Source organism: Vibrio sp. ED004 (assembly GCF_023206395.1).
Taxonomy (GTDB): Bacteria; Pseudomonadota; Gammaproteobacteria; order Enterobacterales; family Vibrionaceae; genus Vibrio.
This window is the reverse complement of sequence record NZ_CP066149.1, coordinates 57,672-115,342: the sequence shown is the minus strand read 5'-3', so window position 1 is coordinate 115,342 and position 57,671 is coordinate 57,672. Positions and strand designations below refer to the sequence as shown.

The window sequence follows — 57,671 nt, the reverse complement described above, 5'->3', positions numbered from 1 at the left end:
TAGGACAGTAATTATCTTAGATTTTTCATGTAGCGTGCTGCTTAGAAGCTGTAAGTAATACCTACACGGCTACGCAGTTGACGGTCACGGCTGTCTTGAACGTTACCGAACTCAACGTATGGACGCCAGCTCCAGTCAGCCTCTTTGTAACCCACTTTAAGGTTGTAATCCCACTCGTTGTCAGCACCGCCGCCGCCAGTCCACTCGTTATCAATGAAGTCTTCTGCGTAGTTAGCTTCGAAGCCGAACTGCCAAGCATTCCAGTTGTAATCGATGTTACCTGTTACTTTACTGCGGTTCTTGTTGTCGTTTGAAGAATCAGAGGTGTAGTCACGGAACTCGTGACGGTAGCGAAGCTTCGCTTTTACACCTGAATCGAAAGAGTATTGAACACGTACCTGTGGTTTGTAGGTTACGCTATCAGAACCAAATGTTACTGGCATACTTGGTTGGATTAACCAGTGATCGCTGATTTTGAATTTGTAGCCGTATTCAAATTCGTTGTCCGCTGCTTCCCATTCAGAGAAAGGCTTACCTTTTTGCTTCATTTCAGCGCCGAAGAAGTGGTTATCTACCGAACCGCTCATCTTGATACGGCTTGCCCAGTCTTCTGAACCGTGTTTGTACTCTTGGCGGGCATCAAGTGATGCTGCTGAAACGCTGCCTGCAAATAGAGTTGCTACGACAGCTAAAGCGATTTTATTATTTTTTAACATTGATTTGTTCCACTGTTTTTAATTAAAAATGGTTTTTCAAGGGGCGGGTACATGCCCCTTTTCGAGCGTTTGGATTAAAGCTTCGGGTAAAGCAGTTCTACATCTCGTTGAGCCCAAACTTCCGCTAGGTTCTTCTTAACCGTGAACGCACTGAAGTCAGTTTCTGTTGCCAGTTTCACCCACTCAGGGTTTTCCATAGCAACACCGGCTTTCAGGTAAAGCGGAGTCATGCGTTCAACGCGACGACGTTCATCTTTTTGTGTGTATGGCCACTTTTTCGACAGGTCGTTGTAGTCAGCCATTAGCTGAATACCTGTGTCTAAAGAGCCACCTTTTTTGTTTGTGTAGTTCCAAAGATCGATGCCGACTTTGTCACCGATCTGAGCCATACCGACCAATGGGTCTAGGCTGAAGTAGTGGTAGTGGTAAGCACGTGTACGTTCGATTTCATGGGGCTGAGAGCCATCTTTTTCGAATTGTGTGTCGATACGCATTTTGCCTTTCTGAACCATCTGCTTAGCCAGTGCGTCGTTACCAATAAAGTAAGAAACGCCTGCTACTTGATAGTCGTACCAAGTGCCGTGGTTGTTTTCTGCGTAAGCTTCGCCTTTAGGGCCACCAGACAGATCATCGATGATCAACCAATCTAGGTATTCGCTGTACCACTGAGTGATTTGTGTTTCATCAGACTCAGTCCACGTTGGTGATTGAGACAGAATGGCGATTGAATCCAGCATGCGATCAGTCAGAGTTCTGGTATCGATGATTCCACCGCGGCGACCTTCAGCAACGCCAGGTACACCTTGTCCGTAGTTCACGTTCGGGTTCATCTTCGTATCTTCATTGAAGAACCAAGTTCTTACATATTCGATACCTTGCTGAGCGTATTTTTCGTCTTGGCTAAAGTAGTAGGCGATCGCTAATGCGCGAACAGAACGGGTGAAGTGGCCAATACGTTTTGAGTCAGTTTCGTCAGTTTTTGATGCTGGGTTGGTTTTTCCGTCATGGCGTACCCATGGAAGCCCATCTTCTTTTGATTCATCAGGCCACCAGTAAGGGCTGATGCTCATGTAATCGTTTTTGCTGCCGCTTGGCGGAACCATGCCTTTATCAGCAACGCTGAAAGGACCATCGTTCATAGTTAGTTCTGCTTCTTCAATCAGCTTGGTGTAAGCATCTTTCATTGAACCAGAAGCTTTATCTGACTGAAGAAGAGTGCGGTTCGCTTCTAATGTTGCTTCATCGAGGAAAACGAATTCAGCGGCCATAGCTTGTGAACCGAAAGTGATAGCACCAATACAGGCAGCCAGATGTAGGAGTCGGGGGGCTTTCATATTTACGCCTTTTGTTTTGAATTAAAATAATACAAATATGGTAGCGATCCGAGGCGTGATGATCTGTGAATTAGATCGTGTTGTAGTGACAAAACCACTATTTACAAAGGGTTACAAAGTTAAATCCTGATGTAACATTATGTTTTTATTGGTTAATTTATCTTGATAAGTCTGTTTATAAAGTTCTTGTTTATCAATAAATGTGCGCTACAGCAAAAAATTGAATCTTTAGATGTTATTTTTATTTGTAATACATTATTATTTACTAACTTTATGTAGCAACACTTATCTTTCGTATGTTGAATATATGTAGATTCAATAAATAACCGCTAAGTAGTGAAGTAAAGTGGATAGAGGAACGGATAGTTCAAAGGACGAGGCATTTGCTTGAGGTGATAAAAGCTTCAATCAGAGCAGGTTTGAAATGTAGTAGGCAAGGCAGTGACATCGCCTGCTATATAGAATCGAATTTAGTTAAGACGGTTAACGCCTCTCTAAATCGATGAAAAAAAGAAATCGTTGAAGTGCTTGCAAGAGCATTTTGATTATTGCTCCCAACTATTCTAATTATAACTTCTGCTTTCATTTAGAAAGGTAGGAGATGGTAGTCGAAGATCTGCCCTTGCGCTCATGTTGATACAGGCAACATGAGCGTTTTTTTATCTGGAATTTGAGTAAAGAGTCGTTTGAGGCTCAATAAGCGTGTAAACCGAGGTTTAAAAGCTAGGCTCTTAGGTTGATGACAGCTCGCTCAAGTGAGTCGGTTTGTTCTACCACAGACGTTGCAGAAGCGGCGTTTTTCGACGCTCCCGTTACATTGGCTAATGTTAGCTGCTTAATGGCACCCACGTTTTCAATGATCTCTGAGGTAACAGCGCTTTGTTCTTTCATTGCATTCGCCACTTCCAAACTGTTGTTTAAAATCGTTTCCATGTCTGCAATAACAGAAGTGATTCTTGAGTGTGCATTCTCACAAGAGTCGACGCTGCTGTTACCCTTCTCACAACAACTTTGAATCGTATTTACGACCATTTTTGTTTGGTCCTGAACGCCTTGGATTATCTTTGAGATCTCTTCAGTAGAAAGTTGTGTTCGGCCAGCCAACGTTCTTACTTCATCTGCGACCACTGCAAAGCTACGGCCTTGTTCTCCTGCACGAGCTGCCTCAATGGCTGCATTGAGAGCCAGTAGGTTGGTTTGTTCTGCGATGTCTTTAATCACCTCTAACACGGTATTAATCTTCTCTGAGTGAACAGAAAGGCGATTCACTTCTTCACTGGCACTGACAAGATCAGTGGAAAGGGTATTGATGGTGTCTCTGGTGAATGCCACATCATTTAGACCTTCGTTCGCCGTAGTGAAACTGGTTTGCGCATTGGATGAGGCGTTTTCACTGTTGGTCGCTACGTTTTGAATATTGCTGCCCATCTGGTTTATCGCGGTCGCAATGTTCTCGGTCTGTTGCTGTTGTTTGTTTAAAGCACTCTCAACTTCTATTCCGTCGTGTTGTAGCTGGTTCGAAATATTGCCGAGTGCTTGAATAGAGCCCTGAACTTGGCCGACAAGCTGGCGAATATCAGTAAGGACTGTATTAAATGCCTTTGCGATATCAGCAATCTCGTCCGATCCCTTGTCTTCGGCTCTTACGGTAAAGTCGCGCTGTTGGGCTACGAGCATCATGGTTGAGTTCAGCGAGGCTATTTTCTTTGCTACGCGATTTGATATGCCGAAAGACAGCGCCATCAATAATGCCGCGACGGTAATAATGGAGCTTACAATGAAGGTGGCAATGGTTTGCTGAATCGATTCGACCTGCTGTTCTAATCGCCCTTCAACGTTGATGAATATAGAGATGATATCTTCAAACAGCATTTTCATTTCTGATTTCAGCTCAGCGACCTTGGCGGGGTTGCGGGAGATGGCATCTACCATCAACGAGAAGTCTTTGTTGTATTGCTTTACTTCAAGTGTCAGCTTGTCTAACTCAGGGACTGCGATATCAGACTCTTTAAGCAAGACAGAGAAACTGCCCATCAGTTGTTGAAAGTGAGTGTACTCTTGAGCAAACACCGGCTTGAGCGTTTTATCGTGGCTTATTAGAAACTCTAATTCTGTTCGATTGAGCTGAAGCATAGAGACTTCGAGTGACTTTACTTTGATCAGCGTTTTCTCAAGTTTGATCAGTTTTAGATTGGCCAGTTCTGTGAATGACACAACAACCAATAACGAAATAATCGACAAGCAAGTAAGGCTGAAAAGGGAGGTTTTAATTTTCATAGGCGGGCACCAAAGCAAAACAATATGACTCAACAACGTATTTGGAATCGTGTTTCTCTTATTTGCGTGTAGATAGCTTACGAGGTCGGTAATTGAGATCTGACTCGCAACGGAAACGTTTGCTAACAGTATTTTATAAAATGATTATTAACAAGTTAAATATTTATTATTTCAATGACTATTGGTGATTGTTTTGTTATTAAGAGACTGCTTTGTCACTAAGATGTTGTTTGTCACTAAAAGATTGCTGGAAGGCCGCTAGAAGAGAAAGGAATACAACAAGTAGGAAAAGAAAGGCACGATCTAAAGACAAAAAATACGAGCATTCACGTTGATTCGCATGAATGCTCGTTTCTAGTGTCGATTTATTTGAGAGAAAGGTTATCTAAGAACCATAGTATGAGTTTTTGTGGCTATGTTTTAGGTTACCCATCTCTCTCTATAAGCGACATAAAGTAGGCTTAGCTTTTATGAAGACCTAGCGACTAAGCGGATCTAACTTTTGTGCGAATCTAGATACTAAGCAGATCTAGCTTTGAGTTGGCATCCACACTTGTTTTGACGTGATTTTCTGGTCTTTGAACGTCAATTCTTCAACCTTATCGCCATTAGAGTTCCAGCGAGTCAGTTTCCCGTTCGCCATTTCACCGTCACTGAACTTCGCTTGGCTCGCCTTATTGCCATTCGGGTAGTAGTCGGTGACCAGACCATCTTTTTGTCCGTCACTGTATTCTGCCGTTAGGCTTTGTTCGCCATTTGGGTACCATCGAGAGGCAACACCTGATAATTCGTTGTCTTTATAGTTGAGCTCGGCTTTCTTCTGGCCGTTGGGATACCAGGTTTCTGCCTTGCCTTGTAATTCACCTTTGACGTAATTCACTTTAGAAGCAACTTGGCCATTTGGATACCAACTGGTTTCTAAACCAAGTTCTAGGCCGTCGGCAAATTGAGCTTGGGTCGCGACTTGGCCGTTATCGAACTTCTCTTCAAACTGACCAGTAAAGGGTTTTGAATGGTTTACTTGATAAGCCAAGCCTTTACGCATCTGTAAATAGTCGACAGCATCTTCGCGTGGTGTAGCTGCATAACTCATAGAAGACATCGTACTAAGAGCAATCAATATAGGGATGTATTTCTTCATAATGACACCTTTTTATTGGACAGGGGAAAGTGTAACCGGTGTGTTAAAAGCATTTCACTTCAGTGGCCGGCTGTCAGCATCTATTAGTGGTTTTCAAGTTTTCATTATTAGCGGTCTAATGAAGGGAACTTTTCAAATCGAAATTTGACTATAAATTTGTGATATTTGTAATACAAATGTGTCCAGTTTATTCATTTTCATAAGCTATATCTAGCCGTGTTTCCGTTGTTCGCATGTGAAAATTTTCCGTAACGATTAACCGTTTTTAACGACTGTTATCAATATTTTAGTGACTTTGTTCTTATTTTTCGGCGTTTTGATGGGTTTTCGACGCTGTGTGCTGCACTAAGTTGATGAAAAGCGCTCGCAGGTGGTGCAAATTTGAACTCGATCACTTGTATGATTAATTGAGGGCGTGACTGTAAGATCACTGTCACGCATTTAAATTATTGTAGTACAAATGTGCTTGCCATCTATCTATAGTGACCCTAACAAAAAAACATAAATAAAAAGGTCTTAAAGATGGAACTCAATACCCTGATAGTTGGCATCTATTTCCTATTCTTAATTGCGATAGGGTGGATGTTTAGAACGTTTACAAGTACGACAAGTGACTACTTCCGTGGGGGAGGTAACATGCTGTGGTGGATGGTAGGTGCAACAGCATTTATGACCCAGTTCAGTGCGTGGACATTTACTGGCGCCGCAGGTAAAGCTTTTACCGATGGTTTTGCGGTAGCGATTATCTTCATTGCTAACGCGTTCGGTTACCTAATGAACTACCTTTACTTCGCTCCGAAGTTCCGCCAACTGCGTGTTGTGACGGTAATTGAAGCGATTCGTATGCGTTTTGGTAAAGTGAATGAGCAAGTATTCACTTGGTCTGGTATGCCAAACAGCGTTATCTCTGCAGGTATCTGGTTGAATGGTCTAGCGATCATCGCATCGGGTATCTTCGGCTTTGATATGACAACAACGATTATCCTTACGGGTCTGGTTGTACTGATCATGTCAGTGACGGGCGGCTCTTGGGCGGTAATCGCATCTGACTTTATGCAGATGGTTATCATCATGGCAGTAACGGTGACATGTGCAGTCGTTGCTATTTACCACGGTGGCGGTGTTACGCAAATCGTTAGCGACTTCCCAACGGATTCGTTCATCACGGGTGACAACCTTAACTACATGAGCATCTTCAGCATCTGGGCTGTGTTCATCTTCTTAAAGCAGTTCAGCATTACCAACAACATGCTTAACTCTTACCGCTACCTTGCTGCGAAAGATTCAAACAACGCACGTAAAGCCGCTCTACTTGCATGTGTACTAATGACGCTTGGTCCAATCATCTGGTTCATGCCTTCTTGGTTCATGGCTGGTCAAGGTGTTGATTTAGCTGCAGCTTACCCTGAAGCTGGCAGCAAAGCCGCTGACTTCGCTTACCTTTACTTCGTTCAAGAATACATGCCTGCAGGTATGGTTGGTCTTCTGATTGCCGCTATGTTCGCAGCAACCATGTCTTCAATGGACTCAGGTCTAAACCGTAACTCAGGTATCTTCGTTAAGAACTTCTACGAGCCGATTCTTCGCCCTAAAGCGACAGAGAAAGAGCTAATGGTTGTTTCTAAACTAACGTCTACTTTCTTCGGCATCGCTATCATCTTAGTGGCTCTGTTCATCAACTCTCTTAAAGGTCTGAGCCTTTTCGACACCATGATGTATGTGGGTGCATTGATCGGCTTCCCAATGACGATTCCAGCATTCTGTGGCTTCTTCATTCGTAAAACTCCGGATTGGGCAGGTTGGGGCACGCTAGTTGTAGGTGGTGTGGTTTCTTACTTCGTTGGTTTCGTTATCACTGCTGACATGATCCAAAACTGGTTCGGTCTAAACGAGCTAACAGGCCGTGAGTGGGCTGACCTGAAAGTGGCTATCGGCCTTATCGGTCACATCGTATTTACTGCTGGCTTCTTCGTACTTTCAACACTGTTCTACAAGCCTCTTGCTGAGCACCGTGAGAAAGACGTAGACAAGTTCTTCAACAACCTAGCGACACCATTGGTTGCTGAAAGTAACGAGCAGAAGAAACTGGATAACAAGCAACGTCGTATGTTGGGTTCACTTATCGCAGTTGCGGGTGTGGGCGTAATGACAATGTTCGTACTGCCTAACCCAATGTGGGGACGCATGGTGTTCGTTCTTTGTGGCTTGATTGTATTCTCTGTTGGTTTGCTGCTTGTTAAAGCGGTGGATGACAAAGTAGAGAAGCAAGACGAAGTAACACCAGCTGAAAGCTAAGTCCTTATCCCTCAAGAGATACGGCTTTCAATAAGACGACAAGTCTTAAGAAATTATAAGTTCAAACAAAGAAAACTTTAATAAAACGGTCACCAGTTTGGGTGGCCGTTATTTTGGTAATCCATTATTTAATGTGAGATGTAAGATGAAGAAAAAATTAATTTCGGTAAGCATTATTAGCGCGTTTACGTTAGCTTTCGCGACAGGCTGCACGACTCAAGAAAAAGCAGCACCCGTGATCAGCGCAGCTGAGCAAGCGGTACCTTCGATCAGCGAAATCGATCGTAGTTACTTACTAAGCAGTGACCGCTTAACTGAGGTTGATGGCAATACACTAGATGTTGCTTCAGAAGAACAAGTGGCTGCACTTAAAGCACAATTTGAAAACCTAAAAGATGGCGACGAAGTTGTTATCCCTAACGGTAAATATGCAAACTTAGGTCAAGTGACGATCACCGCGAATGACATCACCATCAAAGCTGAACAAGCAGGTTCTGCGTGGATCACTGGTTTGATCCAGTTCGAATTGAAAGGTGATGACATCACGCTTGATGGCCTAGTGTTTACGGAAGGTGGTCCAAACGAACGTTTCGGTGCAGTACGTATGATGGGTAATGGCAACACGCTGCAAAACTCAACATTCTACTACTTCAACCACGATTACACGTACGAACCAGATGAGCGTCGCTCTGAGTATCCAAAGTACCTTTGGGTTTCCCTATGGGGTAAAGACGGTAAAGTGATCAACAACCGTTTCGAAGGTAAGCAAAAGCGCGGCACTTTGATTGGTGTTCAAAAGGACGACACGTCAGACAACCACCTGATCGCGAACAACATCTTTATGGATCAAAAGCCAAACCAGTTTAATGAATTCGATATCAAAGAAGCGATTCGTTACAACGGCAACAGCTGGGAAGCGATTCGCATCGGCGATTCTAAATCTTCACAGTGGGATTCAAGCTCTAAGTTTGTAAACAACCTGATGATCGATATGGATGGTGAGCGTGAGCTGATCTCCATTAAGTCGGGCGATAACACGATTTCAGGCAATACCATCTTCCAAAGTGCGGCACTGATTTCACTGCGTCACGGCAAAGGCAACACGGTTGAGAACAACATGATCTTGGGTAACGAAAAACGTCTAACAGGCGGTATTCGTATCTACGATGAAGACCATGTGATCCGCAACAACTACATTGCTAACACTCGTGGCCGTGATGGTGTGATTGAAGGCAACGCTGACCTACGTGGCGGTATCGTGATTAACACGGGCATCATCGACGTAGCAAATGGCGAGCAGTTAGATCAATCGGTGAAAGGCAAAGAGCTTAACAAGCAATGGACACCGAAAAACATCACCATCGAAAACAACTCTCTAGTCGATACTGAGTGGGGCATTGTTTACGGTAACCAAAGCCACCGTGTAAGCCTGTTTAACAACGCAGAAGTTGAAGGCATTTACGCAGGTGTAGATGTGGCATTCAAACACAACGTGGTTGATAACTCGCAATCACCTGAGTTTGTAAGTGTACGTGCAACTCACGACTTCCCATTAGTGGGTGCGACATACACAGACGAAACTTACGTGGGTCAAGTGACGGATTCTGAGCTGATTGAAAGCTACTCGGTTGAACTACCAAAAGTAGCGGTAGAAAACGGCATGAACGCTTACCAAGGTGAAGGTGCAGATGTGTCTAAACTGGCAGTGGTAACAGCTGAAACAGCAGGTCCAGATTACGTGCTTGAAAACACAAACAAGTAACGCAGAATAAAGTCAGTTTTTAACTGGCAACGATAAAAACGAGCCCCAGAACGTGTCAGCGTTCTGGGGCTTTTTAGGTTCTAGGCTAAATATCTTAGCAGCTAGGTTGGAGGCTCAAACTAAGATTTATATTTATGCAGCAGATCCCAAGGGATATGGCATAAGTGATGATCTTCAGGAAAGTGGCTTAAGTGATGCTGGTGGATATCGTCACTGGCGACGTATTTGGTTAATGGCAAAACCTCTAGGGCGATTCGATCTGCATCTTCACGTGATGCAATGTAGCGCTCGGCTTCCGCTAAGTGTTGATCGTCGGTGCTGTAAACTCCGGTGCGATACTTTTCGCCCACATCGACACCTTGTTTATTTACGCTGTAAGGGTCGATAATCTCAAACAGATGTTCCATCAGAACCGTGACCGATGTGATGCTTGGGTCGAACTCAATCTGCACACACTCTGCGTAACCATCATAAGCGTTTTGGGTGTCATCGCTTTTTGATGCCTCGGCTTCTTTTGGTTGGTCGCTACCATTGGCGCGGCCTGCTTCTGTGCTGATCACGCCAGGCACATACTTGATGAACTCTTGCACACCCCACAAGCATCCGCCTGCTAAATAAATTTGTTCCATACTTCTCTTTGGGCTCTCTGTGTTTGTTGCTAGCGACTCACTGATGGCTGTTGATTACAAATAGACGGCCTAAACTGTTGAGGTATCAAGCATATCAATAGCTTGGAGCATGCTTAAATACGTGATAGAACCGTATATAAAACAGGCTTATAAAAACAAGCGCTTAAGCAATTGTAAATCAGCACGACTGAACAAACGCGTCACTGAACAAACTTAAGCTAAAGGCGATAACCCGATTATATAAGTCATCGCACCTGGTCACCAACCCGAATCTCAACATCAAGTGAGCGTTAGTCTAACCATGTTTGATCAAATTAAAGACTTCATTAATCCGAGCAAGAATCCCGATCTCACTCAGGCTCATGAATATCAGCGTAAGCATCTACCGACCTTGTGGCTGTTGGGCAAAACGGGCGCGGGCAAGTCATCGTTTATTCAAGCAGTCACGGGGGATTCCTCTGTTGAAGTCGGTAACGGTTTTGCGCCATGCACCATGACAGCAATGTCGTATGCGTTTCCTCAAGACAAACCAGTCATGCGATTTCTCGATACTCGAGGTTTGGGTGAGGTTGATTACGATCCGGCAGACGATCTTCAAGAGATCGGCCAAGCGGGTAATGCGCTCGTCGTGGTGATGAAAGCCGATGAGCCTGAACAATCCGCCGTGCTTTCCGCCCTGCAACAGATCAAGAAGCAAAAGAAGATTAAACACTTACTGTTGGTTCATACTGCTGTGTTGTCTTCCAATGAAGCAGACCGCGCAAGGCAAGTTCAATTCAACACCAATCAAATAGAGAAGGTGTGGGGAAAGGGATTTGAATCGGTCGCGGTGGATTTTGAAACGGAGGGCGAGAGCAACAACAGTGGCGAAATCTACAATTATGAAGCCTTGATTGAACAGCTGACTAATATGCTTCCTGTTATCGGAATGATGGTGGTCGACAAAGAGCATTCCACCCAAGAAGAAGCCAACTTTGACCAAGTCGAAAACGAAGTGCTTTGGTACGCAGGAAGTGCAGCGGCCAGTGACTTGATTCCGGGCGTTGGCTTGGTGTCTGTACCTGCAATTCAAGCGAAGATGCTCCATAGTTTGGCAAACCAATATGGGGTTGAATGGAACAAGAGAGTCTTTAGCGAGCTAATAGGCACTTTGGGAAGTAGCTTTGCAGTGCAATACGGCATGAAGCTCGGAACTCGACAGCTGATCAAGCTGATTCCCGTTTATGGCCAAACGGTCGGCGCGGTTGCGGCCGCAGCCATGAGTTTTGGTACCAGTTACGGTTTAGGTCGAGCGGCGTGTTTTTACTTCTATCATAAGAACAAAGGCGAAGAAGTGTCTGAACAAGAGATGCAAAAGATCTACAATGAATCCCTGAAAAAAGGTAAGGCGGCGTCGGGCTATGAAGAAAATTAGAAACCTATTTCGACTACTTGCCGTTTTATCGAGCGGGCGTTGGGGAATTGCGCTGATTTCGGCGATCTTCCCAAGCCTCATCATGATGGGCTTTGGTCTGTTTTTGGCGGTTAAATACGGCTATCTGTTGGAAATGTCGATTGCCATTGCCGTGAGTACCTTGGTGTTCACCATTCCTTTATACATTTCGAGCCGTTCTTCTCGCCAACCAACTTATAGCAATGCGTCTGCCAACTCAGCAAGCGAGGGTGAAGCCGAATCATCGCCTAAGACTGCTGATCCGTTAATAAACGATGCAATGGTCAAAGCATCTGATGAATGGTCGCAAGCTGAGTTGTTGATTTGGAACGACTCGAAACACTATGTACGTCAGCAATTAAGTAACGAGATAGAGTGGGGCAACCTCGACCAAACTGGTTTAGAGGTGCTTGAATTTGTCGCTACAAAGTTTGATAAGAAATCACTCGATTTTTCGATTCCGGAAGGCCTAAAACTCTTCGAAGAGGTCAGCCGCCGCTACAAGTTAGTGGTGAAAGAACACATTCCGGGTATTGAGTATCTTAAGGTTTCTTACATCAAAGCGGGCTACGAAGCCTACGATAAATACGGTGAGCTAGGGCAGAAGATCTTCAAAGCGGCGATTTGGGGTAATCACCTTAAAAACCTGTATTTGAATCCCCTCAAGGTGATTTCTGATTTAGGTCGAGAACAAGCGACATCTACCATGACCAAAGGTGTGGTCGATGATATGCAATACGCTGCCAAACAAGCTTTACTCGATGAAGTAGCCGCGGTAGCAATTGATCTCTATAGCGGGCGATTCAGCATTGAAGATGAATCGCTGAGAGCGTCTGATGTTTCAGAAGCCGACGAGAAACGCTTTGCTCCTGAATTAGAGCCCGTACGAATAGTGCTGGTGGGTCAAACAAGCTCTGGGAAGTCCTCACTCATTAATGCGCTTAAGCAAGAACTGGTTGCCGAGGTCGATGTTCTGCCGTCAACCGATACTTCAACCGTCTACAACGCGTTTGTCGATGACAATGACGTTCGAGTGGTTGATCTTCAAGGGCTTGATGGCAATGCCAAAACCGAAGCCTTGATGCTTAAAGAAATGACTCAAGCCGATGTGGTGCTTTGGGTGCTTAAAGCCAATCAATCGGCTCGTGAATTGGATAAACAGTTGAAGGGTAAGTTTGACGCATTCTATGACGACCCGAAGAACATCTCACGCAAGAAGCCAATACTTGTCACGGTTGTGAATCAGGTCGACAGACTCAAGCCTGTGGATGAATGGCAGCCGCCTTATGATTTGGATAACCCGACGTCGGCCAAGGGGAAGATCATTGCTCAGGCTCTTGAATATAATCAAACACTGCTACAACCCGATATTGCATTGCCACTGGCGATTGCTCCTGAAAAGGCGCAGTTTGGTTTAGATGCTTTAAGACAGACGCTGCTCGAGCGTATCGCAGACGCAAATAACGTGCAGAGAAATCGCCAACGTTTTGAAGCAATGAAAAGAGGGACGTCGGTCAAAGGACAGCTGAACAAAGCGGTAAAAGCCGGTAAGAAGGTGGCACCAAGTGCATTGAAAGCCGCGACACCGAAGTTAGCTGAAATGGCGATTAAACAAGTGGTTAAGAAGAAGTAACCCGAACTAATAGAACTGGCAACCAAGCTCTGATGAAGCTGAAGAAGAAGTTAACGAAACTCAGTGATTATCAGAGCTTGTTTTATCTGCCATTAGTTTTAATTAAATCTCTATTACCGAAATCCCTTATCACTACAGCTATTTGTCGGCACTAGTTAATTCCGTGAACTAGTTTAATAGTATATAAACTGACAATATTCACAGTTTATATAACACGCTATCGTATTTAATTTCCATTCTAAATATTGATCACATTTATACTTTCTTTCGCTGTATTTATAAAACAATTGCACTATATTTAAATTTCGGATCACCTTGATTTCAACGTAGGGATATATTGTGAACATGTATCTGAAATGGCAATCAACAACATGGCTAACCTTGTTAGCTTGGTATACTTTAGATCATCAGCTCTCGTTCCACCTTTCTTCAGAGTAGTTCCCTCTAGGCGTCACGCGCCAGCAGAGCTCCTGAGCTTTGCCCAATCCTGTTAATTTCGTTTTAAGAAATTTAGTAATTCATGTGTTCGCTATTTGTATTGTTGTGCATGTGGTTCTTTATCTCTTAGTCATTATTAATTGGATCCTAATCAACACATCATTGATTAAATTATCTATTTCTAGCTATTAATTTTCATCGTAATTATCACGAGTGTGATCGTGCGTGAAATAAAATTAATGGTGATGACTCGTGACATCTAAAAATAATGAATTTGGCCTTTTCGCCTTAGGCTGAATTTGTTGAAAGGTACTATTATGGAAAATTTCAAACATCTACCAGAACCGTTTCGTATTCGCGTTGTAGAACCAGTAAAAAGAACAACTCGCGCTTACCGTGAGCAAGCCATTGTCGAAGCGGGCATGAACCCATTTTTGCTCGACAGTGATGACGTGTTCATCGATTTGCTGACCGACAGCGGGACCGGTTCAATCACACAACGTATGCAAGCAGCAATGTTGATGGGTGACGAAGCCTACAGTGGCAGCCGCAGTTACTATGCACTGTCGAATGCGGTGAAAGATATCTTTGGCTATGAGCTGACTATTCCTACTCACCAAGGGCGTGGCGCAGAGCAGATTTACATTCCTGTTCTGATTAAGAAGCGTGAAATGGAAAAGGGACTCGATCGCAGCAAAATGGTCGCTTTGTCGAATTACTTCTTCGATACCACGCAAGGCCACACTCAAGTGAATTGCTGCGTGGCGAAGAACGTTTATACCAAAGAAGCGTTCGATACCTCAGTGAATGCCGACTTTAAAGGCAATTTCGATATAGTGAAATTGGAAGAGGCGATCTTGGAAGCGGGCGCTGCCAACGTTCCTTACATCGTTAGCACCATTACCTGTAACTCAGCTGGTGGACAGCCTGTCTCTATCGCCAACCTCAAAGCTGTGTATGAGATTGCACAGAAGTACGATATTCCAGTGATCATGGACTCTGCACGCTATGCTGAAAATGCTTACTTCATTCAGCAGCGAGAATCCGGTTATCAAGATTGGACTATCGAACAAATCACACGTGAGTCTTACAAATACGCGGATGCTTTGGCTATGTCGGCCAAGAAAGACGCAATGGTACAAATGGGTGGCTTGTTGTGCTTTAAAGACGACTCTTTCATGGATGTGTACACAGAGTGTCGAACTTTGTGTGTCGTGCAAGAAGGCTTCCCAACCTATGGCGGCTTAGAGGGCGGTGCAATGGAACGCCTTGCGGTTGGCCTATATGACGGTATGCGTCAAGATTGGTTAGAGTACCGCATCGGTCAGGTTCAATACCTCGTTGATGGCTTAGAGGCGATAGGTATCGTGTGTCAGCAAGCGGGCGGTCATGCTGCGTTTGTCGACGCGGGTAAGCTGCTTCCTCATATTCCAGCAGGTCAATTCCCCGCACATGCGTTGGCGTGTGAGCTGTACAAAGTGGCAGGCATAAGAGCAGTTGAGATTGGCTCGTTATTGCAAGGCCGTGACCCGGTAACGGGAGAGCAACATCCATGTCCAGCAGAGCTATTGCGCTTAACCATTCCACGCGCGACTTACACACAAACACACATGGATTTCATTATTGAAGCGTTCGGGAAAGTGAAAGAGAACGCAAGCAAAGTGAAAGGGCTCGACTTTACCTATGAACCGCCAGTGTTAAGACACTTTACTGCGCGCTTGAAAGAGGTAGAAATAAGCGAGAAACAAGCAGGAAAAAAGAATGAACAAACGCTCGAAGAAGCATTTTAAAATAACAACATAAGCGAATAGTCACAGAACCAAAGAGCCGTTTTTAGCGGCTCTTTTTTTGTGCGCGCTCTTTCTATTGTTGGAAAAGCAGCAATCGAGAGAAAAGAAGACATCGAAATACGTAGGATCCGATCCTACAAGTGGGATAAAAGGAAAATCGGTGCATCTCATATAATTCCATTCATCGCCTAGGTCGTTATCGATGAGCAGGCTTTGAAACGTTGTTTACTCAAGTGGAATAGTAGAAGGGGTGTGTATGAAGACTAAAGTTTTAATCGCGTTATTGGTGGCCTTAATCGGGTATTTGATGACGTCTAATGCCGTTCACAGTTCGAATATCTCTCAGGATAATGCCGACCTTAATTGGGATGCGCTTATCAAGCCAACCAAAGAAATTCAGAACCCTTTTGAAGACCTCTCTTACGAGAACATCTCCTTATTAAGAGAATACGCCAGTTTCCAGGATGCGATCAAAACGGGTGACTTAGACCGTGACCCCAAATACAGCGACTACATCAATAACCAAGTGCACAAAATCGCAGATGTTTTGCTCGATGAAGGGCTAGATGCGAACAAACTCTACGACTTGCGAAATGAGATGATAACGCTCAACGAAGAACGTTTTTACACCCCGAATCCTAAAGTTTTGGATAAGAACTGGAAGCTGGGCGGTTACATGGTACCGATTGATTTTGAAGGGCTTTCTGTTACCAAGTTCTTTCTCGTACCTATCGCTGGCCAATGCATTCACACACCTGCGCCACCTGCGAATCAGATCATACTGGTTAACTACCCAGAGGGGATCGTGATGTCCTCTTTAGAGGCGCCATTGTTCATTGAAGGGACATTGCAAAGCGAGTTAAACATCGACCAAGGCAATTACTACGATGGAACGAACAGTGTGGAAAGTATTTACCACATGACGGCGGCTAACGTTGCATTTCTAAACTGATTCACTTTATCCAATTGAAACTAATCCAATCCAAATTACTTAGGTTTATCGTTATGCTTTACAAAAAAACAGTGATCTCTTCTTTAATCTTGTCGGCGCTTTCTTTCTCTTCATTTGCAGCAGACAGCGTGCTGATCAAAGACGTGAAAATATTCGACGGCACCACCAACGGCCTAACATCCAACATGGATGTTTTGGTTAAAGGCAGCACCATTAAATCGATTGGTGAGAACCTTGATCAACAAGGTGTAACGTCAGTGATTCAAGGTGAGGGAAAAACTCTGACACCTGGCTTTATCGATGCTCACGTGCATCTGTCGCTCCAGCTAGGTTTTGGCGAAATGATGGTGGCGGATGAGTACCGTTTTGCCATTGGTCAGGTTGAAGAATCTGAAGCTATGTTGATGCGTGGTTTCACTACGGCTCGTGACATGGGCGGCAACACCTTCTCTCTAAAGAAGGCGATTGATTCTGACATGGTCAAGGGCCCAAGAATTTACCCGTCTGGTGGCGTTCTAACGCAAACAGGTGGTCACGCTGACTATCGTATGCCAAATAGTCTGTCTAAGCTGCACACCAATGATCCTGATCCATTCGTTCGTGGTGGTCACACCGAGATTGTTGATGGTCAGTCTCAAGTATTAACGGGTGCTCGCGAACAGCTTCGTAAAGGTGCAAGTCAGGTCAAAATCTTAGTTGGAGGCGGCGCTGCTTCACCAACCGATCCTCTTGATGTGACTCAGTTCTTGCCAGAAGAGGTGGATGTGGCAGTAAGAGCCGCAGATAACTGGAACACTTATGTCGCAGCGCACGTGTACAACAATCATGGGATTCGTATGGCGCTGGATAATGGTGTGAAATCGATTGAACACGCTAACTTCATCAGCGAAGAAAATCTCGACTTATTGATTGAGAAAGACGCGTGGTTGAGCGTTCAAACCTTGGTGTACATCAACACACCCGCAGGAGTGAACGAAAGCCAGAAAGCCAAATTCGCACAAGCGTTTGACGGCTTAGATAATACGTTCTCGCTTATCAAGAAGAAGGGATACAAGAAGATAGCTTTTGGTACGGATGTGATTGCCGATCACTCATTAATGGCGCGTCAAAACGAAGAGTTTACCAACCGCACTAAGTGGTTCTCAAACTACGAGATCCTTCGCCAAGCGACTTCTGGTAACGCTGCGCTGCTTGAAATGTCTGGCCCTAGAAACCCATATGAAGGGAAGCTTGGCGTTGTAAAAGAGGGCGCACTGGCGGATTTGATTTTGGTCGACGGTAACCCGTTGGAAGACTTGTCGGTATTAACGAATCCAACAGACAACTTCGACATGATCATGAAAAACGGGACTATCTACAAAAACACGACTCAAGACTAAGTAACTCGATAGCTGTCGGTTGATATCAACAGCCGAATCGCGAATAAACAAAGGGCCTACTGATGAAGCAGGCTCTTATTGGTTCGTGGCTATTTGTTTTGCAATACGGATTTGAGGATCTTTAAAAGCCATTGGTTCACAGGTGCGTCTTTTTGTGAACGACGACAGCTCATCACATAGCTGACACCGATAGTCAGCTTCTCGGGTAAATCAATGCTTCGACAGCCTTCTGGCACACTGCCATCTAAGGTGATACCAAAATAGTCAGACTTCAACACCACATCGTGGATCATCGCAGGGTGGTCGACTTCAACTTTTGGAGTGACGTTGAAACCGACGTTTCTGAGCCTGTCGATAATTGGGTATTTATTGTCATTCCACCCAGGAGTCTTGAACAGAATGATTGGGTAGTTAACCAATGACTCAAAGGTCTGGGCTTCGTGGTCATTTCGAACGAAAAACACCGCTTTGCCTTTACCTATTTCCTTCTGTGAAATGGATTGCGGCAAGCCTTCATCAAAGTAGTGAACCGCGACAGCATCCTCACCGTCGATGAGCCTGTTTTTAACATTGGTTCCCCATCTCACAAAGGAATAGTGAGTATGTGGTGCTTCTTGGCTGAGAGCAAAGTAGAGCTTAGATCCGTAGCGTTCCCAAAACAGGGTATTGGCGTAAATTTTGATGTCGCCCTGATAAGTCTCAGGAGTGAACACTTGGTGTTTGATGGCTTCGACACTCGTGAGTATCTGCTCAAAGTTTTCGATATTGGTTTCGACAAACGTCGTTGGCTCAAACCCGTGTTTGGTTTGAATAAACAAGGGGTCATCAAGCTGCAATTTTAGCTTCGATAGGTTCTTGCTGATCGCCCCAGAGGTTTTTCCTAGCGACTCTGCAACCAAACCAACATTGCGAAGTTCATACATACGTTTGATGACCAAGATATTCTGAATATCGAGATTGATGTCCACAAGCACTCCGAATTGGTTAGGTGATTACGATGCGATTCTTTGTTGCGAATGCAGCGTTAAAGCATAAAAGCGCGACAACAGAGAAACGTAAAAGCATCTGACTCTAATATCATAGTCATGAGTTCTAAGTTTTAAGACAGCACAACGTCAAGATGTGAACTATTTCGTTGATTTCTAGGGCAAGTTTCCATTTTGTAAATCTTGCTTTTCCTCGAATGGCCTGCATCCGGTTGTTAAAGTTACCTCAACAAAGAAACACAGTAACTAAACGAACATAATATTAAAAATAACGAGGGGTGATGTATGAACAAGTTAATCGCACTAGGCTTGATGGCTATTTCAATGAATACTGCTTTTGCGGCTGATGGAACCTATACAGGCACCATTGATATGACAATGAGCCAAGGCAATCAGGTAAATGTAGAGCGTGTTGAGTCGGACCTTACTCTTGAAGGAAGAAATGACGCCAGCAATGGCGGAATAAAATTCCAAAAGACCGTTGATCAAGACCAAGCTATTCAATTAACGGGTCGCCGTGACTAACGCTTAATCTGTGCTTACCATGTCCATGGAAAATGCTGTGCCTTCGGGTGCAGCGTTTTTCGTTTTAGAGTCTTTTATAAAACTCAGTCATCTAGCCTTGGCTGTATCTGTAACCTGTGGCATTTTGTCTTTCTATTAATGTTAACTTGCGCCTCGGTGTGGGCTAAGAATGACACACAAGCAAACGAAGACTCGAAAAGGACTAGCAATGAATCGAAAAGAAACGGGAATGATTCGTCATATTTTGCTGATTAAGTTTAAACAAGATGCAGAAGTTTCTGAAATAGAGAAGCTGAAAGGACTGTTTGAAGCGATGCCAAGCAAGGTTGAAGGCGTAACTTCAGTCGAGTGGGGGCTAAATGACAGCCCAGAAAACAAGAATCAAGGTTATACCCATTCGGTGCTAATGACGTTCGCTGATGAAGCAGGCCGTCAGAACTACCTTCCACACCCAGAGCATGATGTGCTGAAAGATGTGTTTCGTCCACTTCTAGACGATATCATTGTGTTTGATTACTCCCTGTAATCAGCTTCTCAGTACGCCTCTTATGTTTTACTTACCTTTGATAATGAAGAGTTAGGGCCTAACGATTAAGCCCTAACTAAATAAGAAACGATTTACTCTGTTGGTGAAATCGTGACAGGGGCGAACGAAGCAACGGCATTTCCGCCTGCGCCCGGGCGATCAACGTAAGGGGTGTTTTGCATTAAGGTGTAGTACACGTCTACGAAGTCATCGTCATTCACTAATACGCCTTCAGGAATCACATCAATGATCTTACCTGTGATCTGAGCAATGATCGCATACCCTTGAACTTCTGGGTCAGGAATCATCTTCAATATCTCTTCTGCGGCTTCAACCAGCAACTTGGCTAACGCTTTGTAATCGGTGCCGTCATCGTGCTCCATCAAAATCATATCGGCAGCGCCCCAACGGTAACGAGGCCAGAAGATCACGGTTTGATTTGGGTAATACGTCTGTTTGTCATAGTCCAGATAAGGCATCTCAACGAGATCAATTTGTGGCTCTAAACGACTTGAATCGACACCCGTCACAATGGCATAGATTTCAGCTTTGCCAGAGATCCACGGTTCTTGGTCGACAGCCAAACGGATTTTCGTTAACTGTGTGGTGTTCAATGGTTCAGGTTCAGACATCGCCATCGAGCGTTGAGCTTTGCCCATAAAGGTTTGCTTCTGAACCTTACTGTTTTTACTCGCTTCACTGTCGCTGGTGGTTTTGGAATCGGAATTGATTTGTGTTGCAGTACCCAGCTTGTTCATCTCGGCCTGCATCGCCATTAAGCCTGCTTTGAGTTCTTCTGATCCGTTGCTATCAATAACAAACACAGGAACGTCAGGCATTTGGTACACATCTAACTCATGAACTTGACCATACACATCGTACGCTTCGATGTATTGCCAATTTGAATCGTCACCAGAGGGCTCGTAAGCAAACAGTGGGCTTTCACCATTCTTCCAAGCTTCAATCATCGCTTCATCGGCTATGCGAATTTCTAACAGCGAGTCACTGAATTCGTTGATCCCTTTCATCTTGCGGTAACTAAGGTCGGCTTTCTGCATTTTGTTTGAAAACGCGGAGTAGGGCTTGTCTGAGTTAAGCCTGTCTATCGGCGTAGACAGCTGCTTTTCTGTTATCTGATCTTTTAAAGAAAGCTCAAGATCCGAGTAGCGGGCACTGATTTGCAACGCCAAAGTTTGCTTTTGTGCTGAGGAGTTCTCTGAAAGAGAGCGTGCGTCTGTCGTGTCGATATTGTTTGCATAGGACTGGAAGCCAACCACTGTTGTTGCAAGCACCATACTGATTGAGAAAGATGGTCTCATAAATAATCCTTATTTTAATTTTTATCATTAATAGAGCATTTGCCCTATAATGATTAACCTATCAGCAAGGTGAATGTGTTTAAAAGTTAGACAGTTGATTTTTATTTCGTTGTGCAGCACAGGATCTCAATTTAAGTAATTTATAAAATATTAAGTGTGTAACGACTTGATATATCCAAATTTATAAACCAATCAGTAGTTAATTAACAAAATTATTAACTGTATAGGCTGAGTATATAGGTCTGTAGGTTCAAAAGAGTGCGCTTAGGTATGAGGGTATTTGTTGGCTTGTATAGGGCAGATAAGAAAAAGGGCTAGCGCTTGGCTAACCCTTTTATGTTTATAAGCGAACGTCAATGCTTATAAATACTGACTGTTGTTGGTGTCGCTATTATCTCATTACAGAGCGGCGTTATCTAAGCGCTTTAGCCTTGTGATTGCTCTGCGGATGCCATGTACATTTGCATCTCTTCTAAGCTTGTTTTAGCGATAACTTGGTTATCAATAGAGTAGTGAACTTCATCGCCAAAGCGCTCGCCCGTTAATGTCGCGTGAGAACCGTCGTTGTAAGTTAGCTCAATTGCGATTTGGTCTTCGTTTATCACTCTCATTTCACTGTGGTCAATCACATGCTTTGCCAGCGGGTCGATCGGCGCTTCAGTTAGGCTGTCATCCAGTTGGTCATTAACATCAATGTAGGTATCCACTTTGGTGTCAAAGATGTGTGGTTTTTTGTTGATTGGGTTCTTACCCGTCCAAAATTCCAGTGAGTTAAATACGATGTAATCGGCGGCAACGGTAATACCGTAAGCAGGGGCAAGTAACATGTTTAGGCCACCACGAGCGTAACGGTTATCAACGGCTTTTACGTTAAATTCCATTAGTTTTCCGGTTACGGCATTGCTGCCCACACAACCAAATAAGGTCACAAGGCTCATTGAGATTATTATCGGTTTTGCAAATCGGTTAATCATTATCTATTTCTACACGTGTCTGTTTAGGAACGGATAATTATGTCAAAGTCATCTGTGTTCTAATATAACGCCACGCCTATACTTGATATCAGAAAATCCTATATCTCTATATAAACCAACACCTTGCTTATTGGCTTTGTTTGTTTTCTTTGCTATTTCGTTCGATCCTACCGTACTAGTTCGTGTTATTTGTACTTGGTGTTTTTACAATGAACTGTCATGACCATAACTGAATGATGGAAATTGAACAGGATAATAGAGGACAAGTTAAACGATATTAATTCTCCGTTTATTCATATAAATGACCGCCTAAAGAGCTCGAATGAAACGATTTAATCTGAACCTCATCTATTACTTTATTGCGATATATGAAGAAGGAAACTTAACGTACGCAGCGGAGCGACTCAACATCTCACAACCCAGCCTCAGTGCTCACTTGAAGCAGCTTCGAGACGAGTATCGCGATCTGCTCTTCGTTAGAAAATCGTACACGCTTGAACCGACGCCTGTTGCTAACGATTTGTACCCAATCTTTAAGCAAGCGCACAAACTTGTCTCTCATTCGTTACCTGAAACGCACGACTTTGAACCCAAAGAGTGCAGTTACACATTTAGAATCGCCGCGATGAGCATTTCAAGCAGTGTGACGCTGCCGCAAGTTCTGGATAGGATTCAGAAAGAAGCGCCAGACTGCGTGATAGAAATCGTGAACATCAAAGAAGATATGGCGACCGACATTCGAGAGAAAAAGATCGACCTTGTTGTCGACTTAACCAGCGCACATCCAACCTTATTAAGCCAAGAGGTATGGAGCGATGAGTTGTGTATCGTGTGCAGCCAAAACCACTCTAATATCGACGAGCAAGTCAGCTTAGAGCGATACCTTTCAGAAAAGCATGTAACGCTCACGCATGATAACTACCGAGTGAACCAACTCTCCGAGTTTCACAGCCCTGTCTTTTCAGAGCGAAAAGTAGCAAGAAAGCTGAATTCGATCGCTGATTTCTCTGAGACCATCTACAACAGTGATTGGATCGCCACCTTCCCCAAAAGTGTGGCGAAAGCGTACTTCGATGAAGAAAAAATAAAGATGTTTGAACTGCCATTCGAATACACCAAGCCATCATTGAGTGTGTATTGGCACAGCAACCGCAATGACGACATCGTAAACCGATGGCTAAGAGAACTGTTTACCAGTGAGATCTTAAAACTGTCTGCGTGATCAATTTGGCATCTTAATGGGTTGTCCAAGCCTCTGAAGCAATCCAGCCTACTCATGTGAGTAGGCTTTGTTATTGGTTGCTACCTTAAGCGCTAAGTTTTAACTCAATCTAAACGCAACGTTAGGCCAGAGTAGTTCGAGTACCCGCGAAGTAACACATGATAAGTCACGCCCGGTTGCGCGCTCACACTGCACTGTTCATTGTTGCCAGCGCGATAGGGGCGACAGTCGTAACTCGAAGTGGTTGGCTTGCTGCCCGATTTCACGTAAAGGTCGGCATCGCCTGAACCGCCAGACATTGAAACCGTCACGCTTGATGCAGAATCCACAGTGAAGGTGTAGAAGCTCTCTGAGGATTGATTCCCGCTTAGGTTCGCAATCGGTGTGCCTTTCGTTAATACATTGCCAGTTGGCGGTGTGACACCACAGCTTGCATTCACGCCTACAGTGTTAAATGCATCTTCAACATCGGTAACCACATAGCCCATGTCTGCTGCGGCTTTCGCAACGCCACACGCACCGGCATCAAAGGTACTGTTTGCCGTCCAATACAGTTGGTTTGCGACTGTGAATATTTCAAAGCCTTTACGTACATCCCAACCCGACTTGTTCGCTAAAAGGTAAAAGGCGCGGTTATAAACACCGCTAGACAAGTGAACGTTCAAACCATCGTAGTATTGAGAGGCATGGTCAATCGAGCGGCCATCTTTTGAAGGTTGATCAAAGTAACGCAAGCCACCTTCCGATTTGAATATGTCGCTACCGACAATCCAATCCACATTGCCACGCAGATAGTATTCTGCCGCTTCGCCTGCAATATCGGAGAAGGCTTCGTTAATACCGCCCGACATGTTTCGGTACACAAGACCAGAGTTTTGCTCTGTGAACCCGTGGCTGACTTCGTGAGCACTCACGTTAATATCGACCAATGGATAGAAGGTGCTGCCACCATCGCCAAAGGTCATTGATGAACCATTCCAAAACGCATTCTCGTAATTCGAGCTGTAGTGAACACGCATGGTCAGCTGGAAAGTTAACGGCGAGGTGTTCATCCACTCTTTGTACATATCAAACACGACATTACCGAAGTAGTGCGCATCGTTAAGAGGCGAGTAAGCACCGTTAATGTATTTATGATCGGTGTAGTTGGTTCCATCGGCACAGTTGTAACTGTAGGCGGTGCTGCCAGATGTTCCGTGGTTCAAGTTGACCGTCTTAACTGAATCGTTTTCTAACTTACACGTCGTGCCTGTTTTGTCGATGGAAAAGCTAGGGAAGTCACTGCCATATTCATATCGAGTGGTTTTGAGATTACCACCGGGGCCAGTACCAGACGATTTAGCGTGGTTTAAACCATTCCATTTTTGGATTACCTCGCCAGTCATGGCATCAATAAAGTAAAAAGGGCGCTCTGGATAAGAGGAAGCGATAAAGAAATCGACCAGATACACCATTTGCGCGGTTTGGTTCTCGTCCAGTCTCACCATGAGTTTTGCATTTTTGTTTTCAATCGACTTTTTGCCGACAGTAAACGTGCGGTGAGAGGAAATCGCAGCTTCAATCGCTTGTTCCTGATTCAGCTTTGGCGCGATGCTGGACAGGTCTCCACTGATGCCTTGTGCCATTGAACCGAATACCTGAGTGGGTTGGTTCTTAGAAAGGGTGGCGACAACGGAGGTATCAAAGACGGGTAAACCTAGGTGAGTTTGTTGATAGCGGACTTTCGTTTTCCCATTGGGCAATACCACCCGTTTTACTTCAGAAAAACCTAATTCTAGTGGGGCAACACTCTTCGACTGCGCGATGAGGCTTTGTTGTAGCAGTGTATCGTTATCGATTCTGACCATTTCTGCAGCGTGTGCATTAAAGCCAAAAGATGTACCTAGAATAGCTGCTATTTTCCAGCTTAGTTGACGTTGTTGGTTCATTTTTCGTTCCTGATTTTAATATAAACTCCTTCTTCCCAACGGCTTTATAGGAAGTCTATATGCAACACACTAATGCCATGTGTTGCGAATCAAGATTGGAAGAGCATTTCGGCTTATGACAAGTTTTGATTAGAGATTAAATTTTAGAGTATGTAATTCAAAGTTTACAAAAATCCTTATCGATCAAATTGTTTTTATAAAATCCAACTTTATTATTTATCGTAAATATATGAAGGGCAGGGAGTTATTAAAATCCGCTTTGTTTTAATTTATAGAATGAAAGTATCTAAGTTAATCTCGATATTTCTCTGTTTTTACCTTAACTACAAATGAGTAAATAAGCAGGTTTTTGGAAGTGGAAATATTATCTTTATTATCAATAGTAAACTTACCTTAACAATATCAGTCATAAAAGTTATCAAGTTTTCTTCATTTGATCCTATCAGAAAGAAAAAACCTACGCTTTGTTGCTCAATGACAAATCAAGAACGATAAGTCATTGTTATAAATAAAGTAAGTCGCTTAAGATAGGCAGCATAAGAAACTAGACAGAAAAACGCTGCATTTAGATACAGATTTTTTCTGTCTAATAGCTGTTGAGCCTCAAAGGAGATATTAAAGTTGATTGATGAAACAAATCCAGCAGGTAGGTTGTATAAAATATTAGCAACGGCGAAAGAACAGTCTGACAAAAAATCAGTAAGAGATGTTTGGGCTTATGCGCTAAACGTCGAACCAAATGATGCTGAAGTAACCAAAGCAGTTGTGGAGTTGTATTCCTTGACTCACCAGATCCAATCTTTAATTAAAATGAAAGAGGGTCTAAATCACGATTTATATCTAAGTTCGTTTAGTCGTGTCGAAAGGGCTTTGATTCCTCTTAACCTGGCATCGAGTTGGAGCAATGTAAAAGTTCACTTGTCTGACGAAGCGTTAATAAGGTTGCAATTTTGTGCAGAAGAACTTTCGAGCTTTTATGCTGAAGACAGCCTTTCTGAAGAAGAGCTAAAAAACATAATCGAAAAAATCGAAACATTATTCGACACTGTGTATTCCTCCGATTTACCAGACGCGTTGCGACTTGCGTTATTAGAGGAGGTAGAGCGCCTTCGAAATGCGATATCAATGTATAAGATAAAAGGTGCGAAAGGTCTAAAAGATGCACTACAAGGTACAATTGGTGCAGTAGTAACCAATCAAGAAGAGCTTCGTAATGTCGCTGATGAAAACCATAGTCAGTCAGCCTATACGGTATTTACTTAAAAGTGTTACTGAGTCAGAAATCACAGACAGTGAAGCCCACGACGCAGAGGCTTAACAATCATTTAAGAGTGATTCGCAACGCGTGGCATTTTAACGATGCGTTGCGTTTATTGTTTGAGACGGCTTGTTAAAGCTTCGAGACTGTGTTGCTCATGCTTGACGCGCAGTTATGTTTTTGTCAGAAAGCTGAAAATAGCTTCTAGGGTGTGGGTGTGAACAAGAAAATTAATTATCAACTCTGGTTGGTGTTGATGCTTACGAGTTTTATTCCCTTAATTTATGCGACAACTAGAATTTATTTTTTAGGGAGCATCGAAAGCCCTTGGGCATATAGTATCGCAGCGCAAGTAGCTTGGCTAAATGTTGGTTATGAAGTACTCCATGAAGCGTTATTCATTCCGCTAGCATTTATCTTTGGTAAGGTCGTAAGTGATGATAGAAAATTTCAAGAGAGGGTTAGCCTAGGACTAAAAATTATAGTAATCAGTTATCTTTTAGTCACTGCTGTTGTCTTGTGGTTTACGCCAATCTTGGTTACTGCGATGCAACAACAAAAAGAGCTGTTCACTACGACGATACAATATATCCGATTGGAATCATTAGCTATATTACTTTCTAGTGTTTACGCCTTTTTATCGTTAGTTTTAGTATTGAAAAATCAGAAGAAGACTCTGTACAAGTTGTTAGTCGTACAAATGATACTAACGATTTTGTGTGATGCTCTATTTGTTAGCCAGTTACCAATTTCCTTTGAATTGGGCGTTCATGGTATCGCTTTTAGTAATATTATTGTCAATTTAATAATCGCCGCAGTCGCTATTACTTATCTTATTCGATTAGGTGTATCTCTTAAGTTTGGACAAAGTAATCGAAACCAAAATATATGGCTAAAGGAGTGGGTAGTCATTGGGTGGAAGTCAGGCCTAGAGTCATTTGTTCGCAATGCTGCTTTTATTGTAATGATTTTGCAGTTAGTGAACCAAGTACAACAATCCGGAACGTTCTGGGTTGCGAATCAATTTATTTGGGGATGGTTGTTACTTCCTATATTAGCTTTAGGTCAATTAGTGAAACAAGACGCTGCAACCAACAAAGGGTTATCGATTGAACGGATAAATGGTTACTTTTGGCTAACTGTTGGGGTCATTGTCGCTTGGGCTATCACAATACCGATGTGGGATGGCTTTATATCTAGTGTAATGGGGGTTAAGAGCTCAGGTTCAATTATCGATTTAATATGGTTGTTAGTCGGATTCTATGTTGTGTTTAGCTTCAACAATGTCATAGACAGTTACTTCTATGGTATTGGTCGAACAGACCTCATGCTCTATCAATCTTTGGCGGTTAATAGTGTGTTTTATGGTGGTGCTTTTGTGTGTTATCAAACCGGCATATTTGTTCCTACACTTCAAACTATCGGGTTGATGTTCGGCTTGGGTATAACTCTAGACGCAATGATTACATGGGCTTTATACCTAATGCTCAGAAAGCAACAATCACTAAGACAGTGTGAGTCTCTTTTAAGTTAAGTAATAGTGGTGCAAATACAACGGCACACCCAAGACGGATTCTTTATTCTTAGTTCATTTTGTTTAAAGTGCTTTTAAAGTACAGGGAATCTCATATGAAAAACATAGCTATGGCCGTGGTTGTGAGAGAAGGGAAAGTCTTAATCCAAAAGCGTTTTAGACATCGCCAAGGTATGGTTTTTGAGTTCCCTGGAGGTTCAGTTGATCCCGGAGAGTTGGGGCGCGAAGCCGCAATTAGAGAGTTGTGGGAAGAAACGGGTCTTAAAGATTTACAACTTCTCGGCACTCATCAAGCTCTGAACAACTTCGGTGGTGAGATTCATTACGTCGTTTTGCGTGCAGATCTAAATAATGAACCGAAAATGGTCGACGCAGAAAGACAGCAAACTTTTTATTGGCTAGAACCCTCAGCGATACCTCTTGGTGATTTTTATCGTGCAGATATCGAGTTTATAGAGAAGCATTTGAGCCACTACACATAGTTTGAGATTGGGTTACGGATTTATAGACGAAAACTCAATTCCTCTTGATCATTACTCTTCGTGAGTTTAACGCCTACTAACTCAGCGCATTTGCTGAATTGAACCTAATTTGTGGGCGTTTAATCAACACCACATTTTCTCTTCCATAGCTCAATTAAAACTAATAGTATCAGTGCTTTAATAACGCATGATTTTATGAGAGCAAGAACATGAAACACACTCCAAGTTCTTTTATGGAAATGAAAGGGAAACAACGTATTCCGATGTTGACCGCTTATACATTCCCAGTGGCTGCAAGTATCGAATCTGCTGGGATACCTATTATTCTTGTTGGTGATACTGTCGGCATGGTTGAAATGGGCTTTAGCAGTACGCGAGATGTGACCATTGAGCACATGGAATATCATGTAGGGGCAGTGCGTCGCGGTGCTCCAAATACTCACATTATTGGTGACCTCCCATACTTAACCGATCGTTCTCCTGAAGTAGCGTTAGTTAATGCTAAAAGGCTGATGCAGGCAGGTGCCGACAGCATAAAGCTGGAAGGTGCGAAACTCGATGTTATTGCTCACCTTGTCGCAAACAATATTCCAGTCGTTGGCCACACGGGGTTAACTCCGCAAACGGCAACAAACTTCAAGAAAGTCGGGCAATCTGCTGAAGATGCTCAAACCGTTAGCGAGGAAGCAAAAGCGATTCAAGAAGCGGGTGCGTTTATGTTGGTGCTTGAGCACATTCCTTCTTCACTTGGCGAATCGATTACTCAAGAGATAAGCATTCCTACGATTGGAATTGGCGCGGGTGCCGATTGTGATGGTCAGGTATTAGTGATCAATGATGCGCTCGGACTTGGTAACCGATGGCCTCCCTTTTCAAAACAGTACGCCCATTGCAGCCAAACTATCTTTGACGCTGCAAATGAGTTTGCTACGGAAGTCAAAACGAACGTATTTCCAAACAACTTGAGCAAATAAGCCACTTAGATAATGGCTTTGGGTTGAATCGTAATGCATGGTATTTTTCCGTGCATTACGATAAGCATATGATGTGTATTTGGACGTTCGGTGTTGAGCAGTCTTGATTCTCTCACCAAACGTCAGTTTCACGGAGGAAACATGACAAGCGACCAACTATTGGAAAAGGCACTTTATAGCAGTGCCAGCATCCATCAACCTCATTCGTTAAAAGCTTATTTGGCTGCGAATTATCTGAATGCTTATTTCGTTAAATCAGACAATGTCTGGCTTAAAACGAGTGAGCTAATAGACCAAACCGAGATTGAAGTTTTAGGCGAGTACTCTGCAACGGTGCAGGCCCCAAAGTTCTCAGAATTTCGTATTCACAGGATATTGAAAAGTGGGGTATACCCAGCTGCGTATACCGCTTTGATGCAGTGGCATGAGAATAAGGGCTTTCAAGATATCTTCTCGTATTACGTTTCGCAGGCTTCTAAAACAAGCGAATACCTTTCCCACAATGTGACTATCTTATTGGCGCTGAACCGTGTTTACCGTGAGTTAGAGCCGTCTCAAGTTCCTGCATTCCTTAACCGCTTCACTGAATTTGTCACATCGACCCGTTCTGATGGCGACCGAAGCACTGACACAAGCGAAGTCGTAGATCTCGATAAGGTAATGCAAGCGTGCCTCAAACAGTTTGGTTTCTTCGGGCACAACCTCATTACGCTTACGTGGATATTGCGTTGTAAGGAAGATCTGTCGAAAGAGCAATATGAGGCTATGCTTTCTAATCTTTATCGACAGGCCAATAGCCCTTTGGAAGATCCAGACGATGAAATCGATCAAGCTATCTTGGCGCAGTGTCAAAGCTCAGATAATTCAGATGAGCTCTATGACAATGTGCACCGATTGGTTTTTGGGTATACCTCGAATCTACACCAGATAACCCTAGCGGATGCATTATGTTTTCTTCAGGAACGGTTCCCTGAGCATGCAGCAGAGCTAAAATGTGTCGCAGAGTATCAGTGTCGTTTGTTAGAACAGTAAATTTATTTGCAACAATAAACGACATACAAACGTAGAGGTAGCGCACAGAATCGAAAAAGGGGATATCGTGATCACGTAATCATTGATCTAGCCGATAGTGAGATAGTGACAAGAGTTCGATAATTCGTTGTCGGATCCAAATTAGAACTTTAAATCTAATTTCTAAGTAGTTGTTATCTCAGGAAGAGTTTTTGTGCTATGCGCCCCTATATTAAATACATTATCCCTATTTTAATTCCTTTCATTATCCTCGTAATGCCGCTATCAGCGTTTCCATTTGAAGGCCTTACGATTATTCAACAACGCGTTATTGCGATCTTTTTATTAGCGGCATTGTGCTGGGTGTTCGAGCCTATCCCGATTTACGCGACGTCTGTTGTTATTATCGTTCTGCAATTATTGATGTTGTCGGATAAAGGGCTGATCTTTTTAAGGCTTGAGCATGGGGAGGAACATTTTGGTGAGTTGTTAAAATACAGCGATATCATGGCGACATTCGCTAGCCCAATCATCATGCTGTTTTTAGGTGGTTTCTTCTTAGCGATGGCTGCCACTAAATATCGATTAGACGTAAACTTAGCTCGCGTGTTGTTGAAGCCATTTGGACAAGACCCAAAGTTTGTGATGCTCGGCTTAATGTTGATCACTGGTATCTTTTCGATGTTTATGTCTAACACGGCAACAACGGCAATGATGCTATCCATTTTAACGCCGGTGCTGGCTGTGTTTGGTCCGAAAGACCCCGGTCGTGTAGCGTTTGCGCTTTGTATTCCTGTTGCCGCTAACATTGGTGGCATTGGTACCCCGATCGGCACCCCACCGAACGCTATCGCACTTAAATATTTAGTTGGCGATAACCTCATTACGTTCGGCGAATGGATGGCATTTGGTGTGCCGTTTGTCGTTATTATGATGGCGTTAGCGTGGTTTTTAATCGGATTTATGTACAAAGCTGACCAAAAGAAAATCGAACTAAGTATTAAAGGTAAATTCCTTAAAACACCCAAAGCCATTGCGGTGTACGTCACTTTTGCGCTCACCATCATTCTTTGGTTAATGGGCTCAAGCCATGGCATGAACTCTTATACCGTCGCTCTGATTCCTGTTGCTGTGTTCTCTCTTACTGGGATCATCAATAAAGAAGACCTGAAGAAAATTTCTTGGGACGTATTGTGGCTTGTATCAGGTGGTATTGCGCTTGGTTTAGCGCTCGATAAAACTGGCTTAGCAAAGCTGGTGGTACACAGTATTCCGTTTGATGCTTACTCACCCTATGTGGTGTTGTTCGGAGCGGCGTTCTTGTGTTTGGTAATGGCAAACTTTATGTCTCATACCGCAACGGCTAACTTGTTAATGCCAATTATGGCGGCATTAGGTTCGTCTATGGCTTCACTCACGCCACTAGGCGGTGAGTTAACGTTAATTCTGGTTGTGACTTTTGCCGCTTCATTAGGTATGTCGCTGCCAATCAGTACACCACCGAATGCGTTGGCTCATGCCACTGGCCATGTGCAAAGTAATCAAATGGCCAGAATCGGTATTATTTTGGGTGTGGTTGGTGTGCTACTGAGTTTTGTTATGGTGTGGGTGCTACATTCAATTGGTCACATAGGGTAACGATACGTGTATCAACAAAAGCTAGAAGCACTTATCGATCGTTATTTTAATCAGACAGAACGTCGGGTGACGTGCCGTGCCGGTAACACCATTATTGAACAATCAGCGTTAAACACTCGTTTATATTATGTGTTTAGTGGAGAACTGGAAGGCTTTTATACCGATGCGAATACACCGCAAGTGCGAGTATTTAGTGCGGGTAGTGGGGCTTTTATAGGTGTTCATAGCTTCTTTTCAGGTAATTGGACTGCATCTTCAACGGTTGTTGCTAAAACCGATGTTGAGTTAGCGTGGATCGATAAAGACACGCCTGCAGAAGATGAACGTAAATTTGGTCCTCTTACCGCACAGTTCACACCTGTGATTGTCAATGAGTTGTCGCGTCGTCAACGCCGCGCAACACAGGAAGCGATCGCGAAACAAAAAGCGCTAGAGAAGTTACATACTGCAGAGCAAATGACGACCTTGGGTCAATTGGCTGCCGGGATTGCTCATGAACTTAACAACGCTATTGGTGTAGTAAATAGTAAATCTGGTCGACTTGAAACGGTCATAATGGATCTGCTTGAAGAAGTGCATCCAGAAGCCAGTCAATTTTTCGATTTTGGGTTAATGCATGGTCAGAAAGCGTCGTCGTCAGAAGCGCGAACACGTGGGCGACAATTTGAAAGAAAATATGGTTTAGACAAAAACACTGCTCGCTCTCTTGCAAAGGCGATTCCAATTGATGCTTTATCTGCAACAGACGTTATTTCAAAGCATTGGCTGAAAAATCCAGAAGAAGCGATTCGTTTTTGGCAGATGGGCTGTGATTTACATGATTTACGTTTGGCATCTAGACACACTGTCGGCATTGTAAAATCGGTTAAACAACTTGGCAGAGTTGATATCGACACCGAAGAAGCGGTAGATATTAACGACTCCATTAACCATGCCTTATCGTTGTTACAAAGTGAGTTACGTAGAGTGTCTGTGCGATTGAGCCCTGCGGATCTACCGTCTTTTAAAGGCTCGAAAACAGAGCTCGTTCAGATTTGGGTCAACATTGTAAAGAATGCTTGTGATGCAATGTCGAATTCAGATGATGCTGCAATAGAGATTCAAACCAGATTAAGTAAGAAAAGAATATTAGTTACGATCGCGAATAACGGCCCTGAGATAGACGAGGCGACTCGTAGAAAGGTATTTCAGCCCAACTTCACCACTAAAAAAGGTGGTTTATCGTTTGGATTGGGCTTGGGTTTATCAGTAGTTAAGCGGATTGTGGCAGGTTATGGCGGAAGTGTCATTGTGAAAAGTGATGCTTCTAAAACTGTATTTAGAATCAAGTTACCAATAGAGGGTGAACATGGAGAAGCTTAATTTAATCTGTGTCGATGACCAGAGAGAAGTACTGAGCGCAGTGATACAAGATTTAGAGCCGCTGGCGAGTTGGCTGAATATTGAAGATTGTGAATCAGCGCAAGAAGTGCTTGATCTCATTGATGAACTTGACGCAGAAGGCGAACACATTACCGTCATCGTGTCTGATCATGTGATGCCAGGGAAAACGGGTGTGGAGTTACTCACTGAAGTGTTCCATGACAGCCGCTTTCCGAATACAAAGAAAATTCTTCTTACGGGGCAGGCCACTCATACTGATACTATCAATGCGATTAATGCAGCAGGCATCGACCGTTACTTTGAAAAACCTTGGCAAGCAAGCACATTAGTTGAGTGCATTCGTACCCTTGTCACTGAGTACATATTTGATCAAGGGCTTGATTACACGGACTATCAGAATGAGCTTGACCAGCAGGTTGTGTTGAGACGCTTACGCTAGTCTCTTATGTTAGCGACTTACGCTAGTCATTGATGTCAGTCGCTTGAAATTGTATGCACCGAAGGACGCTTTCTGAAGGTTTTTTTCTTTGAAAGATGTAACCCTTCGGTGCCTATATTACCTATCTCTTTTAGTCGTTCAGGTTTTAGTACTCAGTTATTAACACACTGGTTGCTGGCTTAAGTCTAAAACTCATACACTACGCCAACGCCAACGCCAACGCCAATGCCAACGAGAACAAAACACCACATTAGTGCCGTGTATGTCTCCAGATAACGCCAGCGGATGCATTGTATTTTCTTCACGAACGATTCCCTGAACATGCAGCAGAGCTAAAATGTGTCGCAGAGTCCCAGTGTCGTTTACTCGAAAAGTGAGCCGGAAGCCAGATGGGTACTTACAATGTAAAGGACTAGGCTTTTCACTGATTACTGCGTAATAATGTATTTGCCCGCAAGTGGGGGTTTATTGTCAGTAGGATTTTAAATGAGTGAGATCGCTCGCTTTATCTCTGGTGAAGTGCCAGACAAATTTGGTCGTAATATTGAACAGTTGTTAGCTTACAATCACTTTTGGTTGGAGCACGACCATAAGTATATTCAAGTGTTTTTCCCAATCGATGAGGGGACTAAGTTTAATCAACATGCACCGTTGGTTACTCAAGAAGATAGGGTGCTTTTTGCTAATTCAGAAGCGCTCCGCACAGCTCATCTACAAGTGCTTGATCTGATGCTTGAGTTTTGGGGTATGCAGCGGAAAGGGAGTGAAATATCGTCATCCTTGCCACTTAGCCCAGCGAACCATGTATGGTTGAAGAATCACGACCATAACCAACTTCGGTTGACGCGAGCAATTCGCAGTTTGTATTTGTTAGCTAATGAAGAGGTTGCGACCAACTTATGTGACTTCTTGATCGCAGCAGCGAATGAAAACGGTTCTGTGTCTGATAAAACGGTGCAATATTGGCGTAATGCCTTGGAAGGTTAGGGCGTTCTGTGCAGATCTTTCGACACTGCACATAATTGATTATCAATGCGCGGCATTTTTGTACGATGCCGCTTTCTCTATATTCAACATTTGAATGCAATTTGTGGAATATGTCAAAATTAATTAAATTGATGGTAAGTTATTATTTTTCATTATGTTAGGGTTCTTTTCTTAAGGTCAGCTGATTAGGGAAGAGGCTAATGAAAAAGGGATTTTTGATAGCGATATCAGTCGGTTTTGTTGTCTTCATCCTCGTTGGTCGTGAGTTTCTGTGGTTCGGATCTAATAATTCCGAGTCGTTCCCTAAACTTCCTGATAGTCCCCAATTTGTTCCTTCTACCGAATTCGACGGTGAGTGGCTAGGCCGTCGCATTAACACCACTGGCAATAATATGTGTGAACGAACAACCATCACCGGATCCATTCGTGAGGGTAAAGCCACGCTAAGGCTTACCTACAACGGAACACCATTAGAAGGTTGGGTGACAGAAAGCGGTGACTTACGCCTATATGCCAAACATCGCCAATGGGATTATCGTTTTTCCGCACATGGCAGTAGCAATAGATTTGACGGCCGGTGGCACTTAACCAATGGCCCATGCCAAGGAACTTGGTTTATAGAAAAGGTCGATGACATGTAGGGCCATAAACGCATTATATACTTGGAATAACTTAAACAATATCCACACGCATGTGTACGATTTAGTTTAAACGTATAGATAGGGAAACTCATGAGGATTGTGATTTTTATCGCTACAGTGATTTTAGTTAAATCAATTGAAGCAAAGTTTGGGCACACCTATAACATCTTTTCAGATCCACTTGATATCAAGTTAGCCGCTCTTGATTTTGTCTTGTGGGTTTCAGTTTACTTTGGTTTATCTCTTGTTTATGAGAAGGGCAAAGGCATCCTGACTAAAATGGGTAAAGTTAAGAACCCTTAATGGGTTGTATGAATTAGCCGAACAAGATGTTTATGGTAAATTCTAGTTATTAATGAAGTTGTACATGGAGGTGCAATGAACATCGGAATTTATATTTATAATCAAGCAGAAGTTCTCGACTTTTCTGGCCCATTTGAAGTTTTTTGCACTGCAAAACGTTTAGGTGCTGAAGATCTAAATGTGTTCTTAATCTCCGAAACCGTAGAACCGATTATAGCTCGCGGCGGTTTTAAGGTATTGTCTGACTACTCGTTAAATAACCACCCCAAAATAGATTTGTTGATGGTCGTTGGTGGTGTACATACTGACGAAATGAACAAGCCATATGTGCTCGACTGGATATCCTCTGTTTCAGAATCGGCCTCACAAGTCGTGTCTGTTTGTACTGGTGTATTTCTTTTAGCGAAAGCCGGCTTACTTGAGGGGTTAACAGTAACAACTCATTGGGAAGACATCTCCGACTTAGCGCAGCAATTCCCAAGTTTAAATGTGATTAGTGATAAACGATGGGTGGCATCAGGTAAATTCACTACATCTGGCGGTATCTCGGCAGGTATAGACATGAGCTTACATTTGGTATCAGTACATAACGGCCTACAGTTTGCCAAGAAAGTTGCGCGTCAAATGGAGTACAGTTGGCTGGAATGTTCATAGCTCACTCTCGAAAGATGAATCTACGTGTGTTGTGTATTTTATGTGTTGGTTTGGGTGTTAAGCACAATTGAAAAAGGACATTACATGGACATTAGAATAGGAACATTGTCTGACGTTGAAGGAGTTACTGATATCTTCAACTTTTATATTGAACATACCAATGCGCGCTTTGAAGAAGAGAAGTTTACGTTGGAAAATCGACAGCAATGGTTCTCTCAATTCTCGAGCAATAGTAAATATCAACTTTACGTCGCAACCGAAAACGACTCGCTACTTGGTTTCGCATGCTCTCAACAATACAGAGCTACATCGGCATTTGAAGATACAGCTGAAGTCACCATTTATTTAACTGAAGATGCAAAAGGTAAAGGGATAGGCTCTAAGTTGTATTCTCAGCTCTTCGCATCAATCATTGATTTCGGTGTTCATCGAGTTCTTTCCGGTGTGGCATTACCTAATGAGGCATCTATCGCTCTGCATAAGCATTTTGGCTTTCGAGAAGTTGGTGTGTTCAATGAATATGCAAAGAAAAGTGGCCAATACATCAGTTCAATGTGGTTGGAAAAGGCTTTAGACGCAGATATGTCTCTTAAATCTTCTTAACGTTTTTGATTCAATACTTATGGCATTTTTGGATGCAGTATTAGGGAGCAACTTGAAGGTAAGGAAAACAATATGGAAGTAAAGCTGGTCAAAGGTTCAGATCCTCAGTTCGCTGAATCGATCACCAAAACGAATATGGCGAGTTACTATCAGGCTCGCGACGTTGCTTGGGGTCATAGTCAGTTTTTACGAAGTTGGGATGAGCTGGATAACTATGAAGTTTATGTTGGTGGTAACCGTATTGGAGTTATTCGATTCAGCTATACCAGTGACACCACGTTTCTCAGAGACTTTCAGATATTAGCTGAACATCAAGGCCGAGGCTTTGGTGCTAAGTGTTTAGATTTAGTGATCGAACATGCGAACAATCAAGCATCGGCTCAGTTAGTGTTGCGCGTGTTCAGTGAGAATCCCGCCATTAAGCTTTATCAATCAAAAGGCTTCACCAAACTTTCCGAGATTAAAGGCTTGGTTGAAATGGAGCTACGTTTGGATTCACTACAAGGAAGGTTCCATGGATAGCCGTATCCGATTAAATTTTGTTAAATATACTCTGCTTGAGTTCGCACTCGCTGTGTTCTTATTAGTGTCTATTTATTGGTTATTTGATGGTAACCCTCAATCACTACCTACTATTGGGTTGATGTTCAGTGCTGTTGCGGTATTAAAAGTCGTAATGTTGTGGTGGCAGTTCCGCAATCGCTCTTTTGAAGTATCGAACAACCATGTTTGTTTCGATGGTCACGCTTGCGATATCAAGTTACAGGGAAATATTCTTCCTTTTGGTATCGGGTCTGTTATCAAGCTTTCCTACACGAAAGGTGCGATGCAAAAACGCAACATCTACCTTCCGAAAGGGGCAATGAACCAAGATGAATGGCAGCGTGTGTTAGCGTGTCGAATATAGTTCCACAGCTTTGGTTTGTGTTGTGCGCCAGTTTGTATTTCAGGCTCTGTGGGTGTGCTAGTATCCCTTTTTTTGCACCGAGCTAGTATATGACTAACGACCATTTCCAAGGTAGATACGAAGTAGAGCTTAAGTATCGTCTCGATTCTAAATCAGAATTTTTGAAGACATTGAGTCTTATTCCCCACGAAGTGATGCTCCAAGATAACCTTGAGTGCGATTGGTATTTCGATAGCCCAGACAGAAGCTTACAAGCTCAAAACAAGAGTTTGTGCATTCGGACAATGGAGCCCTCAGGCATTAAGCTATGGATTGTAAAAGGCCCAGAGTCTGACCGATGCGAAGCGACAAACATCACCGATGCGTCGAATGCTAAGAGTATGCTTGAAAATTTGGGTTACGAAGTGATTCTAAAAGCGCAGAAGACGCGCAGTATTTACTTCGTGGGCGAATTTCATATTACTGTCGACTCACTAAAGGGTATCGGTGATTTTGCAGAGTTCGCTATCATGACGGACGATGAGTCTAAGTTATCGGTTTATAAAGATGAATTGGAGTTATTAGCCAGTCGGTTTGGGCTGACTCAATCAGCACTACAAACTCAATCTTACAAACAGATGTTCGAGGAAATGAACGCATAGCACAGCACTTAAGCGTTAGGGAGAGTTATGGACACCATTATCAAACAAGCCATCGAGTTGCGAAAAGAAGCCAAGTATCAAGAGTCACGAGACTTGCTGGCGGCACTGCTCGATGATGAAAAGTATGCTGCGAAAGCGCACTTGCAGATAGCTTGGTCTTACGACAACCAAGGTAAAGAACAGCAGGCTATCGAGCATTATTTGCTGTCTCTTTTGGGCGAACTTACTTCTACAGAACGCTTTGATGCGCTTTTCGGGTTGGCGAGTACTTATCGAAGTCTAGGGCTTTATGCAGAGGCTTTAAGCTATTTCGAACAGACGATGGCTGAGTATCCTGAATCTCTTGAAGTTCAGCCTTTCTACGCGATGTGTCTGTACAATTTAGGTCGCCATAAAGAAGCGACGTCTCTGCTACTGGAGTTGTTGGTTTCTACAACCAATAGTGATGCGATCAAAGAGTACCAAAGAGCGATCTCCTTATACGCTCAAGACTTGGATAAAACTTGGTAAGCGAGAGCTTTGAGTAACACGCTTCACTTAATACGAGAAAAGCCTAAGCATCATTCGATACTTAGGCTTCAAGATTTAGTTTTTCTATTCAGATCAGCCGTTACGCTGAAAGCTCTTTACGAACGATCTCTGCGCCAGCGCTGAGTGCATTCAGCTTAGCTGAGGCAATGTCGCGAGGTAGGGGAGCCATACCGCAGTTGGTGCAAGGGTAGAGCTTGTCGGGATCAACATACTTAAGTGTTTCTCTTAGCGTGCTAGCCACTTCTTCCGGTGTTTCAATAGAATCTGTAGCAACATCAATAGCGCCAACCATCACTTTCTTGCCGCGAACAAGCTCAAGCAGTTCAAGTGGTACATGAGAGTTGTGACACTCTAATGAGATGATATCGATATTTGATTGCTGTAGCTTAGGGAAGACTTCTTCATATTGGCGCCACTCAGTGCCTAGTGTCTTCTTCCAATCTGTGTTTGCTTTGATGCCGTAGCCATAGCAAATATGGACTGCGGTTTCGCATTTAAGGCCTTCAATGGCTCTTTCCAAACAAGCGATACCCCAATCGTTCACTTCATCAAAGAACACGTTAAATGCGGGCTCATCGAACTGAATAATATCCACGCCAGCAGCTTCAAGTTCTTTGGCTTCTTCGTTGAGGATCTTTGCAAATTCCCACGCCAGTTTTTCACGGCTTTGGTAATGTGCATCGTAAAGAGTGTCAATCATGGTCATAGGCCCCGGCAAAGCCCATTTTATAGGTTGGTCGGTTTGCTGACGTAAGAATTTAGCATCTTCAACAAATACCGATTTCTGACGAGAAACTGGGCCAACCACTGTCGGTACACTTGCATCGTAGCGGTCACGGATTTTAACGGTCTCACGCTTCTCGAAATCGACACCATTCAGGTGTTCAATGAAGGTGGTCACAAAGTGTTGGCGGGTTTGTTCGCCATCACTCACGATATCTATGCCGGCTTGCTGTTGCTCATGCAAAGACACACGCAGCGCATCCTGTTTGCCATCCGTTAGTTCGTCGCCTTCCAGTTTCCATGGAGACCAAAGTGTTTCTGGTTGTGCTAGCCAAGATGGCTTAGGCAAACTGCCTGCTGTTGAAGTCGGTAATAGTGTTTTCATAATGATTCTGCCTGTCCTTAGATTCCTAAAGTGGATCGTACGTTTCCTAATGCGCGTAAAATAGCTCGATTACAGCGCGTAGTTGGCAGACCAGTTCTCTAGTACCGACTGATATGGCTTAATGAAGTTTTCTTCTGCGAACTTACCTTGTTCAACAGCTAGCTTGCTTCGTTCTTCTCGGTCATACACGATTTGAGTCAGTGAGTGATCCAAGTTTTTCAAGTTTGGTTGGTAGCAGTTGCCCGCAACGGCGTTCGCGTTGTAAATCTCAGGGCGGTAGATCTTCTGGAAAGTACCCATGGTACTGATGGTGCTGATAAGTTCTAGGTTAGAGTAATCGTTCAGCAGATCACCAAAGAAATAGAAAGCCAGAGGAGCAACACTGTTTGGCGGCATGAAATAACGAACCTGTAATCCCATCTTCTTGAAATATTGTTCAGTTAAAGAAGACTCATTCGGTTGGTATTCAAAACCTAATACTGGGTGTTGGTTTTCAGTACGGTAATAAGTTTTATTATCTGAAACACTCAAACAAATAACCGGTGGTTTCTTAAAGTTCTCTTTGTACGCTTGAGAGTTAACGAAATATTTAAACAGCTTACCGTGTAAATCACCAAAATCGGCTGGAATACTGAATTTATCTTGGCCTTTATTATGGTCTAAAAGTAATACGCTGAAATCATAATCACGAACATAAGAAGAGAAGTTATTCCCGATAATACCTTCAATGCGCTCATTCGTTTTGTGGTCCAAGATGTTTGTTTTTAGCACTTCAATTGAAGGGAATGCTTCGCCGTTGCTTTCGATGTCCATATCAACAGAAATGATTTCAAGCTCTACAGAGTAGCGGTCGCCCTTTGGGTTGTCCCAATGTGCTAAGGCATTGAAACTGTTGTCAATCATTTGGAGTGCGTTACGTAAGTTCGCTTGACGGCTGTCGCCACGAGCCAAGTTAGCAAAGTTAGTTGTGATACGCGTGCTGTCTGCAGGCTGGTAGTTTTCGTCGAGGCTAATGCTCTTAATCGTAAAGTTAAATTCATTATTCATGTTGATCTGGTATCCCAATTCGTTGTCTGATTCTCTCGGTCTTTAATAATTAAATGCTTTATTTTTGCTTGTGACCGGATTAAGAATCGAGGCTGTCTTCACTAAAAGTGTCGTATAAATTTATTTGCTTAAGGTTTTTATACGTGGATGGGAGTGGGATTAATAATGGTATTACTTCACATTCATCATGAAGAATCTTCATGATCTATATGTTTGAATATTCAATCCGGTGTCAGTTATATTAATTAGCTTAATGGAAATATAACCACATTAATACTGTGTTATTTAAGATAATTAATTGAATAAGAGATGGATGAAATGAGTGAATTGCTGTTGTTGATTTTCTACTGTGCGTTACTAGGCAGTGGTGTTGGTTTTCTTGCCGGGCTTTTGGGCATTGGTGGGGGGCTGATTATTGTTCCAGTGTTAAGCAGCATTTTACTTTATTTGGACGTTTTACCGTCTGACCAAGTTGTTGTCGCTGCGATTGCAACTTCATTGGCTTCGATTCTTTTTACGTCAACCTCATCTGCACTCGCTCACCACAAGAATGGCAACGTGCCTTGGGATCTGGCGCCTTGGATCATGCTAGGTGTTGCTCTGGGAGCACTGGTTAGTGGATTTATGGCTGCGTTACTACCGGAAAAGGTTGTTCGTATCGTGTTTGCAGTGAGTGTGGTTCTTATCGCGATTAAGATGTTCTTAAGCAGCAAAAGCGACGCGCCTAAAGAACGAAAACTACCGAATAAAGGTGTGTTAACGGTGCTGACAACCATTACTGGCGGCTTGTCTGCGATGATAGGTATTGGTGGCGGTGCATTGCTGGTTCCGTTATTAACATTTTTCTCTGTTGATATGAAAAAGGCCATTGGCTGCGCGTCGGCTTGTGGCATTGTCATCGCGTTATTTGGTTCAATCGGCTACATCAGTTCAGGCAGCAGCCAGTTTGCTCTAACTGATGGATTTGCTGGCTTTGTTTATCTGCCTGCGCTGTTGGGTATTGTGTGCACTTCTTGGTTTACGGCTCCGTTAGGCGCAAAAGCGACCAACCATTTACCGGTTCCAACGATTAAGAAAATCTTCTCAGTATTGCTGGTGGTTATCGCGGCAAGCATGGTGGCGCGTTAATTAAAGACCGCCCTCTGGCCTGTAACTGGTTCAGTTTCTTTATCAATTAGACATTTAGGTGCGAGAAAACGCATGTAAATGTCTAGTTGCGATCTGAGTCTATCAATCGCCGTATTTACGCCTTTTAATGCATCATGGCTCATAATAAGATTGTTCACGTTTTATAAATGTTCAAATGTGGTCAAATACTTACCTAAAGGAGCGAGTGATGGCACGAGAAATCTCATTTAAGAACAACAGCACACATTGGAACGTTGTTTTATCAATGACGATAACCTACACGATCGTATCTCTGATGATCAGTTTCTTTTATCAAACTGAATTTCAGCTTTTTCCTTTCATCACCTCAATTACCCTCATGACTTTGGTTTACATGTTTGCCTCAAGGCTCACGAAAAGCAATTTGTCTTTAGACGATGGAAACGTGTATTTGCATGGTATTAAGGCGAATCTAACGGTTAGAAAGTCTTTGTTTGGTCATTCTTTTATTGAAGTGAAATCCTTAACCGAAAAAGGTTACCACAAGGTGAATATACGCAAAGGGCAGGTTGAGCTATCTGATTGGGAGCTATTGCTGAGTAAGACGACGCAATCACGTTGATCAGATACGAGTAATGAGAACCTAATAGGAGCAGTCATCAGGCTGCTCTTTTTTGTTTGCCCAGCGAAGCTGGCAAACCCGTTAGGTTGAAAGAAACCTGAATCACCCCGACTGAGGGGAAGATAATCCGAATCGCAAGGGCGTTGCTGGCTAACGGCAGGGTCTGAAGCGATAGGAAGTTAACAGTACACAACGCAAGTAAACCTGCTTCGGCAGTATAGGTGGGTAAGCGTCCGAAATAGCGCGAAGCCCTATACTCAGTCAGACCTATGCTGTGCTTGAGGTGGCATTGTTAACAGGAGCCAGTGCAGTAACTGGGGAAGCCTGACACCACATCCAAAAGTCTGGAAGCACAAACTCGAAGCGAAAGCTAAGAGCTGTGTTGGTGCGAGGTGGCAGATGAATCCGTAGTAGTGAGTAAGGCTAAGCCTGAGAAGCCCAGTAATGGTGTGGAGGAGAAAACTTAGCTGACCATCAGCATCAAGTTGATGGAGCACTGAAATGCCAAAAGCACTCAGTGCTGCGAAGGGAGGAAGTACACTTTAAGTCTGTGATGAACAGATGTTTTTTTTTTCAGTGATACCCAAACCGAATCGCTATCGGGGTATTCCTAGTTTGGTTGATTGTGGAAGCAAGATACTGAGCTAAGAAACCGTATAGGGGAGTAACTCTGACACACTTCAGTAAATTGCCATTGAGCTAGAAGGCTGAATAGCAGAGAGAAATAACACCCACACTGGACATGAAACACTTGTCCCCACACAGCACACAACCCAAGGAGAGAAAGTGCGAGTTTATTACAGTTTATATGGTCATCTGCTCAACAAAGAGAGGCTGTATAAAGGGTTTAAAAGGTAAAGAAAGCGAAAGGCGCGGCTGGAATAGATGAGCAGAGCCTGAGCGACTACGCCGAAAATCTGAGTGATAACCTCGATCAACTCCTCTCTGAACTCAAAACCAAGCAATACAAACCTCAGCCAGTCAAACGAGTAGAGATACCCAAAGAAGACGGAGGGGTACGATTGCTTGGGATCCCAACCGTTAGGGACAGAGTTGTCCAACAAGCACTCAATGATATCCTCACCCCCATCTTCGAAGAGCAATTTCACCCATCAAGTTTTGGGTATAGACCGAATCGAAGTTGTCACGATGCAATCAACAAATCCACGATGTTTATCCGCCGATACGGATTACAGCACGTCGTAGATATGGACTTGTCGAAGTGCTTTGACAAACTCGACCATGAGTTGATCCTCAAAGCATCAGAAGGCGAGTCACAGATAGCAGCGTGTTAGAGCTGATAAAACAGTTTCTGAAAAAAGTGGCGTGATGATAGACGGTAGTTGGCAGGAGACAGAGCTAGGAAGTCCACAAGGTGGTGTTATCAGTCCTTTGATTGCCAATATCTACCTTGATGCGTTCGATCAGGAAATGCGAAAGCGTGACCATAGGCTCGTTCGTTATGCGGATGACATACTCATCTTTTGTCGTAGCAAGGCAGGAGCAGAGAATGCCCTTGCACAAGCGACGAAGATCCTAGAAGGAGAGCTTAAACTCACAGTGAATCAGACGAAATCACATATAGCGCACAGCCGTGATGGCGTGAAGTTCTTAGGTGTAGAAATCGGGAGTCAATTTACCCGCATTCAAACTAAGAAACTGAAAGGGTTCAAAAGTAAGTTAAAGCGACTGACAAAGCGAGGGTGCGGTAAGCCACTTGAGCAAGTCATAAAAGCTTTAAACCCAGTGTTAAGAGGGTTCAGTCAATACTTCAGGATCACCAATAGCAGCAGAGAGTTCTCAAGGTTAGCAGGGTGGCTACGAAGAAGACTTCGTAGTATCCAGTTGAAACTTTGGAAGAAGCCTCAACGGTTACACCGAAGGTTAAAACAGTTAGGGTATAAGCCGCCGTTCCAACATATCTCAATGACAAGTTGGGTCAGTGCAGCGAGTCCCCTATCAAGCTATGCGATGCCAAATCAATGGTTTAATGACCAAGGGTTGGTAAATCTTGGAACAATAAGGACAGGGCATGTGTTCAGCCAATATGCTGAATGGAAGTGTGCATGAGCCGTATACGAGGTCCGTACGTACGGTTCTGTGAGAGGGATGAGGCGGTAACGCCTCACCCTACTCGATGTTTGCCAGTCTACATTTATACGATTATGTCTATGAGTATGTTGACAAAATCTTGTTGTTTAACTGGATTCACTGCTATAGCTAAATGTACTTGTTCAATTCAAGGGAATGCTAAAAGTGAGTGATTTATGGATCCTTTAACGCAGGGCGTGTTAGGCGCTTCTTTGTCACAATCGGCGAGCAAAAAACAACATTTGGTTGTTGCTGGGGTATTAGGGCTGCTCTCCGGGTTGGCTCCAGATTTAGATGCACTGATCAAGTCTCAGAGTGACCCTTTGCTAGCCTTGGAGTTCCATCGACAATTTACCCATTCACTCTTCTTTATCCCCATTGGCAGTTTGATCTGTGCCTTGGTTCTGCATCACCTGATTGCAAAAAGGCGTGGGCTTTCTTTCAAACAAAGCTGGCTGTTTTGTGCACTGGGTTATGGCACTCATGCACTGTTGGACGCTTGTACCACTTATGGCACGCAGTTACTTTGGCCTTTGACCAACGCGCGTTTTGCTTGGAATACCATATCAATCATCGATCCTGTTTATACGCTTCCCATCCTAATTTTACTTGTGTTTGCAACGTTGAAACGAGTGCCTTGGTTGGCACGTATTGCGTTTCTGTGGGCTTTGATTTACCCAACGCTAGGGATGATTCAGCGAGACAGAGCAGAGGCGGTTGGCTGGCAATTAGCGCAAGAAAGACAACACACGCCGATCCGATTAGAGACAAAGCCGAGCTTCGCGAATATCTTAGTGTGGAAAGTAGTGTACGAAACAGAATCTCGATACTACGTAGATGCTGTTCGAGTCGGCACCTCCGTTAAAACCTATCCGGGGGATTCAATTGCTAAACTGAACGTGAGTCAGGATTTCCCTTGGCTTGATCCTAATTCACAACAAGCCAAAGACATTGAACGTTTCCGCTGGTTCTCGAATGGTTATATTGCTCAGAACCCAACAGACGAGCTGCGTATTATCGATGTCCGATATTCAATTGTACCGAACCAACTCAACGCGCTTTGGAGCATCAAGTTGTCTCAGTCTGCCGATGCAGAGACACATATAAAATACGAAACTCACAGGGACAACACACCTGAATCGAGACAGATATTCTTAGATATGTTGAAAGGTGATTAATAGTTAGAGAGCTTGAGAGTAAAAAGGCTGAGTCAGTAATCTGCCCAGCCTTTTTTCTTTTTTCTAATGTGGAAATTTCAATTAGGGGGCCTACAAGTTATGAGTTAACTCACTAGTATTGGGTGTTTAACTTGTAAATTTAGAGCTATGGGACTAATACGATAAATACAGATTAATTAGTCGTTAAACAAGTTTCTTCTTGCGCATTGTTTTTAAATGGTATATCATACCTCTCATACAATATATCGTACTATACAAGTTAGGGGTGCTATTCAAATCATATGGATATGAGTTAATTAAGGCATTTGAAAATGAAAAAAACTTTACTAGCAATGGTATTTGCAACTTCTATGGTTTCTGGTTGTTCAATGATCGGTGGTCAAGAAGCGGTTTCTTACGAAGACCTTCGCAATGAAGGTGCTGAGCTTTACGCAGTCTCAAATACAGAAGGCTACCAGCCATCTACAGTACAAGAGCTAGAAGTTGCGCGTTTTAGTGTGAACACGGCATTTCTTGCAGCTAAGCCAGTTTACGAGCGCTACACTGACGAACTTCTAAGCACACCTGAGCTAGGTAATTACTTCGCTGCAACAGAAGCTGCTGAAACAGAAGAAGAAAAGCTGGCGATTTATGAAGCGCTAACACCTGAACAAAAAGAAACTGTAGACAATTTCATGGAATCATCAATTGCTGATGAAATGATGTCTGGCCTAGGTGAAGCTGCAACCGTTGCTCTTTCGAATGCTAGCCACTTCCTTGCTCTTGATACAACTTCTATGATCTCTGGGGTTGAGTTCAGTCAATTGATGGCCGAAACAGATTTGATTGAAACTACTATCGAACAGGTTGATTACTTGGACTCTACAATCGTTTCTGCATATCAAAACTACAAAATTATATCAGCATTCAACTCAGCTGAATAATTCCCCTAAAAGCCAGTTTCGACTGGCTTTTATTTAATCTTGTCTCCAGTAACGAAATACCTGAATTATAAGAATATGAAAAAAACTATTAGTCTGCTTTGTGCAGCGATCTTTCTGTTTGGATGCCAATCTACGGCTTTAAAAATTAACTCTGAAGCGGATATAAGTGCGAATTCAAAAATCAATAAGGTTAATCGTGAAGCGTTGTTTGATAGCAATAATATAGAATTACCGAGTAATTATGACGTTAAAGCATTCACTAAAATGTCAATTGCTGCTTACGTAGATCATATTCGATTTGAGAAAGACGCAGAGAAAACCAGTATAGATAATGGAATTGTTGCAAAGCTCTTAGAAAATGAGCTTGCTCGAACAAAACGCTATGAAGTTTTAACTCGAAATTGTGACTCTTGTGAGTATGAAGTTGCTTATCAAGCCGAAAACACACAAGAAAATGGGGCAATCTCTCGTGGTGACCAGTTGAATCCTGATTATGTATTTGAAACATCAGTATCTCTGGGAACCGTTGTTAAAAAGAAAAGTGATCACAACGAGATTATTTTTAGAAGCTTAGTCACAACAAAAGTTGTAGAGCCAAATACCGGTCGTATTGTTCATTCATTTGAACCAATACGTCATAACATGCCTGCTAAGCGATTCTTTATGATGGAAGATAAATTCTTAGGAGGCTTCGACCTTCGTAACCAGAATGAACTCCAAGAAGCTTACAAAGAAGCTGCTCAAAAAGCGATTCAAGTACTGGTCAATCGCACGATGGATTACTACCCAGTGGGTGGCCGTGTTACCAATTACCGTAACGGCCGTTTTGCTATTGATTCAGGGATAAACCAGGGTTTCGCAACTAAGCAACCGGTAATTTTATTCCTTAGTGATGATGGCCTAGATATTCCTATCGCATCGGGTGAAGTAACCCCGAAGTCAGAAAGTGGTTCTGGAGTGATGTTTATTTGGAAAGAGGGCGATCTTGATGCTGAAGATACTCAAAAAAAGCTTGAGGCAATGGGGAAAGATTATTTGAAGCGTAACAAAGTCTATGCCGTGTCTGTAGGGACTCCAGAAGATTGGGCCTTATAAGTATGTCGTTGCTACGTAACATTTTCCAAAAGTACTTGTTGATCACTTTTTCTCTGATGTTTAGCTCAGCAAGCTTTACTGAACCAATGGATGACGTCTTTCATCTATTCGATATAGGAGGAGGAACTGTGTCAGGGAAAAGTGCGGCTACAGGTTATTACGTAGTAGCAATGGGCTTTTCTGGTAAGAAAAATGAAAATAAAGGATTAGAAGAAGCTCGATTAGACGCCTTACGCAAACTCAATGAAATGATAAATGGTGTGACTACTAGTGGTACCACTGCGGCCTCGATGAAATACATCACTGTTTCGGACGGTGAGGGTGAGAGAGAATTTTCAGAAGAGTCATTTATCGATGTAGTCAACACCCGCTTTAAAGGCACGCTTTCAGCGGTGAAAGAATTAAAATCCGGTTCTTACGATGGTGACTATTTTGTAGCGATGGTCATTACTGAAACAGATGTTAACCAAGTAAGTCGTCTAAGAGGCGGATCAGCGGCAACTGATGGTGGTAACACAGTGGTTATTTCTACTGGAGGATCGCAAACAGTAGCTCAAAGTGTGTTATTTAATCAATTTGTTGAATCAAAAGGCTTGGCAGATATGAAGCACGGCGAGGCAGAAGCTCGCAAGCTTGCTCTCATTAATGCTATGCAAAATGCGGTGCAGCAAACTCAAGGCGTCATGTTACAAGGAAAATCTGGGAAGTTTAATGAAGCTATAGCACTAGCTATTTCGACAAAAACTGAAGGATATGTAAGTGCTTATGAAATGCTCGACGAAGACATTGCTAGGGGTCAATACTACGTAATCATCGAAGCGGAGGTGAACTCGGGCAAGCTACTTAATGATGTGGGTTTTTACACTTCTATTCTCGGTCAGCCTGTTTTCGATATTCAATCGCAAAATAGCCTCAAAACGGATTGGTTGACGGACGAATTAGAACAACTAGGTTTTGCAACTAACGATGGTAAAACGAAAGCAACCCATAGCTTCCACTTAACCCAAACCCAAAAACAAGTGGAGAATCACAAAGGTGTTGAAGGCATTGAAACATCCGTCAGTATCGCGTTAAAAGACAATTACACAGGTGATGTTTTATTCACAATTATTAATGATCCCTTGAAAAGTCGTATCTATGTAGATCCTATTAGCCGCTCAAAACAAGTTTCGGAACATATCGCATATAAGCAATTGAAGAAGAAAATGGGTATTGAGGTTATTCAGTCGCTTGCTCGTCATGCGGAAAAAGGCACCGTATACAAAATAGTTTTAAGAAACGCGAAGCGCAATGATGTGGATCTATTTAAACATGTCTTAAATAACGGAACTAGTGGCCAGGTAGAAACATGGAACTGGGATAAAAATGGAAAAACGATGACATTAGATTTTCGTTACTCAGGCCCGCTAAGTCAAGCGTTTGAACAGAGCTTAAGTGAGATTTACCGAACTTTCAAAATAGAAGGTAAAGGTCGCCGACCACATGCTATCAACATTAAAAACCGCAGCGCGGAATTTAAAATTATAAATAGTTAATAACGCTAGCACGGGATGAAAATGAAATACGTTATTTTACTATTGCTCTTAGTGTCAAATGTCGTTTGCGCTCAGCCAACATGGACGCTGAATATAGCGAGTGACCCTAGTACTTTCACTGGCATTGGCGTGGGGGATTCATTGGCTAATGCTAAGTTAGATGCCAAGAACCAGATTGCCTCTTCAATTCGTTCTACACATAGCTTTGCTATTTCGAAAGTAGTCAATACTACTCGGTTGGAAGGAACTTTAGAAACGTCTTCGATCAGTAAGTCGAATGCGAATAATGTGCTTTTACCTGAGCTGATGTGGCCTCATATAGAGAGATACAATGGGGTTTATTATGTGATGGGTAAGATTCGAAAGAACGACTTGATTGCACTATATGAGCGGACTCTAGCCATCACCGCGAGTGAATATAGTAAGCAGTTGGTTTTAAATGAGTTAACTCTACAAGACTATCTTAAGCTACTTAGTGGACAAGAAAAGATCGCTCTTGCTGCTGAGAGAGCGTCGATAATTTATGAGGATTCAAGTAAAGGAAAAGAATTTCACGCCTCATTTCTATCTTTGAATAAGAAGCTCAACCAATACAGTAATAAATCCTGCATAAAGGTCTTCTACAAAGGGAGCTCATCTTTTGAGCGAAAAATGTTTGAACCTATGGTTGAGCAAGTGCTGGCATCGTCAGGAATAACGGTTGATACATTGGTTTCGTGTGAGCCAGTGAAGATCAATGTTAATTCGGATGGCTCAAAAGTAAATGGGCAACGTATAGACAAAATTAAACTGTTTGTAGAGTTAGGGTCTCCAGTGATTGTGTCCAAAACGGTTACATTTGGAGGACGCAGTAGCGGCTCAAAGAAATCATCATATTCAAATGCAGTTGATAATTTTATCCAATATTTCAATGAGAATAACCCGTTCATGGGATATTTGTTAGACACCTCTAAATCTACGCTTGTTATTAAGTAAGCACAGTTCGAAGAGATAAAATGATTACTAATAAAAAACTGTTATCGATGTTTCTTGCTTGTAGCTGTCTGTTCATTAAGTCTGTAGCAGCTCAAAGTGCATCGGACGCCTATCAAACAAAGTTATCAGATAACGAGACTGGTGTTTACGAAGATGGAAACTGGGTTTTCTTCGTTGTAAAGCAACAATGTTTAACTAACAAAAAATTTGCAGGTACCGCGGAGTCTAAAGCTGCTGAAAAAACTTTTTATACGATGCTCGCTAAAGAAGTAGTCGTGCGAAGCGTTTCTTTCTCTTCTGAGATTAAAGGAATTATGCAGCCTTTACGGAGTGACATTAAACAAGATGTATCTATGAGACTTAATGCTCGGACGGCATTAACGCATAAACTTTTATTCGATCGCAATAGCCAAACGGATTCTTGTACTCAAGAGTATGTGGTGGTCTTAGATAGAGAACAATTTAAGTCTAACGGCGTGATCATTCCGCGAAACCAAGTTGAGAGTAGCGCTGTGAGCTTAATTTTGATGGCTCTGGAGCGTAAAGATTTTGTGTTAACTCAGCAGTATTTGCATAGTTTGGGTCAAAGAAAATTAGCTGATATTTATCAACTTATTAATGGTAACCAAGTGTTGTCCGTTAATTTAAATACTAACGACCTTGTTGAACTATGTAATGCAAGCTTTTGTTCGCTCAGTGCTAAGCCATTTTCAGCCCATGATATTAATAAAGTTATAGCAACAGCGATATTAAATAACGGGTTGGTAAAATTTGAAAACATAAATCCGAGTGTTCAACTCGCTGATCTACTTTATCGAAAAGCGCAGGCTAATTTCTCAGCAGGAACAAATGCCAATGAGATAATCCAGGATCTAACGCTTGCTATCAACCTTGCGCCCCAACAGGCAAGAAATTGGAAAATGTTGGCGGATATAGCGAGGGCTCTTGGTAAAGAAGATCTGTTCAAGGCTGCAACTGCACAATCTATCCTCCTAGAACCTGAGTCAGCAGAATCTTGGGTGTATCTCTATCTATCTATCAAAGATGCCGAGCCAGTAATTGCGAATAATTTAATTCGTTGGCTAAAGCTGATTGACCAACAAAAATCATTCTCGTCATGGGCGAAAAAGCAAATAAATGGTGAATAACATGAAGCAAGTTTTAACTCCGTTAGCATTGGTAATTGGTATTGCAATGCTCCCTACAGCAAGTGCTGCTGACTTTATCGCTCAAGAAAGTACTCCTGCACTCGAAGCGGTTGCCGACATGACAGAAAAACCTTATGAACAGATTGAAATCACCGAAGAGAACTATGTTTCTGCGGAAGATCAACTTCGTGATTTGATGGTAACCAGAGGTTGGCAACAAGGCTGGGATGCGGATAAGAAGCGTATTTTTGTCGTTCATAGTGAAACTTTCGATAATGACGATCCGACTTATGATGATGCGTTTGTAATCAAGCGTTCTATGTTTGCAACTCTCGCGACTATGGGTGCTAAAGCTAAAGTTGTGGAATTTATGCGTACGAAGATGAGTGCGGTCGATCAACTAAGTGCGCCAGGTACAGATGTGCATGCTGAGCTTAATGAGAAGTTTATAAAGCTAGAAAAGAAAATTGCTAGCAGCCAAAAGACATTAACTAAATTGCTTATTGAAGTAGATGCCACTGAAGCAGCTCACATTCAAGGGGCAACGTATGAAGACCGTGGTCAAGCTTTTATGGATGCAGTGATTAAGAAGCTTGATGCGGCATACTCTTCTGGTGAAATTGAAGAGAAGAAGCTCAAAAAGTATGAGAAAGCAAAAGCTCGTTACGAAGAGGCACAAGTGGAACATGAAGAGATCGTAGCAAAGGCAGAAGCGATTAAAGGCTCTGTAGCTCTAGAAGCCACCAGTATGGTTGATACTTTAGCCAAGGCACCTCTTATGGGGACATCTATTCTTGCACAATCTGAGTCTTGGAATGCAGAAGAAGAGCGTTATGAAGTTGCAGTTCTAACCGTTTGGAGTCCAAAACTAGAACAAGGTGCAAAGGACATTATTACAAGTCAAGAACAGGCACTTAAACCTAAAAAGGCTCTTTCAGTCCAACAGTGGCTAGCAAAACAAGATGCAGCAACGCTTGTTGGCCCACGTACTTATGTTGATCACACTGGTGCTCGTTGGTTTGTTGGTGCATATGCAATGCCTGCAAGTGGTTCTTCTGCAAAGTTGCGCAAGAATAAAGGTATTGCGGACCTGATGGCTAAGAAAGAAGCTGTAATGGCGCTTTATGCAGATGTAGAAACGCATAAGCAAGCTCAAGTCGCAATGCAAACTAGAACTGGTGAGTTAGGTGGAAAAGACCACACTGAAGTTGCAACAAGTTTTGCAGAGACAACTCGACAGTCAGTAGAGAATCGTCAGGTAAATGGTATGTCACAGTTGATGAGTAAAACGGTTGTTCATCCAATCTCTAAAGAAAAAATTTACGTAGTAGCATACGGCGTTTCCGGACGTAGTGCGGCAGAGGCTCTTGGTTTAGAGTATTCAGCGTTTCAATCTGCAGCAGAGGCTAATCGTAGTAATAATGCTAATCGCGCGGCAGGGGAAGCTTTGCAACAACTTCAGGTAGATTCAAAAACAGAAGAAGTAAAACCAAGTGCTATTATTCAAAGTTCCAATAACATAAAAACAGTGTCCAAGAGTCAAACTTTGCTTAATGCTCCACTAATTGATGAAGATGATTTTTAATTAGTCTTTATTAAGGTTAGCCCTCTCAAATCAATAGAAATCAAGGAAAATAATGAAAAAACTGATTATGCTTTCAGTGGTTGCAGCTGCTTTAACTGGTTGTCAAACAACACAGCAACAAACAGCACAGCAAGTTGCAAGTCCTGTTGTTCACGAGTGTTACTACTTTGGTAATAGTGCTAACACGGTTCCTGCGCCTGCTTGGGTTTGTAATGCAGAAGCCAATCGTGATGAGTATATGCGCAGTGCAGTAGGGTTTAGTGGTAACACTGCTGGTGGTATCGCTCACCAGAAAAACCTAGCGATTCAACAGGGTCAAAAAGAACTTGCTGATCAAGTTAAAACTGAGATTATCACTTCTGTTAAAAACAAAACGGGTACTCTTGGCGTTGATGGTGCCGTTGGTGGGACGCAAGCAACTTCTGCTGACCTAGACTCTGTATCAAATGTTGTATTGGAAGGTGTAGAAACAATCCGTTCTCTACGTGGCCCAGATGGTTACTTCTATGTTCTTTTAGGTCTACCTCGCCAAGTGTTTAAACAAAACGTGGAAAAAATCGTTGATAAGTACCAAGAGCAGCAACCCAATACGCAAAATAACGTATCTTCGGTGGAGCAAAATCAAAAACTTGCTGACGACATCGCAACAGCTTTAAATATGTAAGGTATGTTACTGTGGTTAAGTTAAAGAAACTATTACTCGTCTTTGGTGTTTGTTTTATTCCTAGCTTAGCCTCAGTGAGTGCTTCTAGTGGTGTGAACGAGTTTGAGAGAAAGAAGATGGAAACTCTGTCTTCTTTCTCCGAAACTAAAGCACAACGTCATCAAAGATTTGACCAATCTAAGCAAGCTTATTTAGATGCTTTTAATAGAGTGAAAGAGGAGCTTGCGACGAAATGGGATAATCCTGAATTAACCAGTAAGACTCAATGGATTCAGTATGCTAACGACGACACAGTGAAGCGCTCTGTTAACTTTGAAACTGGTGTTATTGTTATTGAAGTATTGGATGACAACTTATCGGCTGATGAAGTAGATAAGATCGTTCAACATCAGATTAAAGAACTTGAAACGCAGACCACTCAACAAGCATTCGCGAGTGATAAGGTATTGGCTGCAAATAATGTAAGAGCGGACAATGATATTGCCTCTACAAAAGTGCTCCCTAAGCTTGATGCAACTAAAGTTTTAAGTTCTCAAAATCGAGAGTTATATAGGCAAAAAAATGGTTTGAGCATTAGTCGAGTGAGCATGGCTGTTTCGCAAAATACCATAAAAAGCCGAGCTCAAACTTATATTCCATATGTGTACAAAATTTCAAATAAATGGAATGTTGAGCCTGCATTAATTTTAGCAATTATGCATACGGAAAGTCATTTTAACCCGATGGCACAATCGCACATACCAGCTTATGGGCTAATGCAAGTTGTACCGACGTCTGCAGGTAAAGATGTTACTAAGCGATATCTTGGCGAAGAGAAGCTTCTTCCACCAGAAGTTTTGTTTAACCCTGAATTTAATATCGATATTGGTACTAGTTATTTAAACATATTAGATAAACACTACCTCAAGCGTGTGGAACATAATGAAGTAAGAACTTATCTGATGATATCTTCATATAATGGTGGCATAGGTGCAGTGGCTAAACATTTTTCAGGGAAAGCGAAACTATCGTTATTACCAGGCGCTGTGAATAGCATGAGCCCAGCAGCGGTGTATACATCGTTGATTAATGATTTCCCTTATAAAGAAACACGTAACTATTTAAAAAAGGTTCAAGATAAGCGTATTTACTACAAAAAAGTTCTAAATAGTCAGTCAATTTAGAGCCCAGCCCAGACTTTTTCTGACAGAAAAACGGTGTAGAGCTTATTCTCAATGTTACTCCTACACTTTAGATTAGGACGATAGTTAGAGCTACCGTCCGATCTTTATAACTAGAGGTAACGACTTCTCAAGTGATCCTTGAAGTACTGTGCATTCAAGGTTTCGCCAGTTGCGCCTTTCACCAAATCATCAGTGGTTAGTAGGCTACCTTTGCTCCAAATGTTCGATTCTAACCAAGTGAAGATAGGTGATAAATCACCGCTTTCAATCACTGAATTCACATCGACCGTTTTCTTCATTGAAGCCATGAACTGAGCCGCGTACATCGCACCTAGTGTGTAAGATGGGAAGTAGCCGAATGCGCCATCTGTCCAGTGGATGTCTTGCATACAGCCATTAGTGAAGTTGCCTTGAGTGCTTAAACCAAGGTAAGACTGCATCTTAGTATTCCAAAGTTCAGGAACATCAGTGTGCTTGATTTTGCCGTTAATCAGGTCACGCTCAATCTCGTAACGTAAAATCACGTGCGCTGGGTAGGTCAGCTCATCGGCGTCAACACGGATGAAGTCTTTCTTCACGCGAGTGTAGATCTTCTGGAAGTTATCTTTCTCAAATTCTGAGCCTGAGAACTGTTGTCCTGCTAGATTAGCTAAGTGTCCGATGAACGGGTCACTGCGGCCAACTTGCATCTCGAAGAACAGAGACTGAGATTCATGGATACCCATAGAGCGAGCTTCACCTGCTGGTTGGCCTGCTAGGTGTTTAGGTAAGCCTTGCTCATAACGTGCGTGTCCTGTTTCATGGACGATGCCCATTAAGCTTTGAACGAATTCAGCTTCATCGTAGCGAGTCGTGATTCGCACGTCTGAAGGAACACCACCACAGAAAGGGTGAACACTTTCATCTAATCGGCCGTGTTCGAAATCGAATTGAAGCAGCTTCATCACTTCTAGGCCAAGTGCTTTCTGTTTCTCTGTCGAGTAGATACCCGATGGCGCGTTAAATTGCTCGCTCGATTGTTTTTCGATCACTTCGTCAATCAGGCTTGGTAGCCATGTTTTAACGTCTGCAAATAAGACATCCAATGAAGCAGAGCTGGTGCCCGGTTCGTAGATATCCAGCATCGCATCATAAGGGGTTAAGTTAGCGGCGTCTGCGCGGATTTGTGCTTCTTCACGCGATAGCTCAACGACTTCACGCCAGTTCTTTTCAAAACCAACCCAGTCATTTTCTCCACGTTGGCTACGCCATGCATGTTCACATTTTGAACCCGCTAGAGACTTCGCTTCAACCAGTTTTTCTGGAAGTAGGTTAGCTTGTTGCCATTGGCGTTTTATTTCACGAAGTGATGATTGTTGGTCGTTGTTTAGTGCTTCGTTTTCAGCGTCTGCAACCCAATCGCCAAGTTGTGGTTGAGTCATTAAGCCGTGAATATGAACAGAAAGCTCGGCCATTGCTTCACTGCGTGCTTGGTTACCGCCAGCAGGCATCATGGAAGCTTGGTCCCAACCACAGATAGAGGCTAGGTGTTGAAAGCGTGAACATTTTTGAGAGTGTTCGACTAGTTTTTTGAATGCGCTCATTTGACTACTCTTAATTTGGTTTCTTTAAATGACCCATAAGGCTGCATCAGTTTAAGGGGCATCTCGATGTTTAGTACTTTGAAGTTGGTCACTTCACTTTGTTTCTAAGGCAGTTCTTCCAGTAGAAGATATAGCCTGAACAAGGTAGGGCAGTGATATGCCAGTAATTTACTATTTGTTAACAAATTAAACTGTACCATTGTGCACAAAATCAGTGAGTTGTATAGCTGATGGCAATTGTTGCTTGCGAATTGTTCAGATACACGGTATTGATGATAGATCGCTGAACAAGAATGACAATGATATGGATATTTTGAACTTTGAGGCATTTCTGATTGCCATCACTATTTTAACGCTAACGCCGGGTTTAGATACGGCATTGGTAATTCGCAATACGAGCCGTTCTGGCTTATCTGACGGCGTGATGACCAGCTTTGGTATCTGTAGCGGTCTTTATGTGCACGCCTTTTTCTCTGCGGTGGGTATCTCTGCGATTCTTGCTCAATCAGCCGAACTCTTTCAAGCCGTTAAAATGGTGGGTGCGGTTTACCTGATTTGGCTTGGTTTAAGCAGTTTACGCGCTTTGATTAAAAATGGTGGCGG

Annotated in this window: 51 protein-coding genes and 1 pseudogene (1 of these 52 only partly in view); 40 read left to right on the top strand and 12 right to left on the bottom strand. The window is 42.9% G+C overall.

What is annotated here, in order from left to right; translation table 11 throughout:
- Positions 1–41: 41 nt before the first annotated feature.
- The 4 genes from ITG10_RS00525 to ITG10_RS00510 form a co-directional block, all read right to left on the bottom strand.
- Entirely contained in the window at positions 42–716 is a 675-nt protein-coding gene (locus tag ITG10_RS00525; protein ID WP_017632460.1) for an oligogalacturonate-specific porin KdgM family protein, read from the bottom strand.
- Positions 717–790: 74 nt separating this feature from the next.
- Positions 791–2,050 carry an alginate lyase family protein gene (locus tag ITG10_RS00520; RefSeq protein WP_248386620.1) on the bottom strand — a complete coding sequence of 420 codons (1,260 nt, stop codon included), beginning with the start codon at positions 2,048–2,050 and terminating at the stop codon, positions 791–793.
- A gap of 723 nt (positions 2,051–2,773) precedes the next feature.
- Positions 2,774–4,327 carry a methyl-accepting chemotaxis protein gene (locus ITG10_RS00515; RefSeq protein ID WP_017632458.1) on the bottom strand — a complete coding sequence of 518 codons (1,554 nt, stop codon included), beginning with the start codon at positions 4,325–4,327 and terminating at the stop codon, positions 2,774–2,776.
- A 529-nt stretch (positions 4,328–4,856) separates the two neighbouring features.
- On the bottom strand, positions 4,857–5,468 hold the full coding sequence (locus ITG10_RS00510; protein WP_017632457.1) for a toxin-antitoxin system YwqK family antitoxin: 612 nt from the start codon (positions 5,466–5,468) through the stop codon (positions 4,857–4,859).
- Between the two features lie 522 nt (positions 5,469–5,990).
- Here ITG10_RS00510 and ITG10_RS00505 point away from each other — a divergent pair.
- Both ITG10_RS00505 and ITG10_RS00500 read left to right on the top strand, forming a co-directional pair.
- On the top strand, positions 5,991–7,763 hold the full coding sequence (locus tag ITG10_RS00505) for a transporter (protein ID WP_026084408.1): 1,773 nt from the start codon (positions 5,991–5,993) through the stop codon (positions 7,761–7,763).
- Positions 7,764–7,908: 145 nt separating this feature from the next.
- Positions 7,909–9,525, top strand: coding sequence for a polysaccharide lyase 6 family protein (locus ITG10_RS00500; RefSeq protein WP_248386619.1), 1,617 nt, complete (start codon positions 7,909–7,911; stop codon positions 9,523–9,525).
- Between the two features lie 119 nt (positions 9,526–9,644).
- Here the strand turns inward: ITG10_RS00500 and ITG10_RS00495 are convergent, their stop codons facing one another.
- Positions 9,645–10,154, bottom strand: a complete 510-nt coding sequence (locus tag ITG10_RS00495; protein ID WP_017632453.1) for a peptide-methionine (S)-S-oxide reductase — start codon at positions 10,152–10,154, stop codon at positions 9,645–9,647.
- A 301-nt stretch (positions 10,155–10,455) separates the two neighbouring features.
- On the opposite strand from ITG10_RS00495, the gene ITG10_RS00490 reads away from it, so the two are divergent.
- The 5 genes from ITG10_RS00490 (at position 10,456) to ITG10_RS00470 (ending at position 17,778) form a co-directional block, all read left to right on the top strand.
- Positions 10,456–11,568, top strand: a complete 1,113-nt coding sequence (locus ITG10_RS00490; protein ID WP_017632452.1) for a GTPase — start codon at positions 10,456–10,458, stop codon at positions 11,566–11,568.
- The gene (locus ITG10_RS00485) at positions 11,555–13,219 is read left to right on the top strand and encodes a GTPase (RefSeq protein ID WP_017632451.1); all 1,665 of its coding nucleotides are present in this window, start codon (positions 11,555–11,557) and stop codon (positions 13,217–13,219) included. Before ITG10_RS00490 ends, ITG10_RS00485 begins: the two co-directional genes overlap by 14 nt.
- 755 nt (positions 13,220–13,974) lie before the next feature.
- Entirely contained in the window at positions 13,975–15,447 is a 1,473-nt protein-coding gene (gene tnaA / locus ITG10_RS00480; RefSeq protein WP_017632450.1) for a tryptophanase, read from the top strand.
- Between the two features lie 256 nt (positions 15,448–15,703).
- Positions 15,704–16,399, top strand: a complete 696-nt coding sequence (locus ITG10_RS00475) for a DUF3299 domain-containing protein (protein ID WP_017632449.1) — start codon at positions 15,704–15,706, stop codon at positions 16,397–16,399.
- A 53-nt stretch (positions 16,400–16,452) separates the two neighbouring features.
- Positions 16,453–17,778: an amidohydrolase family protein gene (locus ITG10_RS00470; RefSeq protein ID WP_017632448.1), complete on the top strand. Its 1,326-nt coding sequence runs from the start codon at positions 16,453–16,455 to the stop codon at positions 17,776–17,778.
- An 89-nt stretch (positions 17,779–17,867) separates the two neighbouring features.
- Here the strand turns inward: ITG10_RS00470 and ITG10_RS00465 are convergent, their stop codons facing one another.
- Positions 17,868–18,746, bottom strand: a complete 879-nt coding sequence (locus ITG10_RS00465; protein WP_017632447.1) for a LysR family transcriptional regulator — start codon at positions 18,744–18,746, stop codon at positions 17,868–17,870.
- 303 nt (positions 18,747–19,049) lie between these two features.
- On the opposite strand from ITG10_RS00465, the gene ITG10_RS00460 reads away from it, so the two are divergent.
- Positions 19,050–19,289, top strand: coding sequence for a hypothetical protein (locus ITG10_RS00460; protein WP_017632446.1), 240 nt, complete (start codon positions 19,050–19,052; stop codon positions 19,287–19,289).
- A gap of 208 nt (positions 19,290–19,497) precedes the next feature.
- Positions 19,498–19,815, top strand: a complete 318-nt coding sequence (locus tag ITG10_RS00455) for a Dabb family protein (protein ID WP_026084405.1) — start codon at positions 19,498–19,500, stop codon at positions 19,813–19,815.
- Positions 19,816–19,907: 92 nt separating this feature from the next.
- Here the strand turns inward: ITG10_RS00455 and ITG10_RS00450 are convergent, their stop codons facing one another.
- Positions 19,908–21,134 (bottom strand): DUF3103 domain-containing protein, encoded by a 1,227-nt coding sequence (locus tag ITG10_RS00450; protein WP_017632444.1) that lies wholly within the window; start codon positions 21,132–21,134, stop codon positions 19,908–19,910.
- Between the two features lie 425 nt (positions 21,135–21,559).
- The gene (locus tag ITG10_RS00445) at positions 21,560–22,108 is read right to left on the bottom strand and encodes a DUF3332 family protein (protein ID WP_026084404.1); all 549 of its coding nucleotides are present in this window, start codon (positions 22,106–22,108) and stop codon (positions 21,560–21,562) included.
- Between the two features lie 322 nt (positions 22,109–22,430).
- On the opposite strand from ITG10_RS00445, the gene ITG10_RS00440 reads away from it, so the two are divergent.
- On the top strand, positions 22,431–23,330 hold the full coding sequence (locus tag ITG10_RS00440; RefSeq protein ID WP_248386617.1) for a LysR family transcriptional regulator: 900 nt from the start codon (positions 22,431–22,433) through the stop codon (positions 23,328–23,330).
- A 104-nt stretch (positions 23,331–23,434) separates the two neighbouring features.
- Here the strand turns inward: ITG10_RS00440 and ITG10_RS00435 are convergent, their stop codons facing one another.
- Positions 23,435–25,258, bottom strand: a complete 1,824-nt coding sequence (locus ITG10_RS00435) for a M4 family metallopeptidase (RefSeq protein ID WP_017632440.1) — start codon at positions 25,256–25,258, stop codon at positions 23,435–23,437.
- Between the two features lie 621 nt (positions 25,259–25,879).
- On the opposite strand from ITG10_RS00435, the gene ITG10_RS00430 reads away from it, so the two are divergent.
- The 17 genes from ITG10_RS00430 (at position 25,880) to ITG10_RS00345 (ending at position 39,223) form a co-directional block, all read left to right on the top strand.
- Positions 25,880–26,521 carry a hypothetical protein gene (locus ITG10_RS00430; protein WP_248386616.1) on the top strand — a complete coding sequence of 214 codons (642 nt, stop codon included), beginning with the start codon at positions 25,880–25,882 and terminating at the stop codon, positions 26,519–26,521.
- A 212-nt stretch (positions 26,522–26,733) separates the two neighbouring features.
- Positions 26,734–28,050, top strand: a complete 1,317-nt coding sequence (locus tag ITG10_RS00420; RefSeq protein ID WP_017630573.1) for an MATE family Na+-driven efflux transporter — start codon at positions 26,734–26,736, stop codon at positions 28,048–28,050.
- Positions 28,051–28,145: 95 nt separating this feature from the next.
- The gene (locus tag ITG10_RS00415) at positions 28,146–28,532 is read left to right on the top strand and encodes an NUDIX hydrolase (protein WP_248386614.1); all 387 of its coding nucleotides are present in this window, start codon (positions 28,146–28,148) and stop codon (positions 28,530–28,532) included.
- A 209-nt stretch (positions 28,533–28,741) separates the two neighbouring features.
- Positions 28,742–29,506: a 3-methyl-2-oxobutanoate hydroxymethyltransferase gene (gene panB / locus ITG10_RS00410; protein ID WP_017630572.1), complete on the top strand. Its 765-nt coding sequence runs from the start codon at positions 28,742–28,744 to the stop codon at positions 29,504–29,506.
- A 141-nt stretch (positions 29,507–29,647) separates the two neighbouring features.
- Entirely contained in the window at positions 29,648–30,538 is an 891-nt protein-coding gene (locus ITG10_RS00405) for a hypothetical protein (protein WP_017630571.1), read from the top strand.
- Positions 30,539–30,736: 198 nt separating this feature from the next.
- Entirely contained in the window at positions 30,737–32,155 is a 1,419-nt protein-coding gene (locus ITG10_RS00400) for an SLC13 family permease (protein WP_017630570.1), read from the top strand.
- Positions 32,156–32,161: 6 nt separating this feature from the next.
- Positions 32,162–33,517, top strand: coding sequence for an ATP-binding protein (locus ITG10_RS00395; RefSeq protein WP_017630569.1), 1,356 nt, complete (start codon positions 32,162–32,164; stop codon positions 33,515–33,517).
- Positions 33,504–33,977: a response regulator gene (locus ITG10_RS00390; RefSeq protein ID WP_017070648.1), complete on the top strand. Its 474-nt coding sequence runs from the start codon at positions 33,504–33,506 to the stop codon at positions 33,975–33,977. Before ITG10_RS00395 ends, ITG10_RS00390 begins: the two co-directional genes overlap by 14 nt.
- 486 nt (positions 33,978–34,463) lie before the next feature.
- The gene (locus tag ITG10_RS00385; RefSeq protein WP_017630568.1) at positions 34,464–34,964 is read left to right on the top strand and encodes an opioid growth factor receptor-related protein; all 501 of its coding nucleotides are present in this window, start codon (positions 34,464–34,466) and stop codon (positions 34,962–34,964) included.
- Positions 34,965–35,164: 200 nt separating this feature from the next.
- The gene (locus ITG10_RS00380; protein ID WP_017630567.1) at positions 35,165–35,605 is read left to right on the top strand and encodes a hypothetical protein; all 441 of its coding nucleotides are present in this window, start codon (positions 35,165–35,167) and stop codon (positions 35,603–35,605) included.
- Positions 35,606–35,695: 90 nt separating this feature from the next.
- Positions 35,696–35,908, top strand: a complete 213-nt coding sequence (locus ITG10_RS00375) for a hypothetical protein (protein WP_017630566.1) — start codon at positions 35,696–35,698, stop codon at positions 35,906–35,908.
- Between the two features lie 75 nt (positions 35,909–35,983).
- Positions 35,984–36,562, top strand: a complete 579-nt coding sequence (locus tag ITG10_RS00370) for a DJ-1/PfpI family protein (protein ID WP_017630565.1) — start codon at positions 35,984–35,986, stop codon at positions 36,560–36,562.
- An 84-nt stretch (positions 36,563–36,646) separates the two neighbouring features.
- Positions 36,647–37,165 (top strand): GNAT family N-acetyltransferase, encoded by a 519-nt coding sequence (locus tag ITG10_RS00365; protein ID WP_017630564.1) that lies wholly within the window; start codon positions 36,647–36,649, stop codon positions 37,163–37,165.
- A 72-nt stretch (positions 37,166–37,237) separates the two neighbouring features.
- On the top strand, positions 37,238–37,687 hold the full coding sequence (locus ITG10_RS00360) for a GNAT family N-acetyltransferase (protein WP_017630563.1): 450 nt from the start codon (positions 37,238–37,240) through the stop codon (positions 37,685–37,687).
- Positions 37,680–38,072 (top strand): hypothetical protein, encoded by a 393-nt coding sequence (locus tag ITG10_RS00355; protein ID WP_017630562.1) that lies wholly within the window; start codon positions 37,680–37,682, stop codon positions 38,070–38,072. Before ITG10_RS00360 ends, ITG10_RS00355 begins: the two co-directional genes overlap by 8 nt.
- 89 nt (positions 38,073–38,161) lie before the next feature.
- On the top strand, positions 38,162–38,713 hold the full coding sequence (gene cyaB / locus ITG10_RS00350; RefSeq protein ID WP_017630561.1) for a class IV adenylate cyclase: 552 nt from the start codon (positions 38,162–38,164) through the stop codon (positions 38,711–38,713).
- A gap of 27 nt (positions 38,714–38,740) precedes the next feature.
- Positions 38,741–39,223, top strand: coding sequence for a tetratricopeptide repeat protein (locus tag ITG10_RS00345; protein ID WP_017630560.1), 483 nt, complete (start codon positions 38,741–38,743; stop codon positions 39,221–39,223).
- Between the two features lie 100 nt (positions 39,224–39,323).
- Here ITG10_RS00345 and ITG10_RS00340 read toward each other — a convergent pair whose 3' ends face one another.
- Positions 39,324–40,352 carry a methionine synthase gene (locus ITG10_RS00340; protein WP_017630559.1) on the bottom strand — a complete coding sequence of 343 codons (1,029 nt, stop codon included), beginning with the start codon at positions 40,350–40,352 and terminating at the stop codon, positions 39,324–39,326.
- 69 nt (positions 40,353–40,421) lie between these two features.
- Positions 40,422–41,399 carry a DUF1852 domain-containing protein gene (locus tag ITG10_RS00335; RefSeq protein ID WP_017630558.1) on the bottom strand — a complete coding sequence of 326 codons (978 nt, stop codon included), beginning with the start codon at positions 41,397–41,399 and terminating at the stop codon, positions 40,422–40,424.
- Between the two features lie 318 nt (positions 41,400–41,717).
- Between ITG10_RS00335 and ITG10_RS00330 the strand changes: the two genes are divergently transcribed.
- The 12 genes and pseudogenes from ITG10_RS00330 (at position 41,718) to ITG10_RS00270 (ending at position 55,485) form a co-directional block, all read left to right on the top strand.
- Positions 41,718–42,527, top strand: coding sequence for a sulfite exporter TauE/SafE family protein (locus tag ITG10_RS00330; protein ID WP_026084211.1), 810 nt, complete (start codon positions 41,718–41,720; stop codon positions 42,525–42,527).
- Positions 42,528–42,735: 208 nt separating this feature from the next.
- Positions 42,736–43,128, top strand: a complete 393-nt coding sequence (locus ITG10_RS00325; RefSeq protein ID WP_248386612.1) for a hypothetical protein — start codon at positions 42,736–42,738, stop codon at positions 43,126–43,128.
- 786 nt (positions 43,129–43,914) lie between these two features.
- Positions 43,915–45,198 (top strand): annotated as a pseudogene (gene ltrA / locus ITG10_RS26420) (group II intron reverse transcriptase/maturase).
- A gap of 197 nt (positions 45,199–45,395) precedes the next feature.
- Positions 45,396–46,397: a metal-dependent hydrolase gene (locus tag ITG10_RS00310; RefSeq protein ID WP_248386610.1), complete on the top strand. Its 1,002-nt coding sequence runs from the start codon at positions 45,396–45,398 to the stop codon at positions 46,395–46,397.
- Positions 46,398–46,708: 311 nt separating this feature from the next.
- Entirely contained in the window at positions 46,709–47,320 is a 612-nt protein-coding gene (locus ITG10_RS00305) for a hypothetical protein (protein ID WP_017630555.1), read from the top strand.
- 75 nt (positions 47,321–47,395) lie between these two features.
- Positions 47,396–48,415 carry a hypothetical protein gene (locus ITG10_RS00300; protein WP_017630554.1) on the top strand — a complete coding sequence of 340 codons (1,020 nt, stop codon included), beginning with the start codon at positions 47,396–47,398 and terminating at the stop codon, positions 48,413–48,415.
- 128 nt (positions 48,416–48,543) lie between these two features.
- On the top strand, positions 48,544–49,950 hold the full coding sequence (locus tag ITG10_RS00295; RefSeq protein ID WP_206598105.1) for a hypothetical protein: 1,407 nt from the start codon (positions 48,544–48,546) through the stop codon (positions 49,948–49,950).
- A 21-nt stretch (positions 49,951–49,971) separates the two neighbouring features.
- The gene (locus ITG10_RS00290; RefSeq protein ID WP_017630552.1) at positions 49,972–50,925 is read left to right on the top strand and encodes an LPP20 family lipoprotein; all 954 of its coding nucleotides are present in this window, start codon (positions 49,972–49,974) and stop codon (positions 50,923–50,925) included.
- Between the two features lie 20 nt (positions 50,926–50,945).
- Positions 50,946–52,073 carry a hypothetical protein gene (locus ITG10_RS00285; protein WP_248386609.1) on the top strand — a complete coding sequence of 376 codons (1,128 nt, stop codon included), beginning with the start codon at positions 50,946–50,948 and terminating at the stop codon, positions 52,071–52,073.
- A 1-nt stretch (position 52,074) separates the two neighbouring features.
- Positions 52,075–53,658 carry a hypothetical protein gene (locus ITG10_RS00280; protein WP_248386608.1) on the top strand — a complete coding sequence of 528 codons (1,584 nt, stop codon included), beginning with the start codon at positions 52,075–52,077 and terminating at the stop codon, positions 53,656–53,658.
- A gap of 52 nt (positions 53,659–53,710) precedes the next feature.
- The gene (locus ITG10_RS00275) at positions 53,711–54,322 is read left to right on the top strand and encodes an LPP20 family lipoprotein (RefSeq protein ID WP_017630549.1); all 612 of its coding nucleotides are present in this window, start codon (positions 53,711–53,713) and stop codon (positions 54,320–54,322) included.
- A gap of 11 nt (positions 54,323–54,333) precedes the next feature.
- Entirely contained in the window at positions 54,334–55,485 is a 1,152-nt protein-coding gene (locus tag ITG10_RS00270) for a transglycosylase SLT domain-containing protein (RefSeq protein ID WP_248386607.1), read from the top strand.
- Positions 55,486–55,595: 110 nt separating this feature from the next.
- Here ITG10_RS00270 and ITG10_RS00265 read toward each other — a convergent pair whose 3' ends face one another.
- A complete protein-coding gene (locus ITG10_RS00265) occupies positions 55,596–57,068 on the bottom strand; it encodes a carboxypeptidase M32 (RefSeq protein ID WP_248386606.1) in 1,473 nt (490 codons plus the stop codon).
- Between the two features lie 304 nt (positions 57,069–57,372).
- Between ITG10_RS00265 and ITG10_RS00260 the strand changes: the two genes are divergently transcribed.
- On the top strand, positions 57,373–57,671 hold the 5' end (the start) of the coding sequence (locus ITG10_RS00260; RefSeq protein WP_017632522.1) for a LysE family translocator. Its footprint extends 337 nt past the window's final position; only the first 299 of its 636 coding nucleotides appear in the window; its start codon is at positions 57,373–57,375; the stop codon falls past the right edge of the window.

Coding starts and splice junctions, on each gene's coding strand:
- ITG10_RS00525 (WP_017632460.1), bottom strand. CDS start 716: ATGTTAAAAAATAATAAAATCGCTTTAGCTGTCGTAGCAACTCTATTT.
- ITG10_RS00520 (WP_248386620.1), bottom strand. CDS start 2,050: ATGAAAGCCCCCCGACTCCTACATCTGGCTGCCTGTATTGGTGCTATC.
- ITG10_RS00515 (WP_017632458.1), bottom strand. CDS start 4,327: ATGAAAATTAAAACCTCCCTTTTCAGCCTTACTTGCTTGTCGATTATT.
- ITG10_RS00510 (WP_017632457.1), bottom strand. CDS start 5,468: ATGAAGAAATACATCCCTATATTGATTGCTCTTAGTACGATGTCTTCT.
- ITG10_RS00505 (WP_026084408.1), top strand. CDS start 5,991: ATGGAACTCAATACCCTGATAGTTGGCATCTATTTCCTATTCTTAATT.
- ITG10_RS00500 (WP_248386619.1), top strand. CDS start 7,909: ATGAAGAAAAAATTAATTTCGGTAAGCATTATTAGCGCGTTTACGTTA.
- ITG10_RS00495 (WP_017632453.1), bottom strand. CDS start 10,154: ATGGAACAAATTTATTTAGCAGGCGGATGCTTGTGGGGTGTGCAAGAG.
- ITG10_RS00490 (WP_017632452.1), top strand. CDS start 10,456: ATGTTTGATCAAATTAAAGACTTCATTAATCCGAGCAAGAATCCCGAT.
- ITG10_RS00485 (WP_017632451.1), top strand. CDS start 11,555: ATGAAGAAAATTAGAAACCTATTTCGACTACTTGCCGTTTTATCGAGC.
- tnaA (WP_017632450.1), top strand. CDS start 13,975: ATGGAAAATTTCAAACATCTACCAGAACCGTTTCGTATTCGCGTTGTA.
- ITG10_RS00475 (WP_017632449.1), top strand. CDS start 15,704: ATGAAGACTAAAGTTTTAATCGCGTTATTGGTGGCCTTAATCGGGTAT.
- ITG10_RS00470 (WP_017632448.1), top strand. CDS start 16,453: ATGCTTTACAAAAAAACAGTGATCTCTTCTTTAATCTTGTCGGCGCTT.
- ITG10_RS00460 (WP_017632446.1), top strand. CDS start 19,050: ATGAACAAGTTAATCGCACTAGGCTTGATGGCTATTTCAATGAATACT.
- ITG10_RS00455 (WP_026084405.1), top strand. CDS start 19,498: ATGAATCGAAAAGAAACGGGAATGATTCGTCATATTTTGCTGATTAAG.
- ITG10_RS00450 (WP_017632444.1), bottom strand. CDS start 21,134: ATGAGACCATCTTTCTCAATCAGTATGGTGCTTGCAACAACAGTGGTT.
- ITG10_RS00445 (WP_026084404.1), bottom strand. CDS start 22,108: ATGATTAACCGATTTGCAAAACCGATAATAATCTCAATGAGCCTTGTG.
- ITG10_RS00440 (WP_248386617.1), top strand. CDS start 22,431: ATGAAACGATTTAATCTGAACCTCATCTATTACTTTATTGCGATATAT.
- ITG10_RS00435 (WP_017632440.1), bottom strand. CDS start 25,258: ATGAACCAACAACGTCAACTAAGCTGGAAAATAGCAGCTATTCTAGGT.
- ITG10_RS00415 (WP_248386614.1), top strand. CDS start 28,146: ATGAAAAACATAGCTATGGCCGTGGTTGTGAGAGAAGGGAAAGTCTTA.
- panB (WP_017630572.1), top strand. CDS start 28,742: ATGAAACACACTCCAAGTTCTTTTATGGAAATGAAAGGGAAACAACGT.
- ITG10_RS00405 (WP_017630571.1), top strand. CDS start 29,648: ATGACAAGCGACCAACTATTGGAAAAGGCACTTTATAGCAGTGCCAGC.
- ITG10_RS00400 (WP_017630570.1), top strand. CDS start 30,737: ATGCGCCCCTATATTAAATACATTATCCCTATTTTAATTCCTTTCATT.
- ITG10_RS00390 (WP_017070648.1), top strand. CDS start 33,504: ATGGAGAAGCTTAATTTAATCTGTGTCGATGACCAGAGAGAAGTACTG.
- ITG10_RS00385 (WP_017630568.1), top strand. CDS start 34,464: ATGAGTGAGATCGCTCGCTTTATCTCTGGTGAAGTGCCAGACAAATTT.
- ITG10_RS00380 (WP_017630567.1), top strand. CDS start 35,165: ATGAAAAAGGGATTTTTGATAGCGATATCAGTCGGTTTTGTTGTCTTC.
- ITG10_RS00375 (WP_017630566.1), top strand. CDS start 35,696: ATGAGGATTGTGATTTTTATCGCTACAGTGATTTTAGTTAAATCAATT.
- ITG10_RS00370 (WP_017630565.1), top strand. CDS start 35,984: ATGAACATCGGAATTTATATTTATAATCAAGCAGAAGTTCTCGACTTT.
- ITG10_RS00365 (WP_017630564.1), top strand. CDS start 36,647: ATGGACATTAGAATAGGAACATTGTCTGACGTTGAAGGAGTTACTGAT.
- ITG10_RS00360 (WP_017630563.1), top strand. CDS start 37,238: ATGGAAGTAAAGCTGGTCAAAGGTTCAGATCCTCAGTTCGCTGAATCG.
- ITG10_RS00355 (WP_017630562.1), top strand. CDS start 37,680: ATGGATAGCCGTATCCGATTAAATTTTGTTAAATATACTCTGCTTGAG.
- cyaB (WP_017630561.1), top strand. CDS start 38,162: ATGACTAACGACCATTTCCAAGGTAGATACGAAGTAGAGCTTAAGTAT.
- ITG10_RS00345 (WP_017630560.1), top strand. CDS start 38,741: ATGGACACCATTATCAAACAAGCCATCGAGTTGCGAAAAGAAGCCAAG.
- ITG10_RS00340 (WP_017630559.1), bottom strand. CDS start 40,352: ATGAAAACACTATTACCGACTTCAACAGCAGGCAGTTTGCCTAAGCCA.
- ITG10_RS00335 (WP_017630558.1), bottom strand. CDS start 41,399: ATGAATAATGAATTTAACTTTACGATTAAGAGCATTAGCCTCGACGAA.
- ITG10_RS00330 (WP_026084211.1), top strand. CDS start 41,718: ATGAGTGAATTGCTGTTGTTGATTTTCTACTGTGCGTTACTAGGCAGT.
- ITG10_RS00325 (WP_248386612.1), top strand. CDS start 42,736: ATGGCACGAGAAATCTCATTTAAGAACAACAGCACACATTGGAACGTT.
- ITG10_RS00310 (WP_248386610.1), top strand. CDS start 45,396: ATGGATCCTTTAACGCAGGGCGTGTTAGGCGCTTCTTTGTCACAATCG.
- ITG10_RS00305 (WP_017630555.1), top strand. CDS start 46,709: ATGAAAAAAACTTTACTAGCAATGGTATTTGCAACTTCTATGGTTTCT.
- ITG10_RS00300 (WP_017630554.1), top strand. CDS start 47,396: ATGAAAAAAACTATTAGTCTGCTTTGTGCAGCGATCTTTCTGTTTGGA.
- ITG10_RS00290 (WP_017630552.1), top strand. CDS start 49,972: ATGAAATACGTTATTTTACTATTGCTCTTAGTGTCAAATGTCGTTTGC.
- ITG10_RS00285 (WP_248386609.1), top strand. CDS start 50,946: ATGATTACTAATAAAAAACTGTTATCGATGTTTCTTGCTTGTAGCTGT.
- ITG10_RS00280 (WP_248386608.1), top strand. CDS start 52,075: ATGAAGCAAGTTTTAACTCCGTTAGCATTGGTAATTGGTATTGCAATG.
- ITG10_RS00275 (WP_017630549.1), top strand. CDS start 53,711: ATGAAAAAACTGATTATGCTTTCAGTGGTTGCAGCTGCTTTAACTGGT.
- ITG10_RS00265 (WP_248386606.1), bottom strand. CDS start 57,068: ATGAGCGCATTCAAAAAACTAGTCGAACACTCTCAAAAATGTTCACGC.